This is a genomic window from Streptomyces sp. NPDC052682 (genome assembly GCF_040678435.1).
In the GTDB taxonomy this organism is placed as follows: Bacteria; Actinomycetota; Actinomycetes; order Streptomycetales; family Streptomycetaceae; genus Streptomyces.
Genome location: NZ_JBFATS010000012.1, coordinates 1 through 55,174, shown reverse-complemented (window position 1 = coordinate 55,174; position 55,174 = coordinate 1). Strand labels below are relative to the sequence as shown.

At 72.6% G+C, this 55,174-nt stretch carries 55 protein-coding genes (1 of these 55 cut by a window edge); 31 read left to right on the top strand and 24 right to left on the bottom strand.

Annotated features, from left to right (window positions below):
• Positions 1 to 118, top strand: partial view of a TetR/AcrR family transcriptional regulator gene (locus AB0K80_RS20290; RefSeq protein WP_365671501.1) — the 3' end only. Its footprint begins 548 nt before the window's first position; only the last 118 of its 666 coding nucleotides appear in the window; its start codon lies beyond the left edge, outside the window; its stop codon occupies positions 116 to 118.
• Positions 119 to 146: 28 nt separating this feature from the next.
• On the opposite strand, the gene AB0K80_RS20285 is transcribed toward AB0K80_RS20290, so the two are convergent.
• Positions 147 to 509 (bottom strand): nuclear transport factor 2 family protein, encoded by a 363-nt coding sequence (locus AB0K80_RS20285; RefSeq protein WP_365671499.1) that lies wholly within the window; start codon positions 507 to 509, stop codon positions 147 to 149.
• Positions 510 to 674: 165 nt separating this feature from the next.
• The gene (locus AB0K80_RS20280; RefSeq protein WP_365671497.1) at positions 675 to 2,429 is read right to left on the bottom strand and encodes an ABC transporter ATP-binding protein; all 1,755 of its coding nucleotides are present in this window, start codon (positions 2,427 to 2,429) and stop codon (positions 675 to 677) included.
• Positions 2,430 to 2,587: 158 nt separating this feature from the next.
• On the opposite strand from AB0K80_RS20280, the gene AB0K80_RS20275 reads away from it, so the two are divergent.
• From AB0K80_RS20275 to AB0K80_RS20260, 4 genes are all read left to right on the top strand, one after another.
• Positions 2,588 to 3,673 carry an S-(hydroxymethyl)mycothiol dehydrogenase gene (locus tag AB0K80_RS20275; protein ID WP_365671495.1) on the top strand — a complete coding sequence of 362 codons (1,086 nt, stop codon included), beginning with the start codon at positions 2,588 to 2,590 and terminating at the stop codon, positions 3,671 to 3,673.
• Positions 3,673 to 4,302 carry an MBL fold metallo-hydrolase gene (locus tag AB0K80_RS20270; RefSeq protein WP_365671493.1) on the top strand — a complete coding sequence of 210 codons (630 nt, stop codon included), beginning with the start codon at positions 3,673 to 3,675 and terminating at the stop codon, positions 4,300 to 4,302. The genes AB0K80_RS20275 and AB0K80_RS20270 overlap by 1 nt, the downstream gene beginning before the upstream one ends.
• Before the next feature lie 91 nt (positions 4,303 to 4,393).
• Positions 4,394 to 5,311 carry an SDR family oxidoreductase gene (locus AB0K80_RS20265; protein WP_365671492.1) on the top strand — a complete coding sequence of 306 codons (918 nt, stop codon included), beginning with the start codon at positions 4,394 to 4,396 and terminating at the stop codon, positions 5,309 to 5,311.
• Between the two features lie 111 nt (positions 5,312 to 5,422).
• Complete coding sequence (locus AB0K80_RS20260) at positions 5,423 to 6,118, top strand: L,D-transpeptidase (RefSeq protein ID WP_365671490.1); 696 nt, start codon at positions 5,423 to 5,425, stop codon at positions 6,116 to 6,118.
• 41 nt (positions 6,119 to 6,159) lie between these two features.
• On the opposite strand, the gene AB0K80_RS20255 is transcribed toward AB0K80_RS20260, so the two are convergent.
• The 4 genes from AB0K80_RS20255 to AB0K80_RS20240 are packed head-to-tail and all read right to left on the bottom strand — an operon-like array spanning position 6,160 to position 10,648.
• Entirely contained in the window at positions 6,160 to 7,362 is a 1,203-nt protein-coding gene (locus AB0K80_RS20255) for a Gfo/Idh/MocA family oxidoreductase (protein ID WP_365671489.1), read from the bottom strand.
• A 29-nt stretch (positions 7,363 to 7,391) separates the two neighbouring features.
• Positions 7,392 to 8,735 (bottom strand): sugar ABC transporter substrate-binding protein, encoded by a 1,344-nt coding sequence (locus tag AB0K80_RS20250; protein WP_365671487.1) that lies wholly within the window; start codon positions 8,733 to 8,735, stop codon positions 7,392 to 7,394.
• Positions 8,736 to 8,745: 10 nt separating this feature from the next.
• On the bottom strand, positions 8,746 to 9,663 hold the full coding sequence (locus AB0K80_RS20245; RefSeq protein WP_365671485.1) for a carbohydrate ABC transporter permease: 918 nt from the start codon (positions 9,661 to 9,663) through the stop codon (positions 8,746 to 8,748).
• Positions 9,664 to 9,682: 19 nt separating this feature from the next.
• On the bottom strand, positions 9,683 to 10,648 hold the full coding sequence (locus tag AB0K80_RS20240) for a sugar ABC transporter permease (protein ID WP_365671483.1): 966 nt from the start codon (positions 10,646 to 10,648) through the stop codon (positions 9,683 to 9,685).
• A 166-nt stretch (positions 10,649 to 10,814) separates the two neighbouring features.
• On the opposite strand from AB0K80_RS20240, the gene AB0K80_RS20235 reads away from it, so the two are divergent.
• Complete coding sequence (locus AB0K80_RS20235; protein WP_365671481.1) at positions 10,815 to 11,975, top strand: ROK family transcriptional regulator; 1,161 nt, start codon at positions 10,815 to 10,817, stop codon at positions 11,973 to 11,975.
• Between the two features lie 126 nt (positions 11,976 to 12,101).
• Positions 12,102 to 12,275, top strand: coding sequence for a hypothetical protein (locus AB0K80_RS20230; protein ID WP_365671479.1), 174 nt, complete (start codon positions 12,102 to 12,104; stop codon positions 12,273 to 12,275).
• Positions 12,276 to 12,462: 187 nt separating this feature from the next.
• On the opposite strand, the gene AB0K80_RS20225 is transcribed toward AB0K80_RS20230, so the two are convergent.
• Entirely contained in the window at positions 12,463 to 13,839 is a 1,377-nt protein-coding gene (locus tag AB0K80_RS20225) for a S1 family peptidase (RefSeq protein ID WP_365671477.1), read from the bottom strand.
• Positions 13,840 to 14,068: 229 nt separating this feature from the next.
• Between AB0K80_RS20225 and AB0K80_RS20220 the strand changes: the two genes are divergently transcribed.
• A complete protein-coding gene (locus AB0K80_RS20220; RefSeq protein WP_365671475.1) occupies positions 14,069 to 15,253 on the top strand; it encodes an aminotransferase class I/II-fold pyridoxal phosphate-dependent enzyme in 1,185 nt (394 codons plus the stop codon).
• 14 nt (positions 15,254 to 15,267) lie between these two features.
• Entirely contained in the window at positions 15,268 to 15,666 is a 399-nt protein-coding gene (locus AB0K80_RS20215; protein ID WP_365671473.1) for a PPOX class F420-dependent oxidoreductase, read from the top strand.
• Positions 15,667 to 15,742: 76 nt separating this feature from the next.
• On the opposite strand, the gene AB0K80_RS20210 is transcribed toward AB0K80_RS20215, so the two are convergent.
• Complete coding sequence (locus AB0K80_RS20210; RefSeq protein ID WP_365671851.1) at positions 15,743 to 16,156, bottom strand: zinc ribbon domain-containing protein; 414 nt, start codon at positions 16,154 to 16,156, stop codon at positions 15,743 to 15,745.
• Positions 16,157 to 16,314: 158 nt separating this feature from the next.
• Complete coding sequence (locus AB0K80_RS20205) at positions 16,315 to 17,049, bottom strand: TetR family transcriptional regulator (RefSeq protein WP_365671472.1); 735 nt, start codon at positions 17,047 to 17,049, stop codon at positions 16,315 to 16,317.
• A gap of 214 nt (positions 17,050 to 17,263) precedes the next feature.
• Here AB0K80_RS20205 and AB0K80_RS20200 point away from each other — a divergent pair, with 214 nt between their 5' ends.
• The gene (locus AB0K80_RS20200; RefSeq protein ID WP_365671470.1) at positions 17,264 to 18,010 is read left to right on the top strand and encodes a peptidoglycan-binding domain-containing protein; all 747 of its coding nucleotides are present in this window, start codon (positions 17,264 to 17,266) and stop codon (positions 18,008 to 18,010) included.
• Positions 18,011 to 18,095: 85 nt separating this feature from the next.
• On the top strand, positions 18,096 to 18,587 hold the full coding sequence (locus AB0K80_RS20195; protein ID WP_365671468.1) for a flavin reductase family protein: 492 nt from the start codon (positions 18,096 to 18,098) through the stop codon (positions 18,585 to 18,587).
• A gap of 173 nt (positions 18,588 to 18,760) precedes the next feature.
• Here AB0K80_RS20195 and AB0K80_RS20190 read toward each other — a convergent pair whose 3' ends face one another.
• From AB0K80_RS20190 to AB0K80_RS20175, 4 genes are all read right to left on the bottom strand, one after another.
• Positions 18,761 to 21,214, bottom strand: coding sequence for a SpoIIE family protein phosphatase (locus tag AB0K80_RS20190; protein WP_365671466.1), 2,454 nt, complete (start codon positions 21,212 to 21,214; stop codon positions 18,761 to 18,763).
• Between the two features lie 106 nt (positions 21,215 to 21,320).
• Positions 21,321 to 21,887, bottom strand: coding sequence for an antibiotic biosynthesis monooxygenase (locus tag AB0K80_RS20185; RefSeq protein ID WP_365671464.1), 567 nt, complete (start codon positions 21,885 to 21,887; stop codon positions 21,321 to 21,323).
• Positions 21,888 to 21,937: 50 nt separating this feature from the next.
• Positions 21,938 to 22,318 carry a hypothetical protein gene (locus AB0K80_RS20180; RefSeq protein WP_365671849.1) on the bottom strand — a complete coding sequence of 127 codons (381 nt, stop codon included), beginning with the start codon at positions 22,316 to 22,318 and terminating at the stop codon, positions 21,938 to 21,940.
• 265 nt (positions 22,319 to 22,583) lie between these two features.
• A complete protein-coding gene (locus AB0K80_RS20175) occupies positions 22,584 to 23,501 on the bottom strand; it encodes a MurR/RpiR family transcriptional regulator (RefSeq protein ID WP_365671462.1) in 918 nt (305 codons plus the stop codon).
• A 200-nt stretch (positions 23,502 to 23,701) separates the two neighbouring features.
• On the opposite strand from AB0K80_RS20175, the gene AB0K80_RS20170 reads away from it, so the two are divergent.
• Positions 23,702 to 23,875 carry a hypothetical protein gene (locus AB0K80_RS20170; RefSeq protein WP_365671460.1) on the top strand — a complete coding sequence of 58 codons (174 nt, stop codon included), beginning with the start codon at positions 23,702 to 23,704 and terminating at the stop codon, positions 23,873 to 23,875.
• 59 nt (positions 23,876 to 23,934) lie between these two features.
• Positions 23,935 to 24,345, top strand: a complete 411-nt coding sequence (locus AB0K80_RS20165) for a DUF3662 domain-containing protein (protein ID WP_365671457.1) — start codon at positions 23,935 to 23,937, stop codon at positions 24,343 to 24,345.
• A 155-nt stretch (positions 24,346 to 24,500) separates the two neighbouring features.
• Here AB0K80_RS20165 and AB0K80_RS20160 read toward each other — a convergent pair whose 3' ends face one another.
• Positions 24,501 to 26,429, bottom strand: a complete 1,929-nt coding sequence (locus tag AB0K80_RS20160) for a phosphatase PAP2 family protein (RefSeq protein WP_365671454.1) — start codon at positions 26,427 to 26,429, stop codon at positions 24,501 to 24,503.
• 530 nt (positions 26,430 to 26,959) lie between these two features.
• A complete protein-coding gene (locus tag AB0K80_RS20155) occupies positions 26,960 to 27,859 on the bottom strand; it encodes a BadF/BadG/BcrA/BcrD ATPase family protein (protein WP_365671452.1) in 900 nt (299 codons plus the stop codon).
• A gap of 242 nt (positions 27,860 to 28,101) precedes the next feature.
• On the opposite strand from AB0K80_RS20155, the gene AB0K80_RS20150 reads away from it, so the two are divergent.
• The 5 genes from AB0K80_RS20150 (at position 28,102) to AB0K80_RS20130 (ending at position 34,481) form a co-directional block, all read left to right on the top strand.
• Positions 28,102 to 29,223 (top strand): ROK family protein, encoded by a 1,122-nt coding sequence (locus tag AB0K80_RS20150; protein WP_365671450.1) that lies wholly within the window; start codon positions 28,102 to 28,104, stop codon positions 29,221 to 29,223.
• 274 nt (positions 29,224 to 29,497) lie between these two features.
• Positions 29,498 to 30,829: an extracellular solute-binding protein gene (locus AB0K80_RS20145; RefSeq protein ID WP_365671448.1), complete on the top strand. Its 1,332-nt coding sequence runs from the start codon at positions 29,498 to 29,500 to the stop codon at positions 30,827 to 30,829.
• Between the two features lie 117 nt (positions 30,830 to 30,946).
• Positions 30,947 to 31,858: a sugar ABC transporter permease gene (locus AB0K80_RS20140; protein WP_365671447.1), complete on the top strand. Its 912-nt coding sequence runs from the start codon at positions 30,947 to 30,949 to the stop codon at positions 31,856 to 31,858.
• On the top strand, positions 31,855 to 32,757 hold the full coding sequence (locus tag AB0K80_RS20135; RefSeq protein WP_365671445.1) for a carbohydrate ABC transporter permease: 903 nt from the start codon (positions 31,855 to 31,857) through the stop codon (positions 32,755 to 32,757). Before AB0K80_RS20140 ends, AB0K80_RS20135 begins: the two co-directional genes overlap by 4 nt.
• Before the next feature lie 2 nt (positions 32,758 to 32,759).
• Positions 32,760 to 34,481: a hypothetical protein gene (locus AB0K80_RS20130; RefSeq protein WP_365671443.1), complete on the top strand. Its 1,722-nt coding sequence runs from the start codon at positions 32,760 to 32,762 to the stop codon at positions 34,479 to 34,481.
• A 41-nt stretch (positions 34,482 to 34,522) separates the two neighbouring features.
• On the opposite strand, the gene AB0K80_RS20125 is transcribed toward AB0K80_RS20130, so the two are convergent.
• Complete coding sequence (locus AB0K80_RS20125; protein ID WP_365671441.1) at positions 34,523 to 35,188, bottom strand: nucleoside/nucleotide kinase family protein; 666 nt, start codon at positions 35,186 to 35,188, stop codon at positions 34,523 to 34,525.
• A gap of 89 nt (positions 35,189 to 35,277) precedes the next feature.
• On the opposite strand from AB0K80_RS20125, the gene AB0K80_RS20120 reads away from it, so the two are divergent.
• From AB0K80_RS20120 to AB0K80_RS20090, 7 genes are all read left to right on the top strand, one after another.
• Entirely contained in the window at positions 35,278 to 36,015 is a 738-nt protein-coding gene (locus tag AB0K80_RS20120) for a beta-phosphoglucomutase family hydrolase (RefSeq protein WP_365671438.1), read from the top strand.
• Positions 36,012 to 38,366 (top strand): glycoside hydrolase family 65 protein, encoded by a 2,355-nt coding sequence (locus AB0K80_RS20115; RefSeq protein ID WP_365671436.1) that lies wholly within the window; start codon positions 36,012 to 36,014, stop codon positions 38,364 to 38,366. Before AB0K80_RS20120 ends, AB0K80_RS20115 begins: the two co-directional genes overlap by 4 nt.
• Before the next feature lie 402 nt (positions 38,367 to 38,768).
• A complete protein-coding gene (locus tag AB0K80_RS20110) occupies positions 38,769 to 40,265 on the top strand; it encodes a hypothetical protein (protein ID WP_365671434.1) in 1,497 nt (498 codons plus the stop codon).
• A gap of 75 nt (positions 40,266 to 40,340) precedes the next feature.
• On the top strand, positions 40,341 to 41,189 hold the full coding sequence (gene prcB, locus AB0K80_RS20105) for a proteasome subunit beta (RefSeq protein WP_365671432.1): 849 nt from the start codon (positions 40,341 to 40,343) through the stop codon (positions 41,187 to 41,189).
• A gap of 143 nt (positions 41,190 to 41,332) precedes the next feature.
• Positions 41,333 to 42,514, top strand: a complete 1,182-nt coding sequence (locus AB0K80_RS20100) for a HoxN/HupN/NixA family nickel/cobalt transporter (RefSeq protein ID WP_365671429.1) — start codon at positions 41,333 to 41,335, stop codon at positions 42,512 to 42,514.
• Between the two features lie 120 nt (positions 42,515 to 42,634).
• Positions 42,635 to 43,123, top strand: a complete 489-nt coding sequence (locus AB0K80_RS20095) for a DUF5709 domain-containing protein (RefSeq protein ID WP_365671848.1) — start codon at positions 42,635 to 42,637, stop codon at positions 43,121 to 43,123.
• Between the two features lie 202 nt (positions 43,124 to 43,325).
• Entirely contained in the window at positions 43,326 to 43,538 is a 213-nt protein-coding gene (locus AB0K80_RS20090; RefSeq protein ID WP_365671427.1) for a hypothetical protein, read from the top strand.
• Between the two features lie 51 nt (positions 43,539 to 43,589).
• Here the strand turns inward: AB0K80_RS20090 and AB0K80_RS20085 are convergent, their stop codons facing one another.
• The 3 genes from AB0K80_RS20085 to AB0K80_RS20075 all read right to left on the bottom strand — a co-directional run bounded on the left by AB0K80_RS20085 (position 43,590) and on the right by AB0K80_RS20075 (position 46,741).
• Positions 43,590 to 44,792, bottom strand: coding sequence for a glycoside hydrolase family 64 protein (locus AB0K80_RS20085; RefSeq protein WP_365671425.1), 1,203 nt, complete (start codon positions 44,790 to 44,792; stop codon positions 43,590 to 43,592).
• A gap of 315 nt (positions 44,793 to 45,107) precedes the next feature.
• Positions 45,108 to 45,995, bottom strand: a complete 888-nt coding sequence (locus AB0K80_RS20080; RefSeq protein WP_365671423.1) for a Gfo/Idh/MocA family oxidoreductase — start codon at positions 45,993 to 45,995, stop codon at positions 45,108 to 45,110.
• Between the two features lie 113 nt (positions 45,996 to 46,108).
• Positions 46,109 to 46,741, bottom strand: coding sequence for an HIT family protein (locus AB0K80_RS20075; RefSeq protein WP_365671420.1), 633 nt, complete (start codon positions 46,739 to 46,741; stop codon positions 46,109 to 46,111).
• On the opposite strand from AB0K80_RS20075, the gene AB0K80_RS20070 reads away from it, so the two are divergent.
• Positions 46,729 to 47,475, top strand: a complete 747-nt coding sequence (locus tag AB0K80_RS20070) for a methyltransferase domain-containing protein (RefSeq protein WP_365671418.1) — start codon at positions 46,729 to 46,731, stop codon at positions 47,473 to 47,475. The genes AB0K80_RS20075 and AB0K80_RS20070 overlap by 13 nt on opposite strands.
• An 88-nt stretch (positions 47,476 to 47,563) precedes the next feature.
• Here AB0K80_RS20070 and AB0K80_RS20065 read toward each other — a convergent pair whose 3' ends face one another.
• A complete protein-coding gene (locus tag AB0K80_RS20065) occupies positions 47,564 to 48,121 on the bottom strand; it encodes a GNAT family N-acetyltransferase (protein ID WP_365671846.1) in 558 nt (185 codons plus the stop codon).
• Between the two features lie 396 nt (positions 48,122 to 48,517).
• On the opposite strand from AB0K80_RS20065, the gene AB0K80_RS20060 reads away from it, so the two are divergent.
• On the top strand, positions 48,518 to 48,835 hold the full coding sequence (locus AB0K80_RS20060) for a DUF3040 domain-containing protein (protein WP_365671416.1): 318 nt from the start codon (positions 48,518 to 48,520) through the stop codon (positions 48,833 to 48,835).
• Between the two features lie 490 nt (positions 48,836 to 49,325).
• Positions 49,326 to 50,552 (top strand): cation:proton antiporter, encoded by a 1,227-nt coding sequence (locus AB0K80_RS20055; protein WP_365671414.1) that lies wholly within the window; start codon positions 49,326 to 49,328, stop codon positions 50,550 to 50,552.
• 99 nt (positions 50,553 to 50,651) lie between these two features.
• Here AB0K80_RS20055 and AB0K80_RS20050 read toward each other — a convergent pair whose 3' ends face one another.
• On the bottom strand, positions 50,652 to 51,122 hold the full coding sequence (locus AB0K80_RS20050) for a TrkA C-terminal domain-containing protein (protein WP_365671844.1): 471 nt from the start codon (positions 51,120 to 51,122) through the stop codon (positions 50,652 to 50,654).
• A gap of 237 nt (positions 51,123 to 51,359) precedes the next feature.
• On the opposite strand from AB0K80_RS20050, the gene AB0K80_RS20045 reads away from it, so the two are divergent.
• The 3 genes from AB0K80_RS20045 to AB0K80_RS20035 all read left to right on the top strand — a co-directional run bounded on the left by AB0K80_RS20045 (position 51,360) and on the right by AB0K80_RS20035 (position 53,107).
• Complete coding sequence (locus AB0K80_RS20045) at positions 51,360 to 52,217, top strand: aldo/keto reductase (RefSeq protein WP_365671412.1); 858 nt, start codon at positions 51,360 to 51,362, stop codon at positions 52,215 to 52,217.
• Positions 52,218 to 52,378: 161 nt separating this feature from the next.
• On the top strand, positions 52,379 to 52,630 hold the full coding sequence (locus AB0K80_RS20040) for a DUF5133 domain-containing protein (protein WP_365671410.1): 252 nt from the start codon (positions 52,379 to 52,381) through the stop codon (positions 52,628 to 52,630).
• Positions 52,631 to 52,879: 249 nt separating this feature from the next.
• Complete coding sequence (locus AB0K80_RS20035) at positions 52,880 to 53,107, top strand: hypothetical protein (protein WP_365671408.1); 228 nt, start codon at positions 52,880 to 52,882, stop codon at positions 53,105 to 53,107.
• 25 nt (positions 53,108 to 53,132) lie between these two features.
• Here the strand turns inward: AB0K80_RS20035 and tgmB are convergent, their stop codons facing one another.
• From tgmB to AB0K80_RS20020, 3 genes are all read right to left on the bottom strand, one after another.
• The gene (gene tgmB, locus AB0K80_RS20030) at positions 53,133 to 54,119 is read right to left on the bottom strand and encodes an ATP-grasp ribosomal peptide maturase (RefSeq protein ID WP_365671406.1); all 987 of its coding nucleotides are present in this window, start codon (positions 54,117 to 54,119) and stop codon (positions 53,133 to 53,135) included.
• Between the two features lie 16 nt (positions 54,120 to 54,135).
• Entirely contained in the window at positions 54,136 to 54,327 is a 192-nt protein-coding gene (gene tgmA, locus AB0K80_RS20025; RefSeq protein ID WP_365671404.1) for a putative ATP-grasp-modified RiPP, read from the bottom strand.
• Positions 54,328 to 54,507: 180 nt separating this feature from the next.
• Positions 54,508 to 54,819, bottom strand: coding sequence for a YkvA family protein (locus AB0K80_RS20020; protein WP_365671402.1), 312 nt, complete (start codon positions 54,817 to 54,819; stop codon positions 54,508 to 54,510).
• Between the last annotated feature and the right edge of the window lie 355 nt (positions 54,820 to 55,174).

Genomic DNA, 55,174 nt, shown 5'->3' with positions numbered 1-55,174 from the left:
GCACGACTGGAGCGCGGGCTGGGTGGACGCGACGCTGGACGAGGTCGTCGACGAACTGGTCCGCCAACTGCTGGGCATCCTGCGGCCACCGGGGTGGACACCGCCCACGGCCCCGTAACCGGGTCCGGGCCGTTGCCGGCCGCCTCCTACTCGTCCCAGGCCTGGATCAGCGTCTGCTCGGTGATCTTGCCGTCGCGCAGCGAGAGCATCGACTCGGACAGGACACGGACCCCGTCCGGGTACCGGCAGGACTCGGTGTAGGCGGCGTGGTCGCCCTGGACGACGCACTGTTCCAGCTTGTGCGTCATCTCCCGGCTGTAGACGTCGTCGAGCAGCCGGGCGATCTCGTCGCGGCCGTGCAGGACCTTGGGGTGGCTGGGCTGGGTCTGGTGGTCCACGATGCGGAACTCCGCGTCGTCGGCGTAGAGGGAGAGCAGGAGCTCCGGCTCTCCCTCCAGGCCCCGGCGCAGGGTCTCGGCGTCGAAGGCGCGGTCTGCAGCGGTCGTCATGGTGACCTCCTTCGGGGGCGGCCCGGCGAGCAGCGGGCCGTGCAGGGCCTCTCCTACCGAGGCTGCTCCCGCCCGGCGGGCCCGGCAAGCGCAGCCGGGCCGGCGGGCGAGGGGCGTCGTACGGCCGTGTCCGGCGCGGCCCGCCGGCGTCGCAGGACGCAGCACTCAGTGGTCCGCGCCCAGGAACTGGGTCGCCGCCAGCTCCGCGTACAGCGGGTCGGCGGTCACCAGCGCGCGGTGACTGCCCACGGCCCGGACCCGGCCCGCCTCCATCACCACGATCCGGTCGGCCATCGTCACCGTCGACAGCCGGTGCGCCACCACCAGCACCGTGGTGGTACGGGCCACGTCGGCGACGGTGTCGCGCAGGGCCGCCTCGTTCACCGCGTCCAGCTGCGAGGTCGCCTCGTCGAGGAGCAGCAGCCGGGGGCGGCGCAGCAGGGCGCGGGCGATGGCCACGCGCTGCCGCTCACCGCCCGACAGCTTGGTGCCGCGGTGCCCGACCAGCGTGTCGAGCCCGTCCGGCAGCCGGTCGACCAGGCCGTCCAGGCGGGTCGTCTTCAGCACCCGCGTCAGGGCGTCCTCGCCCGCCTCCGGACGGCCCAGCAGCAGGTTCTCCCGCAGCGAGCCGGACAGTACCGGCGCGTCCTGCTCCACATAGCCGATGGCGGCCCGCAACTGCGGCAGCTCCCAGTCGGCGAGGTCCCGCCCGTCCAGGGTGATCACGCCGGAGTCGGGCTCGTAGAACCGCTCGATGAGGGAGAACACGGTCGTCTTGCCCGCACCGGACGGGCCGACGAAGGCCGTCATGCCCCGGGCGGGCACGCTGAACGTCACGCCGTGATGGACGTACGGCAGGTCCTCGGCGTACCGGAACCGCACGTCCTGGAAGGCGAGGGCGGCGGGTTCCGCGCCCGCAGCGGGCAACGCGGCGGGCGGCGCGGCCGGTTCCGCGGGCAGGCGCAGCGCCTCCTGGATGCGGGCCAGAGCGGCCGAACCCGTCTGGTACTGGGTGATGGCGCCGACGACCTGCTGGATCGGGGACATCAGATAGAACACGAACAGCAGGAACGCGACCAGCGTGCCGACGTCGATGGCTCCCGTGGCCACCCGTGCCCCGCCCACCGCGAGCACCGTGATGAAGGCGACCTGCATCGCCAGCCCCGCCGTGTTGCCCGCCGCCGCCGACCACTTGGCGGCCCGCACGCTCTGCCGCCAGGACTCCTGCGCCGCCTCGTGCAGGATCCGCTCCTCCCGGTGCTCGGCGCCGGACGCCTTCACGGTGCGCAGCGCGCCGAGCACCCGCTCCAGCGAGGCCCCCATCACCCCGACCGCGTCCTGCGCCTGCCGGCTCGCCCGGTTGATGCGCGGCACGATCACGCCGAGCACCGTCCCCGCGCCCAGCACCACCGCCAGCGTCACCCCGAGCAGCACCGGGTCCACCCAGCCCATCATCACCAGCGTCGCCACGAGCGTGAGACCGCCGGTGCCGAGCCCGACCAGCGAGTCGGTGGTGACCTCCCGCAGCAGGGTCGTGTCGGAGGTGATCCGGGCCATCAGGTCGCCGGGCTCGGTGCGGTCCACGGCGGTGATCCGCAGCCGCAGCAGATACGACGACAGGGCGCGCCGCGCGCCGAGCACCACCGACTCGGCGGTGCGCCGCAGGACGTACGACCCCAGGGCGCCCAGCGCCGCGTTGGCCACCACCAGGCCCGTCATCGCCAGCAGCGCGCCGGTGATGGCGCGGTCGTGCGCCAGGTCGTCGATCAGGTCCCGGGCCACCAGCGGCAGCATCAGCCCGGTCGCGCCCGTGACCAGCGAGAGCACGGCCCCGGCCAGCAGGGAGCTGCGGTGCGGCCGTACGTAGGACAGCAGCAGCCGCCAGGCGGGCCGGTCGGTGTCCGTCGCTGCGATGCTCACATCTCTCCTTCTGGGGGCCGGGCGGAGCCCTCAGGCTACGTCGGCGGCGGTGGGCGGGACCCGCGCTTTCCGGCTCTCACCACGGTTCAAGGGCCCTTACCGATCAGTCACGCGTAGGGTCGGGGCGAGGGACACCGGCCGACGAAGGAGTCAGCACCATGGCGCAGGAAGTACGGGGTGTGATCGCACCGGGCAAGGACCAGCCGGTACGGATCGAGACGATCGTGGTGCCCGACCCGGGACCGGGTGAGGCGGTGGTGCGGGTGCAGGCCTGCGGGGTGTGCCACACCGACCTGCACTACAAGCAGGGCGGCATCAGCGACGACTTCCCCTTCCTGCTGGGGCACGAGGCCGCGGGTGTCGTGGAGTCGGTCGGCGACGGGGTCACCGACGTGGCGCCGGGCGACTTCGTGATCCTCAACTGGCGTGCGGTGTGCGGAAAGTGCCGGGCGTGCCTGCGCGGCCGGCCCTGGTACTGCTTCGACACCCACAACGCCGGACAGAAGATGACCCTCACCGACGGCACCGAACTGTCCCCGGCCCTGGGCATCGGCGCGTTCGCGGACAAGACGCTGGTGGCGGCCGGGCAGTGCACCAAGGTCGACCCGGCGGTCTCCCCGCAGGCGGCCGGGCTGCTGGGCTGCGGGGTCATGGCCGGCATCGGCGCGGCGATCAACACCGGCAACGTGGGCCGGGGCGACTCGGTGGCGGTGATCGGCTGCGGCGGCGTCGGTGACGCGGCGATCGCCGGGTCGTACCTGGCCGGCGCGGCGAAGATCATCGCCGTGGACATCGACGACCGGAAACTGGCCACCGCCCGCAAGATGGGGGCCACGCACACGGTCAACGCGCGCGAGAGCGACCCGGTCGAGGCGATCTGTGAGCTGACCGGCGGGTTCGGCGCCGACGTCGTCATCGAGGCGGTCGGCCGCCCGGAGACCTACCGGCAGGCCTTCTACGCCCGCGACCTGGCCGGCACCGTCGTCCTGGTCGGCGTGCCGACCCCGGAGATGAGGCTAGAGCTGCCGCTGCTGGACGTCTTCGGCCGCGGCGGGGCACTGAAGTCGTCCTGGTACGGCGACTGCCTGCCCTCCCGCGACTTCCCCCTGCTCGTCGACCTGCACCTGCAGGGCCGCCTGGATCTGGAGGCGTTCGTCACCGAGACCATCGCACTGGACGAGGTGGAGAAGGCGTTCGAGCGGATGCACGCGGGCGACGTCCTGCGCTCGGTGGTGGTGCTGTGATGACCGCGCGCATCGAACGCCTCGTCACCTCCGGCCAGTTCACCCTGGACGGCGGCACCTGGGACGTGGAGAACAACGTGTGGCTCGTCGGCGACGACCACGAGGTGATCGTCATCGACGCCGCCCACGACGCCGCCGCCGTCGCCGCCGCCGTCGGCAACCGGCGGCTGACGGCCATCGTGTGCACCCACGCCCACAACGACCACATCAACGCCGCACCCGCCCTCGCGGAGCGCACCGGCGCCGCCATCTGGCTGCACCGCGACGACCTGCCGCTGTGGAAGCAGACCCATCCCGGCCGCGAGCCCGACGCCTGGCTGGCCGACGGCCAGGTGATCGAGGCCGCCGGCGCGCACCTGCGCATCCTGCACACCCCCGGGCACGCGCCGGGCGCGGTCTGCCTGTACGACCCGGGCCTGGCCACCGTCTTCACCGGGGACACCCTCTTCCAGGGCGGCCCCGGCGCCACCGGCCGCTCCTACTCCCACTTCCCGACCCTCATCGACTCCCTGCGCGACCGGCTGCTCACCCTGCCGCCCGAGACGAAGGTCCTCACCGGCCACGGCGACGCCACGACCATCGGCGCCGAGGCGCCCCACCTTCAGGAGTGGATCGACCGGGGACACTGACCGCCGGGCGAAAGCCCCTTCAAAAGGCGACAGAAGATGTCCGGCTTTCCCGCCATCCTCGAAGCGACACACAGCGAAGGGAAGGCAGGACATGCCGGAACAGTCACTGAAGGACAAGGTCGCCCTGGTCGCCGGGGCGACCCGGGGAGCCGGGCGGGGGATCGCGGTGGAGCTCGGCGCGGCCGGCGCCACGGTCTACGTCACCGGCCGCACCACCCGCGCCCGGCGCTCCGAGTACGACCGCCCCGAGACCATCGAGGACACCGCCGACCTGGTCACCGAAGCCGGCGGCCAGGGCATCGCGGTCCCCACCGACCACCTCGACCCGGCGCAGGTGCGCGCCCTGGTGGACCGGATCGACCGTGAGCAGGGCCGTCTCGACGTCCTGGTCAACGACATCTGGGGCGGCGAGAAGCTGTTCGCCTTCGACACCCCGGTCTGGGAACACGACCTCGACCAGGGGCTCCGGCTGCTGCGGCTCGGCGTCGAGACCCACGCCGTCACCAGCCACCTGGCCCTGCCCCTGCTCCTGCGCCGCCCCGGCGGCCTGGTGGTCGAGGTCACCGACGGCACCGCCGACTACAACCGCGACCACTACCGGGTCTCCTTCTTCTACGACCTCGCCAAGGCCTGTGTCCTGCGCATGGCCTTCGCCCTCGGCCACGAGCTGGGACCGCGCGGCGCCACGGCCGTCGCCCTGACCCCAGGCTGGCTCCGCTCGGAGATGATGCTCGACCACTTCGGGGTCCGCGAGGACAACTGGCGTGACGCCCTCGAAGACGTCCCGCACTTCGCCATCTCGGAGACCCCGCGCTACGTGGGCCGGGCGGTGACCGCCCTGGCCGCCGACCCGGACGTGGCCCGCTGGAACGGGCAGTCCCTCTCCAGCGGCGGACTGGCCCGGGTGTACGGCTTCACCGACCTCGACGGCAGCCGCCCCGACGCCTGGCGCTACCTCCCCGAGATCCAGGACGCGGGCAAGCCGGCCGACGTGACCGGCTACCGGTAAGGGCACGAATGTCACCGTTGTGTCGCAGCCCGGCCCTTCCTACAACCGAACGCGCCGCCGGCCTGTCTAGCAGGCAGAGACCCACACGGAACACACAGGGAGAGGCCGGCCATGGGGGACGTACGCAGAAGGGGTGCCATCGCACTCGGCATCACCGCACTGGTGGCACCGCTCACACTCGCGCTCGGCGCCGCACCGGCGCAGGCGGCGAGCTGCACCACACAGACCGGCCCGTACCAGAAGCAGGTGGAGAAGTTCCTCGGCCGCCCGGTCGACGGCAAGCAGTCCGCCGCCGACTGCAAGGCCATCAAGGCCTTCCAGACCAAGCACGGCATCACGCCGAACATCGGCTACGCGGGGTCGGTCACCTGGGGCGTGATGGACCTGATGAACAAGCAGAAGGCCGTGGGGAAGAACCCCAACAAGGACGGCAAGTGCCCGGTGAACAAGGGCCGGATCGCCTGTGTGAACCTCACCCTGCAGCTGAGCTGGATCCAGGACGGCGAGAAGCTGGTCTACGGTCCGGTCCCGGTGCGCACCGGCCGGGACGGGTACGAGACCCGCACCGGCCTGAAGAAGATCTACTGGCGGGACATCGACCACGTCTCGAACATCTACCACGTGCCGATGCCCTACAGCCAGTTCTTCGACGGCGGCCAGGCCTTCCACTCGGTCGGCGTCAGCATGTGGAACCCGCCGGGCTCGCACGGCTGCGTCAACATGACCAAGACCGACGCCAAGAAGTACTGGTCGCTGCTGAAGAAGGGCGACGACGTCTTCGTGTACGGCCGCAAGCCGGGCACCTGAGGGGGGAGGGGGGTGCCCGGCCGCGGCCGGCACCGGAGGGGTCAGGCCTCCGGCGCGTCTCCGAAGTCCGGGATCTCCAGCCGGACACCACCCTGCCGCGCGGACTCGTGGGCGATGATGCCCGGCAGGGTGTAGCGGGCCGCCACCCAGGCGTTGACCGACGGCAGGGTGCGGGTGTTGACCGCGGTCACGAAGTCGTCCACCAGGAAGTGGTGGCTGCCCTCGTGCCCGTTGTGCAGATGGTCGAACTCGCGGGGCAGCCGCGAGCGGTCGTGCACCGGCGCCGATCCGGAGGTGAACGCGGCCCGCAGCTCCTCGGCGATGTGCTGAAGCGAGGGATCGTCGGGGGACAGGGTGGGCTTGGGCTCCAGCAGCTCGCTGATGTCCTCGACCCCGTTCTTGTCCTGCCACAGGGCGACCGTGGCGAGCTGCTCCATGCTCGCCTCGGTCCCGAAGAACCGGAAACGCGACTCCCGGATCTGCGACGGGTAGCCGACCCGCCGGAACTCGTTGGTACGGAACGACCCGCCGCCCGCCACCTCGAACAGTGCGGTGGCGTTGGAGAAGTCGTTGTCGAACTGGCTGACCGCCCTGTCGAAGACCCCGTCGCCGCGGTCGTCGACCACGCCGATCGCGGACACGCTCACCGCGTGCGTCTGCCAGGCGCCCAGCACACCGCCGACCGAGTGCGTCGGGTACAGCAGCGGGGGATAGCTGGCGGTGGCCTTCCAGTTCTCCCCGCCGCTGTACTGGTAGGCCTCGTAGAAGCCGAGGTCCATGTCGTGGACGTAGTCGCCCTCGGCGTAGAACAGCCGCCCGAAGGCGCCCTTGGCGATCTGGTCGCGGGCGTACACCGTCGCCGGGTTGTACTGGCTGGTCTCGCCCATCATGTACGTCAGCCCGGTCGCCTTGACCGCGTCGATGATCGCCGCGATCTCCTCGGTGGTGATCGCCATGGGGACGGCGGAGTACACGTGCTTGCCCGCGTGCAGGCCCTGGAGGACCAGCGGCCCGTGCGTCCAGCGCTGGGTGAAGATCGCGACCGCGTCGATCTCCGGGGACTCCAGCATCGCCTCGTAGGAGGGGAACGTGCCCGCCAGCCCCTGCGACGCGGCCAGGCGTTCGGCCCGTTCGGGCAGCAGGTCGGTGACGTAGACGGCGCGGACGCCGGGGTGGGCCTGGAACAGCGTGGCGAACTGGCCGGAGAACTGGCCGGCGCCGACGATGCCGAGCGAGAACGTCATGGAACGCGTGCCCTTCACTGGTGGGGAGATCACTGGGACAGGATCAGGTTGATCTGGTCGTTGGTCTGGTCGAGGCTGCTCACGGGCTTGCCGTTGCCGTAGATGTCCTGCATGGCCGGCGTCATCAGCGCGGTCACGTCGGCCGCGTAGTCCGTGATCGGGTATGTGAAGGTCCGGAAGTCCTTCTTGTCGGCGACCGGCCGGGTGAAGGCCGTGACGTCGATGCCCTTCTTGCGGTAGGCGGCGATCGCGGCCCGGGTGCCTTCCGGGGTGGCCGGGAAGACGATGCCGTACCGGCCCACCGTCTTCTGGCACTGGTCGGACGACAGGTACTTCACCCACTTGACCGCGCCCGGCTTGTTGCGGGCGTTCTTGGTGATCGAGTCGGCGAGGCCGTTCATCATCGTCCCCCGCTTGCCGCTGGGGCCGGCCGGCGTGAACGCGGTGCCGATCTTGACGTCCTTGAAGCCGTAGTACGTGGAGATCATCCAGGCGCCGTCGAAGGCCATCGCGGCCCTGCCGGAGGCCACCTGCGCGTTCGCCTGGTTGGCGCCGCCGCTGTAGGCCGTCAGCGGGGCGAGGTAGCCCTTCTTCGCCAGGCCGAAGTACCACTTGATCGTGGACTGGAAGGTCGTGCTGTCGTACTGGTACTTCGTGCCCCACCGTGCCTTGTCGGTGTAGTTCCAGCCGGTGGAGCCGGTGAACGGGCTCCACTGGGTCTGCCCGTCGCCGTAGCCGGCCCCGTTGGTGGCCAGGCCGTACACCTTGACGTGGTTCTTGTCGAAGCCGGGCTCGTCACCGCGGCGGCCCTTGGCGTCGATGGTGAGGTGGGCGATCGCCTTCTCGAAGCTGCCGCCGTCCTTCGGGTTCCAGTCCAGGCTGTTGAGCTCGTCGGGGGTGAGCCCGGCCTGGTCGGTCATCTTCTTGTTGTAGAAGAGGGCGACCGTGTCCCAGTCCTTCGGGGCGCCGTAGCGGTGGCCGTCCTGGGCGATCCAGTTGTCGGCCAGCCCCTTCTGGTAGTCGGCGGGGTCGATCCCGAGGCCGTCCAGCGGCTCGAGCACCTTCAGGTCGGCGAACTGGCCGAACTTCTGGATGTGGTCGGTGAACACATCCGGTTCGGTGCCCGCGATGAAGCTCGCGGTCAGCTTGGTCCAGTAGTCGTCCCAGCCCAGCTGGGTGATGCGGACCTTCAGGCCCGGGTTCTCCTTCTCGAAGCCCTTGGCGCAGGCCTGGTAGGCGGGCAGCTGGTTGGCGTCCCACAGCCAGTACGTCACCGTGTCCGACCCGCTGCCCGGGGCGCCGTTGCCGTTGGCGCACCCGGTCAGGGACAGCGCCAGCGCACCCGACAGCGCGACGATCGTACGCATTCGCATGTCCGTCCCCTCACTTGATCCCGGTGAAGCCGATGGAGCTGACGATCCGGCGGGCGAAGCAGGCGAAGAGCACCAGCATCGGCAGCGCGGCGATCAGCGTCGCCGCCATCAGGCCGGACCAGTCGTAGCCGCTCTGCGGTGTCTGCGCGCGGAAGATGGCCAGGGCCACGGTGAGCACCCGCGAGCTGTCGCTGTAGGAGACCATCAGCGGCCAGAAGTAGTCGTTCCAGGACGTGATGTACGTCAGCACGCCCAGCGTCAGGACCGGGGTGGACGCCATCGGCAGCATCACCGTGAAGAAGACCCGGATCTTCCCGGCGCCGTCCAGCAGCGCCGCTTCCTCCACCTCGCGGGGGATGTTCATGAAGAACTGCCGCAGGAAGAACACCGCGAACGGCGTCATGAACATCGTCGGCAGCGCGATGCCCAGCAGGCTGTCCACCAGGCCGAGTTCCTTGATGAGCACGAAGTTCGGCAGCAGCGTGAAGATGGACGGCACCATCAGGCCGGCCAGGAACAGCGCGAACACCTTGTCCCGGCCGCGCCAGCGCAGCCGTGCGAAGGCGTACGCGGCCATCGCGGAGAAGAACACCTGGCAGACGGTGATCAGGGTGGAGACGACCACCGAGTTGAGCAGGTAGCGCCAGAACTTCAGCCCGCCGCCCGCACCGCCCTGGGCGATCGCCTCGGCGGTGGACTGCAGGCCCAGGGCCCGCTCGAAGCCCCCGAGGGTGAGGTCCACGGGCAGCGGGTCGCCGGGGTGCGCGGCGAGCGCGGGGTTGGTGGACAGCGCGGTGCGCAGGATCCAGTAGAAGGGCAGCAGCGTCACGAGGACGATCGCGCCCATCACCGTCCAGGCGGCGATCCGGCCGGCGGACGGCCCGCGCCGTACGCGCGCGGGGGTCGTGGTGGTGGCCACGGCAGCCATGTCGGTCAACTCCCTTCCGTCAGCCGAGGTCGGTCCGGCCGGCCCGGGTGAGCCGGTACTGGAGGATCGTGATCGCGGTCAGGACGACCAGCAGGGCGACCGACATCGCCGAGGCGTAGCCGAACTGGAAGCGGCCGAAGGCGGCGCCGTAGATGTAGTACTGGAGCACGTTGGTGGCGTTGGCCGGACCGCCCTGGGTGGTCACGGCGACCGTGTCGAACACCTGGAACGAACCGATCACCGTCATGATCAGCACGACCGCCAGCACCGGACGCAGCAGCGGCAGCGTGATCCGCCAGAACATCCGCCACTCGCTCGCGCCGTCCACCTTCGCCGCCTCGTACATGTCGTTCGGGATGGCCTGCAGACCGGCGAAGAGCAGCAGCGCGGTGTAGCCGACGTGCCGCCACACGTTGATCAGGGCGATGGTCGGGACGGCCCAGTGCTCGTCGGCGAGGAACGGGATGTGGTCGAAGCCGAGCGCTCCGATGATCTCGTTGCCGATGCCGAGCTGGGTGTCGAGGATCCAGAGGAAGACGATGCCCGCGACGACGTTCGACAGCAGGTACGGGGCGAGGACGATCCCGCGCAGCACCGCCGACTGCGACAGCCGCTGGAGCAGGACCGCGATGGCGAGCGCCGCGACCGTCTGCACCCCGATGTTGATCACCACGTACTCGACGGTGACCCCCAGCGAGTTCCAGAAGATGGGGTCGTTGACCATGCGGACGTAGTTGTCCAGGCCCACCCACTCGGCGGGGGTCAGCAGGTTGTAGCGGGTGAAGGAGAGATAGATGCCCCGCAGCGTCGGCCAGAGCAGGAACACGAGGAAGCCCAGCATCGCCGGCGCCACGAACAGCGCGGCGAGACGGCCGTCCCCCCGCCCTTCACGGGCTTTGGCCCGGCGTGTCCTCGGTACCGTCAGGGCTCCCTCCGCGCCGCTGAGCGGCAGACTCGGCGGAGGGCTGCTGGAGGCGATGGTCATCGGAGACTCCCTCGTCTGCGGCGGCTCGACCTGGTGGGCACTTACTTTTGGCGCGAAACAATCCCCGCGTCAAGAGGTGGGTGAACTTCTTTTGTCTGACTGAAGCTGCGCCCTACAGTGGTCTTGTTAATTCCGAACCGGAAAAAACTGGGGGGTCTGACGCACCATGAGCGCACGAGTCGGCAGCTGGCTGCCGCTGAGCCCGGGCGAACGCGCGGTGGCGATCGAGGTACTTGTCCACGGTCCGCTGTCGCGCGCCGAGCTGGCCCGGCGCCTGGATCTCTCGGCGGGCAGCCTGACCCGCCTCACCAAGCCGCTGCTGGAGTCGGGACTGCTCGTGGAGGTGCCCGACAACGGAGCCACGGGCGGCGCCCGCCAGGGCCGCCCCTCGCAGCCCCTGGACGTCGTAGCCGACTCCCTCTCCTTCCTCGGCTTCAAGATCACCGAGGACATGGTCTACGGCGTCGTCACCACCCTGCGCAGCGAGATCGTGGCCCGCCACGACCGGCCCCTGACCACCCACGAGCCGGCCCGAGTCGCCGACCTGCTCGCGGAGATGACCGGCGAACTGGTCCGCGACCATCCGCGCCTGGCCGGGGTCGGCATCGGCGTGGGCGGCCTCGTCGAGGACCGTGCCGTGGTCGCCGAGTCACCCTTCCTGCGGTGGAAGGACGTCCCGCTCGCCCGCCTCGTCGAGGAACGCACCGCACTGCCGGTGGTCGTCGAGAACGACGTCGCCGCCCTCGTCGAGGCCGAGACCTGGTTCGGCGCCGGGCGCGGCCTGGAGCGCTTCGTCGTCCTGACCATCGGCGCCGGCATCGGCTACGGGCTGGTGCTCGGCGGCAAGCGGGTGCCCAGCGCCGAGGAGGACCGCGGCTTCGGCCGCCACTGGATCCTCGATCCCAACGGCCCGCTCACCCCCGACGGCCAGCGCGGCAGCGCCGTCTCGCTGCTCACCATCCCCAACATCCGCTACCAGATCCACGCCGCGACCGGCCGTGACCTGCCCTATGAGGAGATCCTCGCCCGCGCCGCCGCCGGCGACCCCATGCCCGCCCGGGTGATCGACGAGGCCGCCCGGGCCCTGGGCACCCTGGTCGCCCAGATCGCCAACTTCGCCATGCCGCAGAAGATCCTCCTGGCCGGGGAGGGCGTCGGTCTGATGGACGTGGCCGGCAAGACGGTCGAGGAGACCATCCGCGTCAACCGGCACCCCCTGGCCGCGCCGGTCGGGCTGGAGACCAAGGTGTCCGACTTTCACGACTGGGCGCGCGGCGCGGCCGTGCTGGCGATCCAGGTCCTGGTGCTCGGGACGGCCGAGGCGTGAGCGGGCAGGTGTGAACTGTCCCACGTTGACAGGCAGAGGGACGTGATCAGCGACACTGTCCGGAATGTCCGCTTAGCTCGTGATTACTCACGCCACCTTCACTCGGGGGGCCGTAAGATTCACACCATGTCCACCACTGTTGAGCCCTCTTCCGAGCGATCGGCTGACGAGGTCAACGAGGAGATCCGGGCCCTGTGGCTCCGGTCGGGCGGGACACTGAGCAGCGAGCAGCGCGAGGAGTACCAGCGACTCGTCCTGGAGTGGGCCGCCGCCCTTCCGCAGCCGGTGAAGGTCGCCTGAGCACCTCGTAGTCCGGCCGGCGCATCGCCGACCCGTCCTCGGGCACCCCGATCCGACGGGTGCCCTTCTCACACGCCACCCCCGTCGTCCCCGCGCACGCCGTGCACGGGGACGCGCCTGCTGACCGCGCACCGGCCATGGCCGGCCGTCGTCGGGCTCCTGTCCCCCCCCGGCCCGGCCCGCCCGGTCAGCCCCAGGTCGCCGAGTAGTACTGGCGGTACGCCTTGCGGTCCTGCTCCGCGCGGATCCACCGGGTGGCCACCAGCGCGACGAGACTGCCCGCGATGACCAGCAGGCCGGGGCCGATGTTGCGGGGGTCGGCCAGCCGGGACAGCAGGGTGGCCGAGTCCGTGCCGCCCACCGGCGCCGAGGAGCCGGGGCCCGCGGTGCCCGGCGCGGCGGCGCCCTGGTCAGCGGTGGCCGAGGGGGCGGGGGAGGACCCGCCGCTCGTCCCGGCCCGCGGCGCGGACACGATCAGCTTCATGCCCAGCTCGCGCAGCGCCTCCGTCACCGGCTGGAAGTACGTCGTACCGCCCGCCGTGCAGTCCCCGCTGCCGCCCGAGGTCACGCCGAGCGCGACACCCTCGGAGAACAACGGGCCGCCGCTGTCGCCGGGTTCGGCACACACGTTGGTCTCGATGAGCCCGCTGACGGTGCCCTCCGGGTAGTTCACCGTCGCGTTGAGCGCGGTCACCTGCCCGTCGCGCAGCCCGGTGGTGCTGCCGCTGCGGAACACCTGCCGGCCCACGGTCGCATCGGCCACGCCCGTGATCCGTACGCCCTTGCCGTCGCCGACCGCGACCACGTCGGCACCCGCGCCCGCCCGGCCGCTGTCGTACTTGACCAACGAGTAGTCATTGCCCGGGAAGCTGCGCCGGACCGTCGTACCCACCTGGTTGCGCGCCTGGTTGTCGGAGAACCAGACGGACCCCTCGGGTCCGCAGTGCCCGGCCGTGAGGATGAAGTCGCTTCGCCCGTCGGTCACGTTGAACCCCGCCGAGCAGCGCCCGGCGGTGGACAGGATGGGCTGGGCCCCGTTCACGTGGGGCCTGAACGTGCCCTCCGTGCGCTCCATGCGCACAAAGCCGCCGATCCCCTTCGCGACCTTCGTCAGCCGGGACCAGTCGGCCGCGGAGACGGTGCTGTCGCCCCGCACCACCACCTCGTTGGTCCGGTAGTCCATGGCCCAGGCCGTGCCCGCCACCCGGGGCGCCGAACGCAGCGTCGCCGCGGCCGACTTCAGATCCCGCATGCTGTGGCGCACCTTCTTCGCCCGGGCGCCCGCGGCGCGGACCTCCGCGGCGGCCTTGTCGTCGGTGACCGCCACCACCGGCCGGCCGTCGTCGTCGACCCAGCTGCCCGCCGTACGGGTGGTGCCGAGCCGTTCCACCAGCTCTGCGCCGGTGTCACCGGCCGCGCGGGCGGAGGTGTAGGGGACGGCGGACACGACGGGAGGAGGCTCGCTCGCCACCGCGCGGGTGACCATCGCTCCTCCGAGAAGGAGTCCGCCGACGGCCGCCAGCCGTGTCACTCGCCGGACGACCCGTCGTCGTGCGTGCCTCATGCATGACTCCTGAACTTCACCGGCACGGCGGCACCGCCGCGGGGCTCTGCCTGAGTTGAGCGCCGTCCTTCCATACGGGGCCGGAGGCGCGGGTGTTCACCGCAGGGCCGATCTCGTACGGCGGGTGACCGACGGCGGCGGAGAACACCTGCCGGCCGCGCCCGGCCGCCGCGTCACCCCCGGCCCGGTTCGTCCTCCGTCGGTGACCTGCCCGCCTATCGTGTGCCGTATGACCAGGATCCCGTACGACACGTCCGGCGAACCGAACCCCCTGCACGCGCTCACTCTCGACCAGCTCAGGCGCCGTACGAGCATGAAGTGGCGCACCTACCCCGAGGACGTGCTGCCGCTGTGGGTGGCCGAGATGGACGTACCGCAGGCCGAACCGGTCGTCCGCGCCGTCACCGACGCGCTGCACCTCGGCGACACCGGCTACCCGGCCGGCACCGCCTACGCCGAGGCGCTGGCCGCGTTCGCCGCCAAGCGGTGGGGCTGGGACGGGCTCGCCGTGGAGCGCACCGCGATCGTGCCCGACGTCATGCTCGGCGTCGTCGAGATGCTGAAGCTGGTCACCGGGCCCGGGGACGCGGTGGTGGTCAACCCGCCGGTGTATCCGCCGTTCTACCCGTTCGTCACGCACATGGACCGGCAGGTGGCCGAGGCCCCGCTCGGCGCGGACGCGCGCCTCGACCTCGGCGTGCTGGAGGACACCTTCCAGCGGGTCACCGCCGGCCGGCGACGGGCCGCGTACCTGCTGTGCAGCCCGCACAACCCGACCGGCACCGTGCACACCGCCGAGGAGCTGTCCGCGGTCGCCGCCCTCGCCGAGCGGTACGGCGTGCGTGTCGTCGCCGACGAGATCCACGCCCCGCTCGTCCTCGGCGACGCCCGGTTCGTGCCCTATCTCAGCGTGCCGGGCGCCGAGCGCGGCCTGTCGCTGATGTCGGCCTCCAAGGGCTGGAACCTGGCCGGGCTCAAGGCCGCCCTCGCCCTGGCCGGACCCGGCGCCGCCGCCGATCTGGCCCGGGTGCCCGAGGAGGTCGGGCACGGCCCGAGCCACGTCGGCGTCCTCGCCCACACCGCCGCCCTGCGCGATGCCACGGCTTGGCTGGACGCCCTGCTGGCCGGTCTCGCCGACAACCGGCGCCTGCTCACCGGCCTGCTCGCCGAGCACCTGCCCACCGTGCGCTACCGCCCCGGGGACGCCACCTACCTGGCCTGGCTCGACTGCCGCGCGCTCGGCCTGGGCGACGACCCGGCGGAGGTCTTCCTGAACCGGGGGCGGGTCGCCCTCAACTCCGGCCTGCCCTTCGGCACGGGCGGGGCCGGGCACGTCCGCCTCAACCTGGCCACCTCCCCCGACCTGATCAGGGAAGCGGTCCGGCGCATGACGGCGGCCCTGGAGCGGGACTGACCTAGACTCCCGCCATGGACCACACCCCGCTGGACCGGCTCGGCGCCGGAAAGTACCTGCTGCTCACCAGCTACCGCAGAAACGGTACGCCGGTCGCCACCCCGGTCTGGGTCGTACGCGACGGTGACGCCCTCGGTGTGTGGACCGTCGCCGACTCCGGGAAGGTGAAGCGGATCCGCAACCGGGCCGACGTTCTGGTCGGCCCCTGCGACGTGCGCGGCAACCCGACCGGCGACCAGGTTCCGGCCACCGCCGAGATCTGCGACGCGGCCACCACCGCCCGCTACCGCGCGCTGATCGCCCGCAAGTACGGCGTCCTCGGCCGGCTGAGCCTGCTGGGCAGCCGGCTGCGCCGGGGCACGCACGGCACGGTCGGCCTCCGCGTCACCCTCGGGGAGCCCGGGCAGCCGTAGCGCCGCAGCTTCGCGACGGGGCGGCCGGTGCTCATCGGTCACGTGGTGCCCGGGCCGGTGTGAGGGTGACGTGCCGTCAGGTCCAGGCCCGGTACGGCTCGTCGACCAGCTGGAAGACCGGCTCGCCGCGCACCGGGTCCTTGGCGGTGGACAGCCGCACCCGGTCCCCGCTGTGGATGCCGATGGGCGGGCCCATGACCCGGCCGCGCACCACGAAACCCTCGGCCATCTCGATGAGGGACACGTTGCGCGCGGCGGGCGTGTTGCGGTGCACCACCGTGGAGTGGCGGACCGTGCCGACGCCCGCGCTGCGCTCCGTGCGCAGGTCACTGCCCCGGCAGACCGGGCACAGCACCCGGTGGTACATGGCGGTGCCGCACCAGGTACAGCGCTGGAAGAGGATGGCCTCCGTGTCAGGTCCGTGGGGCTCGAGCACGCCCGTCGCGGAGCCGGCTGTCTGCTGAGCGACGCTTCCTGAGGGGTGGTACACGCTGGTCAACTCCCTGCACTCGGCCGGAATCCGCGTGCGCGGTCGCCCGTGCACGCGCGTGCGCGGTTCGCCGTGCCACCGTGCACACCGACAAGGTATGGCACTCAGTGCCACCTGTAAAGGCACTCCGTACCCCTGAATTCCGGGCGGGAACGGGCTCAGTCCCGGGCCAGCGTGGTCTCGATCTCCTGCACCACCCGCCACAGCGGGGCCCCGCGCCGGGAGACGACCACCACGACGTCCTCGGGCCGCTCGTCGGCGGGCGGCCCCGCCGTGCCGCCGAAGGCGGCCTGCACATAGCCCAGTGCCCGGTCCACCGCCGCGCTCGCGTCGCCCTGCCCGTCCGACCGCAGCCAGGAGCGCAGCGCGTTGTTGTGCGCCGCGACCACGGCGGCCGCGATCACGTCGGCCCGCAGGGTGCCGTCGCGGCGGCCGGTGAAACGGCCGCGCAGGTACTCGGCCAGGGCCCGCTCGTAGCGCCAGACCACCGACAGCTCGTACGCGCGCAGCCCGGGCACCTTCTTGGTGAGCCGGTACCGCTGAACGGAGAAGGAGGGGTTCTCGGCGTACATGCGCAGCACGAGCCGGGCCGCGTCACAGACCCGGCGCACCGGTTCGGCGTCCGCGTCGCTCGCGGCCAGGAAGGCGGTCATGTCGGCCAGACACCGTTCGTGGTCGGGGAAGACCACGTCCTCCTTGGAGGGGAAGTAGCGGAAGAACGACCGCCGGCCGACACCGGCCAGCGCCACGATGTCGTCTACGGTGGTCTGCTCGTAACCCCGCTCCAGGAACAGCTGGAAGGCCGCCGCGACGAGCGCCTCCCGCATGGGCGGCCGGGCCGTGGCCGCCTCCCCCTTGTCGCCGCGGCCGGGCGCCGCACTGCTGGAGCTCATGGACGTCGAACGTAGCACCCGACCGGCTGGAATGGCACTCAGTACCCCCTGTGGGGAGCACTGAGTGCTGCCGGCCGTCCGGCGGTGGCCACCGGGGTGATGGCGGTCAGGGCGCCGGCGGCCGCGTAGCCGCTGAACCGCCGGTCCACCGGGTCCGTATCCCTCCTCGCACGCGGGCCCGTCCGCACGGACGGAAGGACCGAAGGAGAACAGCGTGTCGACACCGTCCGAACCCCGGCAGCCGCACGACGACGAGGCCCTCGAACCCATCCGGGTCCTGCGACCGCGCCGCACGGACGCCCTCGCGGAACTGTTCCGGGAGTTCACGCAGGACACCCAGGGCCGCACCCCCGGCGCGGGGCCGGTACGTCACGAGTCCTTCGCGGTGCCGGCGCCGCGCCCGGGCTCCGAGGACACGACGAAGGAACTCCCGCCCGTGCGGGGGCGCACCCGGCCGCGCGCGCAGGGGACGACCACACGCCGGGCCGCCGTCGCGATCGCGGTGTGTGCCGCCGCGGTGCTCGGCTTCGGCAGCGCGCTGCTGCTGCTCGGCAGGAGCGACACCGGCGGCGACCGCGCCGCACCGGCTCCGCAGCCGCCGGCGGTGTCCCCGACTCCCACGGTTCCTGCTGCTTCTGCCCCTGTGGCTCCCTCTGCTCCAGCGTCGTCTGCTCCCGCTCCTTCGACACCGCCGCCCGCTTCGGCCCCGGCCGCCGCCCCCGACGCAGCGGGAACCCTCCGCGAGGGGGACACCGGCCCGGAGGTGACCGAACTCCAGCAACGCCTCCTGCGGGTCCCGAACGTCTACCAGGACGGCTCCGCCGACGGCCGCTACGACGCCACCCTGACCGCGGCGGTGGCCCGCTTCCAGCTCTGGTACGGCGTGCGAGGCGACGAGACGGGCGTGTACGGCGACGACACCCGCCTCGCGCTGGAGTCCCGTACCGCGCCGATCGGCTGACTCCGCGCGCCGGACGCATGGACACCCCCGCAGCGGGTCAGGTGATGCAAGGACACCGACATCACTGGGACGGGAGGGCGTGGGCATGGCGGATCTGGAGACGTTCACCGGGCGGCTGGACCCCGACATGTACGTGGTCACCGCCACCGCGGGCGGCGAACGGGCCGGTTGCCTGGTGGGGTTCGCCTCGCAGTGCTCCATCCGGCCCGTGCGGTTCGCGGTATGGCTCTCGGAGGCCAACCACACCTACCGGGTGGCGCGCTCCGCTGAGGTCCTCGCGGTGCATCTGCTCACCCGCGAACAGCACGCGCTCGCCGAGCTGTTCGGCGGGCGGACCGGCGACCGGGAGGACAAGCTCCGGCACGTGCGCTGCCGGGAGGGACACGGCGGGGCCGTCGTCCTGGAGGACGCGGCGGCCTGGTTCGTCGGCCGGGTCGTCACCCGCGTGGAGTGCGGCGGCGACCATGTCGGCTTCGTCCTCGACCCGGTCGAGTGGGGCGAGCGGCCGGCGCACGACGGTCCACTGCTGCGGCTGCACGACGCACTCGGCATCTCCGCCGGTCACCCGGTGGACTGACCCGGCGGCCCGGCACTCGGGCGCCGGGCAGGGGGCCGGGAACGGGCCGGTGCGCGGTGGGCCGCCGGGCGGCGCCCCGGGCGCCGGGGGGCGCGAGGGTGGGCGGCGGAGAAGTGGGGCGGCGTGCGGTCCCGCCGCGTCCGCCGCGCACGAAGGCCACGCTGGTGAACGGCTCACGCGCCCCGGTCGTGCCCGTCCGACGGGCCGCCCTGCCGCTCCGGGTCCGCGCCGTCCTCCGGAACCCGGATGTCCAGGACGCACACGTCGTCCCGCCGCTCCTGCTCGAGCATCGCCTCCAGCAGCGGGTCCAGGGAGCCGCGCCCGCCGGTGTGGTGGGCCGCCACGGCCTCGGCCAGCCGCTGCAGGCCCTGGTCGATGCTCTCCGGGGGCCGCTCGACCAGGCCGTCCGTGTACATGATGAGCCGGTCGCCGGGCTCCAGACGGCACTCGGCCTCCTCGAAGGAGGGCGTGGCACTCGCGCCGAGCAGCAGACCGCGGGGACGGTCGAGGTAGCGCACCCGGCCGTCGCGCAGCAGCAGCGGCGGCGGATGCCCCGCCTGCGCCCAGACCAGGCGCCGCTCGCCCGGGTGGTAGCGGGCCAGCACCATCGTGGCGGTGCCGTGGGAGTCGCGGGAGTGCAGCAGCAGCGTGTTGAGCCGGGCGAGCGCGCCGGTCAGCGACGAGCCCGTGATGACCATGCCCTTGGCGGTGAAGCGCAGCTGTGCCATGGTCGCGACGGCGTCGACCCCGTGCCCGGCGACGTCCCCGACGACGAACAGGGCGTCCCCGTCGGGCAGTTCGATGGCGCTGAACCAGTCGCCGCCGACGTGCACGCCCGACTGCGCGGGCAGGTAGGCGACCTCGACCCGCACCCCGGCCAGGTTCACCACCCGCTTGGGCAGGGGCAGCAGCGCGTGCTGGAGCCGCGCGGCCAGGGTCCGCTCGGCCTGGAGCACGTCGTGCTGGGTGACGATCGCCCGCTCGCTCTCCACGAGGGCCAGCTCCGTCCGCCGCCGCGCGGTCACGTCCTCCACGAAGCCGTGCACCTCGACGGGCACGCCTTGGCGGTCCGCGACGGCCTCGGCGACGAGCCGCAGATGCCGGACCCCGCGCACCGTCCGGATCCGGAACGGCACGTCGAACGTTCGCCCCTCCCGTACCAGGTCGTCGATCGCGCGGGACAGCGCCGGGGCGTCCTCGGGCAGGGCGAGGGCCGGAAGATCGGTGAGGGGGACCGGGCCGTGCCCGGGGTTCCGGTCGAACAGGGAGAAGACCTGGGTGGACCAGGAGGCCTCGTCGGTCGTCAGGTGCCAGTTGGCCCAGCCGAGGTTGCCCAGCCGCTGCAGATCCGCCAGCCGCTGTTCCTGCCGGTCGGAGGAGCCGTGCCGCACCCAGGTGACGACCAGTCCCTCGCCCAGCGGAGCCACCCGCACCGTGTACGTGCGCAGCTCCGCGACACCGTCGGCGACCTCCTGGTGGGCGAACGGCTCGCTCTCGTAGGGCTCGCCCGTCGCGAGCACGCGCAGGCAGCCCCGCCACAGGGGGTCGTCGGCCGGGAGCGGACCCCACTCCAGCAGCCGCCGCCCGGCCAGGTCTCCGTCACCGCCGCCGAGCAGACCGCCCGCCTGCGCGGTGGCCGCGTCGATCCGGAAGTCCTCGATCTCGCCCGATCCGGCGCGCAGCGGGGTCAGCAGCATCGCCGCGAGCGGCAGCACGTCGAACACCGCCTGGACGGTGTTCCCGGACAGGCCGGCGGGCAGCGGGGGCCGGGCGTGGAACGCGCGCAGCCAGCCGGCGCACAGCCGGACGACACCCCGCAGGTGGACACGGTCACGGGGCGTGAACGCCCCGGCACGGCCGCGCAGCACGCCCACGCAGACCTCGAGGCCGCCGGTGCGCACCGGCAGCCAGGCGCGGGAGCGCCACCGCTCGGGCGGATCCCCGATGAGCAGGTACCGCCCGCGGTCCTCGGCGAAGTCCTCCAGCCAGCGCGCCTCACCGGTGCGCAGGGCGTCCAGCGCCGCCACCCCGCTCACCGGCGGCACCTGTCGCCAGGCGGTGGCCAGGGTGTCCTCGACACCGGCGTACCCGGCCAGCTCCAGCCCGCCGGTGGGCCGGCGGGCGTACAGCAACACCGCGTCCGCGCCCAGGTCCGGCGCGAGGTGTTCCAGCAGGCACCGCGCCAGGGCCTGCGGGGTGCGGACCCGGACCAGCAGCCGGCCGAAGCGGGCCAGGGCGGCGGAGACGTCGTCCGGCGCGGCCGCCTCGGAGAACTCGTCCGGGCCCACGACGGCGGGCATGCCGTGTGCCGCCCCTGCCGCGGTGGGGTCCCCCGCGGGCCCGGTGAAGGCCGGCAGCGGGGACGTCAGGGCGCCGAGCGTGATCCAGCACTCCTCCAGCAGCGTGCGGCGCGCCGCCTTGGCCCGCTGGAGGAGCTGCTCGCCGGCGGCGTCCGCGGAACACCCCGTCAGTGCCATGACCGCGCCCTTGGCCCGCTCCACGACCGCCGACGTCGCCGCCTGGTCGCGCAGCCGGTCCATCTCGGCGCGTTGCCGGGCGACGACCCTGGCCAGTTCGGCCAGGTCCGGCGCGGCGCCGGTCTGCGCCGGGGTAGCGGGCTCGCTCATCACGCGTCGAGCATCGCACACGGAACCGGGTTCGTTGACCCGCTTGTGCGCGGATACCGAGCTCACCCGCGGTCCCACCGGCCCCCGGCGGTGCCGCCCGGAGGGCTCAGCCGTCGTCGGGACGGTACAGCCACTGCCGCAGCAGCCGGCTCAGGCGGGGCATGACCAGGTACGTCAGCACGGGCAGCAGGACGAGCGGGAAGACCGCGGCCCGCAGGGGCAGCGGCCAGCCGGTGGTCCGCGGCGTGACCAGCCACTGGACGAGCAGCGTGAAGGGGTAGGCGCCGAGGAAGGTGGTGAGCACCATCTTCCACCGGGGCGGCGACTGCACCGTGGTGCCCGGCAGGCTGAACCAGGTCTCCATGCCGGTCGTCGACTGCCGCTCGCTGCTGACCTCGGTGGCCACGTCCCGGATCCGCCCGTGCCACTCGGCGCGCTCCTCGGAGTCCAGCCAGGCGGCCAGCCGGCGCGGGTCCGACCAGCGCAGCACCGCGTGGTAGCGGTGGCCGTCCTCGGGGTGCAGCCAGGAGACGCCCTCGTTGCCCGGGAACCGGCGCGCGCAGCGGGTGATGCCCCGCGTCCACTCCTCGAACCGCTGCTCGTGACCGGGGCGTACCTGCCAGGTGAGGACCGTCGTCACCGGTTCGCCCCGTCGTACCTGTGGGGTGCTCATCCCTCCACGGGTGCCACACCGGGGGCGGATCATGCCCGGACCGTAGGGCGTCAGCGCCCCGCGGTGCGGCCGACCAGGGCCTCGGTGACGGCCCGGACACTGCGCGCGATGTGCTGCAGCTGCATGATCTCCGCCGCGTACAGCTTGATCGTGTGCTCGATGACCGACTCGGGCAGACCGAGCTGTGGCAGGTCGGCCCGCGCGGTCTGCAGGGCGGTGCGGGCCACCCTGATCTCCTGCTGCACCTGGATCTGGGCGTGCCGGGCGAGCAGCACCGGGTGCCGCAGGAACGCGGGGTAGCTCGCGTAGCGGGCCGGCACCAGCTCGCGCAGCCACTTGGCCGCCGAGCGCTCCCAGTCGTAGCTGCCGGGGGTCTTCACCTGGCAGGGCCAGTCCGGGCTGATGCGCGTGGACGTCAGGGGCATGGTGATCGCTTCCGGGATGTAACGGCGTCGCGGGGGTGGACGACGGGGGTGGGGCGGCCCCGGCCTAGGGGATGACCGGGACCGCCACGGGCGGTCGCGCAGGCGATGCCCGGGCGGGCAGCCGGGACGCCGGAGCGGGTAGGAGCCGGCGGCGTCGGATGCCCGTGATGCCTGAGCAGTATTTATATATGCGATCCGGTTTGCAAGACGTATGAAAACATTCATACGTGCTTCGATCAGGGCGGTGTCCCTGGTGAGGCGCCTGCGCGGGTCAGTCCCTGAGGAAGAACTGGAGCTGGTCGGCGACCTGTTCGTACGCGTCGAGCCGGGCCTGCGTCCGCTCGGGGTCCGCGTCCGTCATGGCCTGGAGGAGGGCGGCGCACATCACGCCCGGCGCGGCGTAGGAGTCGAAGACCAGACGTGAGCCGGTCCCGGTGGCGAAGACGACGTCGGCCTCGTCGGCGAGCGGCCCGAGCGCCAGGTCCGTGATCAGCGCGACCTTCAGCCCGGCGCGCCGCGCGACCCGGACCGCGGTCAGCGTCTCCTCGGCGTGCCGCGGCATCGAGAAGGCCAGCACCCAGGTGCCGCCGGCCTCCCGCGACTGCAGCAGCGCGTCGTAGGCGACGCTGCCGCCCCGCGTCACCAGCCGTACGTCGGGGTGGATGCGGCGGGCCGCGTAGGCGAAGTACTCGGCCAGCGACACCGAGATGCGCAGCCCGAGCACCGTCAGCGGGGCCGACGCGGACAGCTCGCGGCCGACGTCGATCACCAGGTCGGGGTCCGCGAAGTCCCGCCGCAGGTTCTCCAGGTTCTCGATCTCTGCGTCGACCGCGGCCTGGAGTTCGTTGCCCCGGTTCTCCTCGGCCGCGCCTCCGGCGAGGGTGCCCAGGGCGATCGACTGGAGTTTCTCGCGCAGCGCCGGATAGCCGCTGAAGCCGACCGCCGAGGCGAACCGGGTCACCGACGGCTGGCTCACGCCCACCCGCTCCGCGAGATCCGTGATCGACAAGAACGCCGCCTCGGTGATGTTCTCGATCAGGTACTGGGCGATGCGGCGCTGGCCGGGGGAGAGCCGGGGCCGGTCGAAGAGCGCCCTGAGCTGGGAGGTGGGGGAGGCCTCCGCTTCCGCGTCCGTCTTCCCCGAACTGATCGCGGATGCCTGTGCGCGTGCCTGCTGCGGCGATGGCACCGGTGCGCCTCCTTCGTCTCCCACGGAGGGACAACATAGCCCACCCCACCCTGGTGACCAGGGCTTGTGCCCGGCGCCACATTCGGCGCCCGCGTGCGGGGATAGCCCCGCCCGGGACGGGAACCCGCCGCCTCGGAAGATCCTTACCGGACGCGGCAGGAGCGCCGTACCGGCACGCACGACGCAGGAGGCAGCCCGTCATGACCGTCCCCGAGGAGAACCGCCGCAAGACCGGCACGACCGACGACGTCCTGGAGGACACCGCCGGGAACCGGCAGCAGGACGAGTCCCGGACTCCGGGCGCCACCGGCCGCACGCTGCGCGAGGCGCTGGAGGAGGCCGAGGTCCGGCCCGACGACTACGACGAGCGGTAGAGCCGGCGCGGCCACCGCATCCGACCGACGCACCCTATCTTTCGGCAGGTGAGAGCGGTATGAGCGCACTGAGTGCGCTGGAAGAGGCCCTGGAGAACCGCTGGGAGGCCCTGTGGGCGCGGGTCCTCGGCAAGGAACCGGTGGAACTCCTCGACGCCCTGCAACGTGAATGCGACAGCAACGCCGTGGTGTGCCCCGAGGGCCGCGTCCTGGTGCCCAACGCCTACGACGTCGAGCTCGCCGACCCGGTGCACGAGGAACTGAGGCGCTGGGGCACCCGGGTGGGCCAGGAGCTCACCGACCGGCTCGCCCGGCACGGGGAGCGGCACGGCTACGAGTGGGCGGGTCCGCTCGCGGTGCACGTCACCCGGTCGTCCGACGTGCCCAACGGCCGTTACCGGGTCACGAGCCGCGTGATGCCGCACGTCAGCGCGGAGGGGTTCCAGCACGCGGCGGCCGCCGGGCGCTAGACCGGCTCCGCGTGGCGGCCCGCTCAGGCAACGGGGCGGGCGACGTCTCCACCCCCTGCTTCCCCCGCCCCGGACGGACCCGCCCCGGCGTGCGGCGGCGGGAGGGAACGAGAGGAGCCGGCTAGCCCTGTCGCGTCCGCTCCCACCGCGCGAGGTCACCGCTGCACGAGTCGTACCGACAGACCGTCCGCCGTATAGAGGGGCACGGCTCGCAGCACGTCCGAGTGCAGCTCGATCCGGTCGAACTGGCCGCGCAGGCGCGGCGCGCGCAGCACGGGGACGACCGTACCGGGGGAGGGCGGGCACTGGGCATCGAGCCGCAGCGTCAGCGCGCTGCCCTGGCCCAGCACGGCCCGCCGTGCCACCGACAGCGCCGGGCCGTGGTCCCTGCGCAACAGCAGGTCGAGCGTGCTGCCACCGTCCTGGACGTACGTGCCGCGCAGCCGCAGCACCTCGTCCACGCGCAGCGTGCCGCCCGCCACGCGGACATCGCCCTCGCCCAGGGCGTGGGGCGACGCGGCCACCAGCGTGCCGTCCTCGACGACGGTGCCGCCCTGGTACCGGTTGTGCCCGGTCAGGGTGAGCGTGCCGGTGCCCCGCTTGGTCAGGCCGCCGGTGCCCGTGATGTCGTTGCGCCAGCTGTCGGCCGCGTGGAAGCCCCCGGCCGCCGCGTCCAGCGTGACGGTGACGTCGCGGGCGAAGGCGCCGTACCCGTCCGCCGCCGTGAACAGGTCGAGACGGCCCCACTGCTCGAAGCCGTCGAGCAGCACGTACCCGCCGGGCAGCGCCGTCGTGCGCAGCACCTCGCGCCGCTGCTGCGCGGTGAGGTACGGCAGTCGCGTCTCCAGCAGCACCTCGGCTCCCTTCGGCACGGTCAGGGGCTCGTCGCGGCCCTGCCGGGGCAGCACGTACGTCAACCGGTGCCGCACCGCGCGGGCGTTGGCCTCCCGGTCGGCGTAGGGGTCGGTGGCGGTGTCCGCCGCGTGGGCGTACGCGTACAGCGTGTCGGGCGTCGTGCCGGTCCGCTGCGTGAAGTAGGCCAGGGCCTGCGCGCGGGCAGCCGCCTTGAGTTCGGCGTTCGCCGGGTCCGCCAGGGTGGCGGCGGCCAGCGCGGTGGCCATGATCCGGCCGCCGATGACGTCGACGGTGGAGTGCATACCGGCCACGATCCGGGTGTGGCTGAGCTCGTGGGCCCGGGTCACGAGCTCCTGGAAGCGCTCGGGGACCGCGTACGCGTAGGCGAGGGACGCCAGGTGGAGGGCGTTGGTGTGGCCGCTCGGGAAACCGCCGTCCTCGGCCGGCTTCTCGGCGCGCTGGCGCAGCAGTTGCGGGGCGACGACGACCTTCGAGTCGTAGACCGGGTAGCCGAACTCGTCCGTCTTCCCGGTGTCGACGACCTCGCTGTCCTCGTTCATGCGCCACGGGCGCGGGTACTGGTAGGCGAACTTGGCCGGGTTGCCGGAGGCCCAGGTGCCGCGCACGGTGTCGACCAGCCGGGCGACCGTCCCGAGCTCGGAGTCGTACGAACCCGCGCCCAGCGCGGAACCGGCCGGGGCGTCGGCGGGCACGGCGTCGCTGACCTTGCCCGGCGGGGTGCCGTCCGGGGCGCTGGTGATGGAGGTGACCGCCTTGGCGCCCGCCTTGTACAGGCCGGCGAGCGGGCCGAGGCCGCCGATCACCGAGTAGCTCTGGTGCTGGCGGTCGATGATGAAGGCTTCCTTCGCCTGCGCCTCGGTGCGCTCGGCCGTGATCCGCGCGCAGTAGCGCATGTTGGCGCGCAGCACCTCCGGCCTGAGCACCGTGCCGGTGTTCCAGGCGTCGCCGGTCTTCCAGACCCGGGCGAAACCGCCGAGGACGCGGACGACCGCGTTGGTCTCGGGCGTCTGGTTCGCCAGGACGTTGGTCCTGTAGTCGTCGACGAACGCGGCCGGGGCGGTGGCGGCCTTGGCGTCCGCCGCGGTCAGCCAGGACGCGAAGGTCGGGGCGGCCACCAGGGCGGCGGACCCGCCGAGCGAGGCCTTCAGGAAACGCCTCCGGTTCACGGCGGGGCGCGTGGGGGAGTGGTGCCCGGCGGTTGACGGCATACGGCTGCCTCTCTTGAGTTCTTCGGCCGGGTGGCCGGGGGAGTGTGCGGAAGGGAGTGGCTCCGCTGGTGGGCGGGTGAGCAGGATCAGGTGGTGTGTCGGTGAAGATCTACGGCGGGGCCGTGTCCCGGTGGAGAGGTCCCGTCGACGCGCCGGTGGCCTGCGGGTGAACGGCCCGGCTGCTGGGCTGCGCGCCGCTCGGGGCGGTGCCCGCCCGGCGGTGAGCGGCGGCCGTTTCCCGCAGACGGCACCTGTTCGACAGGCAGCGGCACCCCCTCGCGCCGGGTCGTGCGCCCGCCGGGCGCGGCCGGGCGGTCGGTGCTTCGGGCGGGTGCCGTGGGGTCGGTGCTTCGGGTGGGTGGCGCGGGGTCGTGCACCCGGGGTGTGGCCGAGCGGCCAGTACTGCGCGGGGGCGTGAGGTCGTACGTACACCGGCCCGGGCGCGGGGCGCGGCCGAGCGGCCGGTGCCCCCTGGCGGCGTAAGCTCCTGCCGCCGCCCGAGCTCGACCCGACGCCCGGCCCCCCGCGACTCACAGCAGCGAACGGGCCAGCGCCACCGCCCCGTCGACCGGCGGCACCCGCAGCGCCCGTATCCGGGTCCCGGGAAGGGCGGAGTCGAGACAGGAGGCGAAGGCCTCGTACAGCGCGGGCTGCGCGAGCACCGTACTGCCCGCCACCACGACGTCCTCCACCACGACCCCCCGCTCGGCGAGCCGCACGACGAGTCCGGCCAGCGCCCGCCCACCCTCGGCGATCACGCCCCGGGCGAGCACCGACCCCGCCTCGGCGGCGGCGAACACCACCGGCGCGTGCCGGCCCCACTCGGCGGAGACATCGGCCGCGGCCTCCAGGGCCGCCCCCAGCGCGGGCACCTCGGGCACGCCGAAGGCGGCGAGCAGCCCGTCCGCCAGTGCGTCGGGCTCCTCCCCGCGATCGTGTGCGGCCCACACCGCCCGGGCGGCCTCGCGGACGAGCCCGGCCCCGCCGCCCTCGTCGCCGAGGACCGCGCCCCAGCCGCCGACCTGGACCGGCGTGCCGTCGGGCAGCCGGCCCACCGCGACCGAGCCGGTGCCGGCGACCAGCCCGACCCCCTTGTCCAACCCCGCGGCGGGGACGAGGAGTTCGGCGTCGCCCACGACCAGCGCGGGAACCTTGAGCCGATCCTGGAGCGCGGCGCGGATCCGGGCGCACTGGCGTGCGGTCTCACAGGCGTGGGCGCCCACGGCGACGGCCGACGGGCGAGCGCCCGCCGGCAGGGTGTCGTGGACGAGGGCGGCCAGCCAGTCGGCGGCGGCCACCGGGTCGTGCGGCCGCCAGCCGCTGCTCGGGCGGACGTGGTCGGCGACGGGCTCGCCGCCCGCGAGGGCACGCAGCTGCGTCTTGGTGCCGCCCACGTCGATTCCGACCGCGTAAGGCGTGGAGTCCTGCACGGATCCTCTTTCGTCGGTGCGCCGTCCTTGGGCGAACGGTGGGCGAACCGTGCGTCGCAGAACGGCAGTTGAAGAGGTTCGGGAAGCCCCGGGACAGGCTTCTTACGGCCACGGCAGGCGAGTACCGTGAAGTTCGTTAGGAAGTTAACTAACGAAGTAGGGTGCGTCAAGGGGCGCGGAATTCCCGACGACGCGCCATTCTTGCGGCCGTCACCGCCGCAGCAGCACGACCTGGGGAGAACATGCAGCTGAGTGAGAGTGCCCGCGTGGTGTTCGACGTCCTGGCCGGGGCGGGCACCGCCACGCGCCCCCAGCTGGCGGCCGGTGCGGGCCTGTCCAAGCCGACGGTCTCCTCCGCCGTGGCCGAGCTGGAGGCCGCCGGACTCGCCGCCCACTCGGGCACCGCCTCCGGGGCCACCGGCCGGTCCGCCGCCGTCTACCGGCTCGGCCCGGCCGCGGGCGCCGTACTCGCCGTCGACCTGGGCCCCAGCCTGACCCGGGTGCGGGGCTGCGCCCTGGACGGGACCCTGCTCGCCGAGAAGACCGGCACGCGCCCCGAAGCCGCCGGCACCGTCCGCGAGGTTCTGCAAGAGCTGCCCGCCGGAGCCCCGCTGCGGGCCGTCGTCGTCGCGGTCGGCGACGTCACCACCCGGGACCGGGAGGGCGCCGGGGAGCGCCCGGCGACCGCCAAGGCCGGACCCGTCTTCGACGCCATGACCGTGGCCCTGCCCGAGGGCGTACCGATCCACGTCGAGAACAACGTCAACTGCGCCGCGCTCGCCGAGCTGCACGAGGGCGCCGCCCGGGGCCGCGACACCTTCGGCTACCTGCGCATCGGCGTGGGCATCGGCCTCGGCATCGTCGTCGGCGGCCGGGTGCTGCGCGGCGCGAACGGCGCCGCCGGTGAGGTGGCCCGGCTGCCCTACCCCTGGGACGACGGCCGTGAGCCCCGGCACGAGGGCCTGGAGCGGCACATGGGCGCACGCTCCCTGGTGCGCCGGGCCTCCCGGGCCTGGCGGGACGGGGACGGCCCGTGCCCGCGCAGCGCCGACCGGCTCTTCGCCCTCGCCCGGCAGGGCCACGCCACCGCCCGGGCGGTGGTGGCCGCTCACGCCACCGACATCGGCCGGCTCGCCGCCGCCGTGACCGCCGTGCTGGACCCCGGACTGATCGTGCTGGGCGGCGCGACCGGGTCGGATCCGCAGCTGCTGGCCGGGGTGCGGGCCGAGCTGGCCCGGCTGAGCTGGCCCACCGAGGTGGTCAGCAGCGTGGTCGGCGACACCGGCACCGTGGCGGGTGCGAGCAGGCTGGCGGTCGCCCACGGAATCCAAACCGTGACCGGAGCTATGACGGCGAAGCATTGACTCGTTCCGGGTCGGTCTGCCAATGTCCGGACAAGCGCTTTCTGAGCCGGCCGGGACGCCGGCTTCGGGTGAGCGTCCCGACCGTACGCGATGTACGGCAGCCGCACGAGGGCGTGCTTGTGCGACAACGGCCCTCATGGCCGGGGATCCCACCGTGATGGCGACGTGGCCGGGCGAGGCCGCGCCCCCCGGAAAGTGACATCTCCTGCAAAATGCACCCGTGCCGCCTCGGTCGGCGCCGTGCTCCGTCTGCTATGACGAAAAGGGATCGAAGATGACCAGTGTGGGTGTGCGGCGCTCCCGCCGACTCGGCCGTGGCGGCATACGCCGCGTGGTTCCCCTGGCTGCCGTGGCCACGGCAGGGGCCCTTCTGCTCTCCGCCTGCGGCTCGGGGTCCGGGTCCTCGGGCGGGACCTCCAAGTCGCTGACGTTCTGGATCTCCACGGTTCCGGGGCAGGACGCCGGCTGGAAGAAGCTGGTGGCGCAGTACAAGAAGGAAGCCGGCGTCTCCGTCAAGCTCGTCAACATCCCCTACGACGGCTACACGACGAAGCTGCACAACGCCGCGCAGGCGAACTCCCTGCCCGACGTGGCGGCCGTGCCGGCGCTGGACCCGATCTGGTCGAACAAGCTGATCGACCTCAAGTCCATCGCCGACAACAAGAGCTACAACATCAACACCAACTTCGTCGCCAAGGACTCCTCCGGGAAGGTGCTGTCCATTCCCTCGGACATCACCGCCTCCGGCCTGTTCATCAACAAGACGCTGTTCGAGAAGGCCGGCGTCTCCTTCCCGACCTCGCCCCAGAAGACCTGGACCTGGACCGACTTCATCAAGGCGGCGAACAAGGTCCGCGAGAAGACCGGCGCCAAGTACTCCCTGACCTTCGACCAGTCGCCGTCCCGGCTGCGCGCCATGGTGTACGAGATGGGCGGGAAGTACGTCCACGCGGACTCCTCCGGCAAGTTCTCCGTGGACGCGGCCACCAAGAAGGCCGTGAACACCTTCGTCGGATGGAACGACAACAAGACCATGCCGAAGTCGGTGTGGACCAGCGGCGCCGACCCGTCCGCCATGTTCCAGAGCGGTGACGTGGTCGCCTACTGGTCGGGCGTCTGGCAGGTCGCCGCCTTCGCCGAGAGCATCAAGAAGTTCGAGTGGGCGAGCGTGCCGACGCCCGCCGAGCCGGTGCAGGCCAGCGACGTCAACAGCGGCGGCATGATGGTCGGCTTCAACAACAACGGTGACGCGGCCAAGGCCGCGCAGAAGTTCCTGTCCTGGGTCTACGAGCCGGACCACTACCGCGAGCTGTGCGAGGCCTCCGGGTTCCTGCCGGTCGAGAACGGCCTGAACCCGAAGTACCCCTTCACCTCGAAGGCGGCGCAGGCGGCGTTCAAGCTGTACAACGAGGAGATCCCGCTCTACGCCCCGATCTCCGGCTACTTCAACAACGCGCAGACGCAGTGGGTGCTGAAGGGCAAGAGCCTGACCGAGGACCCGACCAAGACGGAGCTCGGCAAGGCGATCAACGGCCAGCAGTCGGCCGACAAGGCCCTGGAGAACATCGTGGCCGGCTACAACCAGCAGGTCGGCGGCGGATCGTAGGCCGCAGGGCCGGGCGGCGGGGCGAGAGGCCGCCGCCCGGCCCCGGACGCGCCCCGTGATGCCGGGCTCCTGGCGTGAGCCCCCTGCAATCCCTTCCACCAGCACGGAGTCAGTAAGATGACAAAACGCGCCCCGGACGTGTCCGCGAGCCCGCCCAGGAGACGCAGTAAGTACACCCTTGCGCCGCTCGTCCTCATCGCGGCCAATGTCGTGCTCTTCGCGCTGTTCTTCGTCTGGCCTGCGGTGATCGGGCTCGTCTACTCCTTCACGAACTACACGGGTGTGGGGGTGTTCCAGTTCGTCGGACTGGACAACTACCGCAACCTGTTCGGGGACTCCACGTTCTACGACGCGCTGACCCGGACGCTGCTGTACACCGTCCTGTTCGTCCCGCTGAACTTCGCGCTCTCGCTGCTCGCCGCCAACCTGGTGGTGAGCAAGCACGCCAAGGGCTCCTCCGTCGCCCGCGTCATCTTCTTCATCCCGTGGCTGCTGTCGCCCATCGTCGTGGGCGTGCTGTGGCGGTGGATGTTCGGTGAGAACTTCGGACTGGTCAACTACGTCATCGAGAAGTTCGGCGCAGGCGCCGTCCCGTGGCAGTCGGACGCGGACCTGTCGCTGCTGGTGGTGGTCATGGCGGCATCCTGGATGTGGACGGGTTTCACGATGCTGCTGTTCATCGCGGCGATCAAGAACGTACCGGTGTCGTACTACGAGGCGGCCTCGCTCGACGGCGCCGGTCCGTGGCGCCAGTTCATCAGCATCACGCTGCCGAGCATCGCGCCCACCTCGTTCATCGTCATCCTGCTCAACACGATCAACGCGATGAAGGAATACCCGGTGTTCGTCGCCCTCAACAACGGCGGACCGGGCTCGTCGAACAACCTGCTCGTCCAGTACATCTACGAGACCGGCTTCAAACGGGGCCAGATCGGCTACGCGAGCGCCGCGTCATTCGTGCTCATGCTCATCCTGATGGCCGTCGCGATCATCCAGCTGATCGTCAACCGGCGGGTGGAGAACCGATGACTACCACAGACATGCCACGCCCGCTCGACGCCGATGCCGAACAGCCCGTTTCCCGGCAGCGCCCCCGCACAGCGGTCGGCGGTGGGATCCGGCGGGCGGTGCCCGCGACGACACTTCTGTGGATCCTGGCGTTCCTCTACGGGTTTCCGGTGCTGTGGTTCGTTCTCAGCTCCCTCAAGCCGGCCAGCGACCTGTTCTCCTATCCGCTGACGCTGGTTCCGCGCCACCCCACCCTGTCGGGCTTCAAGGCGGCGTGGGACAGCGCCAACTTCTCCCAGTACTTCATCAACACGGCCATCGTGTGCGTGATCACGACGATCCTCACGGTGGGCGTCAGCTGCTGCACCGGGTACGCGCTGGCCAAGTACGACAACAAGTGGCTGAAGGTCTTCTTCCTCTGCATCCTGGCCACCACGATGCTGCCGTCCGAGGTCATGCTCGCCCCGGAGTTCCTGGTGGTCCGCAACCTCGGCCTCTACAACTCGTTCGCCGGCATCATCCTCCCGGCCGTGCTCACCGCGACCGGATGCTTCATGTTCCGCCAGTTCTTCCTGACGGTGCCCGACGAACTCGTGGAAGCCGCACGCATCGACGGCGCCCGCGAACTGGCGATCTTCGCGCGGATCATGGTGCCGCTCTCCCGGCCCATCATGCTGACCCTCGCCATCCTGTCCTTCCAGTGGCGCTGGAACGACTACATCTGGCCGCTGCTGATGCTCAACGACCCCAACAAGTTCACCGTGCAGATCGGCATCCAGAGCATCGTCGGCGCGCAGAACATCAACTGGTCGGTACTGCTCGGCGCATCGGTCATCTCCATGATCCCGCTGATCGTCGTCTTCCTGGTCTTCCAGCGCTACGTCATGAGCGCCGACATCAACGCCGGACTGAAGGACTGACCGTGCAGATCACCCTCGACCGCGAGTTCGTCCGCGCGGTGGCCAGCGCCGCCGACCGGCTGGCCGTCCCGCTGGCGGCCCGCCCGGACGAAGAACCGGCCGGTGTGCCCCATCGCGGTCTGGCGCACCGGGTGAAGACACTGCTAGCGGCGTACCGTTCACCGGACTCGGCGCTGCACGGCAGCAGGCCGGCCGTCGACGCCGCGATGACCCACCTCGCCGCTCTCAGGGCCCTGCAGACCCCTTCCGGCCTCTTCGCCGGCGGCGACAACGTGCAGTCACCCCCGGATTCCGCGTTCACCATCAACGACGTGTGCGACGCGCACGTCATCGCCGTGAGTGCGGGACCGGACCTGCGGGATGTGGCCGCCGCGCTCGCCGAGATCGCCGGCGCTGCTTCGGAGAGCCTCCTGACGGGCGGGGTGCACACGCCGAACCACCGATGGGAACTGTGCGCGGCGCTCGCCCGGCTGCACCGGTCGTTCCCGGACGGCCGGCTGCTCGACCGCATCGAGGCATGGCTCGCCGAGGGCGTCGACATCGACGCGGAGGGCCTGTACTCGGAGCGCAGCGCCAACTACGCGGCCCACGTGTCCAACCCGTCGCTGGTGCTGCTGGCCGACGTCCTCGGGCGCACCGACCTGCTGGACGCCGTCGAACGCAACCTCAGCACGACCCTGGACCTCGTCCTGCCGGACGGCACCGTGGAGACCGTCCACTCGCGGCGACAGGACCAGAACCACCGGTTCTCGCTGGCGCCCTACCTGCCGCTGTACCGGCTGATGGCGATCCGCACCGGCCGGGGCGACTTCAGCCGGGCCGCCCGGCTGGCCGCGGCCTGCGGCGGCACCGACGATCCCGGCCTGCTCGCCGGGACCCTGCTCACCCCGGACCTGTGCCGCGCGCTGCCGGCACCGGCTCCGGACACGCTTCCCCGCGACCGGTACCTCTCCACGGCGCGCCTGGCCTCCCACGCCTCCGCCGCCGCGCACACCGTGGTCTACGGCGGCTCCGACGTGCCCGAGTGCCGGCGCATCCGCTCGGGCCTCGCCAACAATCCGACCTTCCTGCGGATGTACGCGGGCGACGCCGTCCTCGACGCGGTCCGGCTCTCCCGGGGGTTCTTCGACATGGGCCCGTTCCGTGCCACGGACATGCGGCCGCTCGCCGAGGGCCGCTACCGGCTCACCGAGACGCTGTCGGCCGCCTACTACCAGCCGCTCCCGCCCGACAAGCGGCGGTCCGACGGCGCCTACCAGATGGCGGACGAGGGCCGTTTCTCCGCCGCGATGGCCTTCCCGAACCGGCTGCGGGAGGAGGTCACGCAGACGACCGGCATCGACGTGGACCTGCGGGACGACGGTGCCGACCTGCGGATCGACATCAGCGGACCACGAGTGCCGTGGGCCCTCGAACTGACCTTCCGGCCGGGCGGCGTCCTGCACGGCGCCGCACCGCTCGGCGAGGGACGCTGGTGTCTGACGACCGGGCCGATGACCTACCGGGCAGGCGACGACGAGATCCGCGTCGCGGTCGACGTCCAGGCCGGGGAGCCGCTCGCCGGGCCGGACCGGAACGAGGTCCTGCGGTACGACCCGGGGCAGGACTACACCTTCCTGGGCGGAACCGACGCGACGACCGGCGAACGGGTCTACGTCGGCGGCTACGGCCCGCACACCATGACCCTCGCCCTGCGCGCCGGCCGGCCCGGACACGCCGGCTGACCTTTCGGAAGCCGCCGACGACCAGTGTGCGGGGTGGAGGCTCACCGCACGCGGGCCTCACCCGGCGGCAGCACCGGCCCCCGTACGACGAGGTCGGCCCGGTCCCGGGTCGCGGCGACCAGTTCTGCGTTGCGCTGGTCCGTACCCAGCACCCACGCCACCGCCTCCTGGTGCCCCTTGCCGAACTCCTCGTGCCGGGCGACCAGCCGCCGGATCCGTTCCGCCTCCTCCAGCTCGCAGAACCACACCTCGTCCAGCTGGGGCCGCACCCGCGCCCAGGCACCGGTGTCCAGCAGCAGGTAGTTGCCCTCCGTCACCACCAGCCGGGCCGTCGGCGGTACCGGGATCGCCCCCGCGAGCGGCTGCTCCAGCACCCGCTCGAAGCCGGGCGCGTACACCACGTCGCCGTACGCCTCCTCCCGCAGGCGCCGCAGCAGCGCCGCGTACCCGGCCGCGTCGAAGGTGTCCGGCGCGCCCTTGCGGTCCCGCAGGCCCAGCCGGTCCAGTTCGGCGTCGGCGAGGTGGAAGCCGTCCATGGGCACGTGGGCGACCCACGGCTGTCCGGATCCGTTCAGTTCCCGCACCAGGCACTCGGCGAGCGTCGTCTTGCCCGCACCGGGGCCGCCGGCGATGCCGAGGATCGCCCGCCGCCCCCCGCGGGGGAGGGCCCGGGCACGGTCGAGGAGATCGTCGAAGGTCAGCGCCACACAGCAGAGTGTGTCCGAACACCCCCCTCCCGCCCCAGTGTGGCGTGCGCCACAAAGTGGACGGTGCCGTCGCGGGGAACCGGTCCTGTATGACGCAGCTCGGTCTTCCCGACGACATCCAGGCCTGCCTCTTCGACCTCGACGGGGTCGTCACCAAGACGGCTGTGGTGCACGCGGCCGCCTGGAAGGAGATGTTCGACGCCTTCCTGCGCGCACGCGAGGGGGACGACGTCCGGCCGTTCGGCAGCGACGACTACGACCAGTACGTCGACGGCCGCCCGCGCGCCGACGGGGTGCGCACCTTCCTCGACTCGCGCGGCATCCACCTGCCCGAAGGCACCCCCGACGATCCACCCGACGCGCAGACCGTGCACGGCCTGGGCAACCGCAAGAACGAGCTGCTCCTGGAGAAGATCCGCACCGACGGCGTCGAGGCGTACGAGGGCACCCTGCGCTATCTGGAGGCGGTCCGCGCCCAGGGGCTGCGGACCGCGATCGTCTCCTCCAGCGCCAACTGCCGGGACGTGCTGCGCTCGATCGGCGCCGAGCACTTCTTCGACGTACGCATCGACGGCGTGGTCGCCGCCGAGCGGCAGCTGCCCGGCAAACCGCACCCGGACACCTTCCTGGCCGCCGCCCACGACCTCGGCGTCGAGCCGTCCCAAGCCGCCGTCTTCGAGGACGCCCTGGCCGGCATGGACGCGGGCCGCGCGGGCGGCTTCGGGTACGTCGTCGGCGTCGACCGCGTCGGGCAGACCGACGCGCTGTACGCCCACGGCGCCGACGTCGTGGTGAAGGACCTCGCCGAGCTGGGAGGCAAGGAGTGATCGCACAGCGCGCGTACGCCGTCGAGCCGTGGACCGTACGGGAGACGGAACTCAACCTCGACGTCCTGGCCCAGAGCGAGTCCGTGTTCGCGCTGTCCAACGGGCACGTCGGCTGGCGCGGCAACCTCGACGAGGGGGAGCCGCACGGCCTGCCCGGCTCCTACCTCAACGGCGTCTACGAACTGCACCCGCTGCCGTACGCGGAGGCGGGCTACGGCTACCCCGAGTCCGGCCAGACCGCCATCAACGTCACCAACGGCAAGGTGCTGCGGCTGCTGGTCGACGACGAGCCCTTCGACCTGCGTTACGGGCGCCTCGTACGGCACGAGCGGACCCTCGACCTGCGCCGGGGCGTGCTGGAGCGGACCTGCGAGTGGACCTCACCCGCCGGGTCCACCGTACGGGTGCGCTCCACCCGGCTGGTCTCCCTCACCCAGCGCGCGATCGCCGCCGTGGCGTACGAGGTGGAGCCCGTCGACGGCCGCACCCGCGTGGTCGTGCAGTCGGAACTAGTCGCCAATGAGAGCCTGCCCCAGCCGGACGGCGACCCCCGTGCGGCCAAGGCACTGAAGTCGCCCCTGGAGCCCGAGGAGGACCTGGCCGCCGGGAACCGGCTGCGCCTGGTGCACCGCACCCGCCGCAGCGGCCTGCGCGTCGCCGTCGCCGCCGACCACGTCGTCACCGGGCCCGAGCGCACCACCACCGCCAGCGAGAGCAACGTGGACGTGGCCCGGCTGACCGTCACGTCCGTGCTGGAGCCGGGGCAGACCCTGCGCGTGGAGAAACTCGTGGCGCACGGCTGGTCCGGCGCCCGTTCCCGTCCCGCGATGAGCGACCAGGTCGAGGCGGCCCTGGCGGCGGCCGCACACAGCGGCTGGCAGGGCCTGCTGAGGGAGCAGCAGGCCTACCTGGAGGACTTCTGGGCGCGCGCCGACGTCGAGGTCGACGGCGACGAGGAGATCCAGCAGGCCGTCCGCTTCGCCCTCTTCCACGTCCTGCAGGCCGGCGCCCGCGCCGAACAGCGCGCCATCCCCGCCAAGGGCCTGACCGGATCGGGCTACGACGGGCACGCCTTCTGGGACACCGAGGCGTTCGTGCTGCCCCTGCTGACCTACACCGAACCGAAGGCCGCCGCCGAGGCGCTGCGCTGGCGCCGCAACACCCTGGACGCCGCCCGGGAACGCGCCGCCCAGCTCGGCCTGCGGGGCGCCGCGTTCCCCTGGCGCACCATCGAGGGCTCCGAGGGCTCCGCGTACTGGCCGGCCGGCACGGCCGCCTTCCACGTCAACGCCGACATCGCCGACGCCGTCGTGCGGTACGTGGCGGCCACCGGCGACGAGCACTTCGAGCGGGAGGTGGGCGTCGAGCTGCTGGTGGAGACCGCCCGCCTGTGGCGCTCCCTCGGGCACCATGACGACCGGGGCGTCTTCCACATCGACGGCGTCACCGGGCCCGACGAGTACACCGCCATCGCCGACGACAACACGTACACCAACCTCATGGCCCGGGCGAACCTGCTGGCCGCCGCCGACGCCTGCAAACGCCACCCCGACCAGGCCGAACGGCTCGGTGTCGACGACGAGGAGAGCGCCTCCTGGCGGGCCGCCGCCGAGGCGATGAACGTCCCCTACAACGACGACCTCGGCGTGCACGAACAGCACTCCGGCTTCACCCGCTACCAGCGCTGGGACTTCGCCGGCACCGGCCCGGACCAGTACCCGCTGATGCTGCACTTCCCCTACTTCGACCTGTACCGCAAGCAGGTCGTCAAGCAGGCGGACCTGGTGCTGGCGATGTACACCTGCGGCAGCTACTTCCAGCAGTTCCACGACGAGGAGCAGATCGCCCGCAACTTCGCCTACTACGAGCCGCTGACCGTGCGGGACTCCTCGCTGTCGGCGTGCGTGCAGGCCGTGATGGCCGCCCGGACGGGCCACCTGGACCTGGCGTACGCCTACACGGGCGAGGCCGCGCTGATGGACCTGCACAACCTCCAGCACAACACCCGCGACGGGCTGCACATCGCGTCCCTGGCCGGCACGTGGCTGGCCCTGGTCGCCGGGTTCGGCGGGATGCGCTGCGAGGACGGCAACCTGCGCTTCGCCCCGCGCCTGCCCCAGGCGTTCAGCCGGCTCGCCTTCACGGTGCAGTTCCTCGGCCGGTGCCTGCGCGTGGAGATCACCCCGGACCAGGCCACGTACACCCTGCGCTCCGGCCCGCCCCTGACACTCGCGCACCACGGCGACGAACTGACCGTACGCGAGGACGCCCCGGTCACCCGCCCCGTACCCCCGGCCAAGCCCCGCCCGACCCCCGAACAGCCCCCGCACCGCAAACCTAACCCCCGCTGAACACGCACGAGCTCGGTCGCCCGGCCGCCCCGGGCATGCGCGCCGTTCGACCGCCTGACCGGCGCCCGCGTCGGCCCCACCGCCCGGCGTGCCGTGCGCCCGGCCGCCGGGCCGGTCGGCGGTGCTCGCCCGCCGCCTCGCCGGACCGGCCGCCCGGCACCGCCGCCCGCGCCGGACGGCGGCCGGGGGTGCGCGCCGTTGGCGACCGCCTCACCAGCGCCCGCGTAGCGGCCCGACCGGCTGTTTCCCCGCCAACCGTCAGGCAGTTGGCCGATACCGCCTGCACATCCGTTCCATCGGGGTTACTTTGTGCGTGATCTTCCCTGGGTCAGCCTCCGCTATCCGAGGCTGCGAGGGGCTCGGCGGCCCTACGGCACGTAGGGGGTGAGGGAGAGGCGGACGATGACCAGCGGCGGCGGCGCCATCCTCGAAAGTATGCGACGGGGCGAGAGAACGACCGGGCCCGGCACGTCCCGCCGGGCCGGCGGACGCGGTCCGCTCGCGGCGGTGGCCGGCGCGTTCACGCTGGCGCAGCTCCTCCTCGTACGCCCGGTGCTGGGCCTGGGCTGGGACGAGGTCGTGTACGTCAGCCAGGTCACCGACCACGCGCCGGCGGCCTTCTTCAGCGCCCCGCGCGCCCGGGGCGTCTCCCTGCTGGTCGCGCCCATCGCGTCCTGGTCGTCCTCGACCCCGCTGCTGCGCGTCTACCTCGCCCTGCTCTCCGGTCTCGGCCTCTACCTGGCCCTGCGGGCCTGGCGGGGCCTGTTCCCGACCCGGGTGCTCGCCGCCGGCGGCGCCCTGTTCGCCTCCCTGTGGGTGACCCTGTTCTACGGTCCGCAGGCCATGCCCAACTACTGGGTCGCGGTCGGCGCCCTGATCAGCGTCGGCTGCTTCCTGCGGTACCGCTCCGACCCCACCGCACGGATGGCGCTGTGGGGCGTCGGCGCCGGAGCGATGCTCATGGCGTGGATGCGGCCCACCGACGCCGTGTGGGTGACGGTGCCGCTGCTGGCCGTCGCCCTGCTGCGACGCCACTGGCGGCTGCTGCTCACGCTCCTGGTGGGACTCGCGGCGGGCGCGGTGGAGTGGGTGATCGAGGCGTACGTCGGCTACGGCGGTCTCGCGCAGCGGCTGCACGACGCCTCCGCGATCCAGGGCGGCCTCGGCTGGCAGATCGCCGTGGAGGACCAGCTGCGCAGCCTCGGCGGCCGGGCCCTGTGCCGACCGTGCACCGGGGCGATGCCCCACCCCCTGCTCGTCCTGTGGTGGTTCGCCCTGCCGCTGCTGGCCGCCCTCGGCCTGGCCGTCGCGGTCCGGGCCCGCCGTACGACCCGCACGCTGCTGCCGCTGGCCTGCGCCACCACGGCCGCGCTCCCGTACCTGTTCATGATCGGTTACGCGGCCCCGCGCTTCCTGCTGCCCGCCTACGCGCTGGCGGTGATCCCCGTCGCCGACGCCCTGTGGCACCTGGTCAAGGCACCCGGCGGACGGTGGCGGCCGGTCGTGGCGACGCTGGTCGCGCTCGGGCTGGCCGGCCACCTGGCGGTGCAGTTCGCCGTCCTCACCCGCGTCGTGGACCGCAACGCCGACAGCCGCCGGGACTGGGCCCGCACCGCCACCGAACTGCACCGCCTCGGCGTACGGCCACCCTGCCTGGTCACCGGCTACGAGGCCATCCCTCTCGGCTACTACGCGCGGTGTTCCTCCGGGGCGACCACCGGCCACAACGAGAACACCACCAGCGCCGAGATCCGGGACACCGCACGCCGGATCCCCGTCGCCCACATCGCCGAGGCAGGCGGCACACCGCCGCGCTACGCCCGGTCCTGGCCCGCGCACCGGATCGGCGACCTCGAGGTCCGCATCGCCCCGGCGTCACTGCGGCAGGGCCGCGGCTGAGCCCGGACGGGTGTTTCCGCTCCAGCCGGTTCAGGTAGGAGTGGGGGTGTCGGGCGACGGACGAGGGGGAGTGTCATGACGGTGCACGAGCACGACGGCCGGCTGGGGGAGGAGTTCTTCACTCCGGGGACGTCGTCCTTCACCGAGTTCCTCGCGGCGCACCGCCCCGAGCTGCTCGGCACCCGCCGCCTGCTGCCGGACGGCGTGCGCGCCGAGGGCGTTCCGCACGGCACGACCGTGCTCGCGCTGACCTACCGCGAGGGGGTGCTGATCGCCGGAGACCGCCGGGCCACCATGGGCCACCTGATCGCCCAGCGCGACCTGGAGAAGGTGCACCCCGCCGACGACCACACCGCCGTGGCCTTCGCGGGCTCCGTCGGCCTCGCCCTGGACCTGGTGAAGCTGTACCAGGTCGAGCTGACGCACTTCGAGAAGGTCGAGGGCACCCCGATGAGCCTCGCCGCGAAGGCGAACCGGCTGGCCGGCATGATCCGCCAGAACCTCGGCCAGGCCATGCAGGGCCTGGCCGTCGTCCCGCTCCTGGCCGGATACGACCTCACGGCACCGGACGGCGCACGGGGCCGCATCTTCGGTTACGACGTGGCCGGCGGGACCTACGAGAAGTACGGCTTCCACGCCGAGGGCTCGGGCTCCCCGTACGCGCGCGGCGCGCTGAAGAAGCTGTACCGGCCGGACCTGTCCCGGCGTGAAGCGGCCCTGGCCGCCCTCCAGGCGCTGTACGACGCGGCCGACGACGACTCCGCCACCGGCGGCCCGGACCTGACCCGCCGTATCTACCCGGTCGTGTCGGTCATCACCGAGGACGGCTTCGAGCGGCTGGACGAGGCCGAGACGGAGCAGCTCAGCCGCGAGACGGTCGAGCAGCGCGGGAACCGGCCGGACGGGCCGCACGCGGCCGTGTGAGGGACCGGCGGGGAGTTTCCCCTTCCATGGAGAAGACCTGCCACGGCCTTTACTGCACATAAGTTGCAGCTACTGGAGGATGACAGGAGGCTGTTGCCCGCAGCCGTCCGCACCGAAAGTCCCGCCGGAAGGTCCCTCCCCCGATGACGGCCGCCCCTGACTCCACTCCGACCCTCCCCGCCCGGGCCGCCGCCCCTCCCACGGCCCGGGTCCGCGTCCGCACCTCCCTGACGCGGCAGGAGTGGATCAGGGCAGGGGGGATGGCCGGCTTCATCGTGGCCCTGCACCTGATCGGCTGGGTGACGCTGGTCGCCGTCGTCGTCCCGGAGCACCACCGCATCGGCGCGGAGTCGTTCGGCATCGGCATCGGCATGACCGCGTACACGCTCGGCATGCGGCACGCCTTCGACGCCGACCACATCGCCGCGATCGACAACACCACCCGCAAGCTGATGGGGGAGGGGCAGCGGCCGCTGTCGGTCGGGTTCTGGTTCTCCCTCGGGCACTCCAGCGTCGTCTTCGCGCTGGCGCTGCTGCTCTCGCTGGGCGTGAAGGGCCTGGCCGGGCCGGTCCGCGACGACGGCTCCTCGCTGCACGAGATCACCGGCCTGATCGGCACGACCGTCTCCGGCACCTTCCTCTACGCCATCGCCGCCGTCAACCTGGTCGTCCTGGCCGGCATCTGGAAGGTGTTCCGCCGGATGCGCTCCGGCGCCTTCGACGAGGCCGCCCTGGAGGAACAGCTGAACAACCGCGGCCTGCTGAACCGCCTCCTGGGCCGCGTCATGCGGTGGGTGTCCAGGCCGTGGCAGATGTACCCGCTGGGGCTGCTGTTCGGCCTCGGCTTCGACACCGCCACCGAGATCGCCCTGCTCGTCCTGGCCGGCTCGGGCGCCGCCTCGGGCCTGCCCTGGTACGCGATCCTGTGCCTGCCCGTCCTGTTCGCCGCCGGGATGTGCCTGCTGGACACCGTGGACGGCTCGTTCATGAACTTCGCCTACGGCTGGGCCTTCTCCCAGCCGGTCCGCAAGGTCTACTACAACCTCACCGTCACGGGTCTGTCGGTCGCCGTCGCCCTGCTCATCGGCACCGTCGAACTGCTCGGCCTGCTCGCGGACAAGCTCGCCCTGCGCGGGGCGTTCTGGGACTGGGTCTCCGGCATCGACCTCAACACCCTCGGCTACGTCGTCGTCGCCCTGTTCTTCGCCGCCTGGGCGGTGGCGCTGCTGGTGTGGAGGCTCGGCCGGATCGAGCAGCGGTGGACGGCGGACCTCCGGCCGGCGGAGCCGGGGTGTGCGGGTGATCACCCGGGCGACCGAGGTTAGACGCCGCGTAACGGGAAACGCGGATCGGACACGTGAGACACCCGATGTGACACCGACGCACGACGTCAGACCGACGAGTCGACGCAGCGCGACAGGGAGGCAGTCATGGGCACGGAACCGATGGGCCCCGAGGCGATGGCGGACGACGCGTACCAGCCCACCGGAACCAACGAGGAACAGGAGGACGCCGCGCCCCTCGACCTGCAGGACGCCGTCGACGAACGCACCTACGACGACACCCTCGACGAGGGCTACTCCCCGCCGGAGAAGCCGCTCGGCGTGACCAAGCACGGCACCACGGCCGCCGAGCAGCACGACGGCGAGACCCTCGACCAGCGGCTGGCCCAGGAGGTCCCGGACGTGTCCGAGCCGCTCGGCGACGGCATCGGCGACACGCCCGACGGTGAGGGCGAGCCGGTGGACCCGGAGGCGGGCACCGGCCGGGCGGGCCGTCTGGTCGCCCCGGACGAGGGCGTCCGCACCGACACCACCAGCGAGTCCGTCGCCGCCGACGTGGGCATCGACGGGGGAGCGGCCGGTGCGGAGGAGGCGGCCGTGCACGTCGTGGAGGACGACGAGGCCCTGCCGGAGAGCGGACAGGGCCGCTGATCCGGCGCGCGGCCGCCGCCGGGCGGGTCGCAGGTTTCCGCCGGGCCCGGGGAAGGTACCGCTCCAGCCGAAGCAAGCGGCCCCTCGGGTGGTGCCCGCGCTCCTCCGGATGCACGGCGCGCTCCGGCGGTGAAGGGTGATATCGGACCCGATGACAGCACCGGGGCCGCGACAGCGATCCGGATCCGAGGGAGCAGAGAAGATGTCGACGTCACAGCCCGACGCGTCCGCGTCACGGCCGCCCGGGGAACGCACCACTCCGGACAGCGTGCTCCACGCCCGCACCGGCACCGATGTGTCGCCGGAGGACCTGGTGCTCGCCTCAGGCAAGGACCTCACTCCGCGCAACCTGGAATGGGCCCGGCGCAAGCTGGACGCCGAGGGACCCGCCGCACTGGACAAGATCCTGCCCTGATCCCATGAGGGGGGTGCGCCCACGAGCACCCCCCTCACACCGTGGCGGGTGCTATACGAAGGGCGTCAGCGTCAGCCGCAGCCCGGTCGGGGCGGTGTCCTGGATGTACGAGGCGAAGTCGGCCACGTCGTCGAAGGCGAAACCGTACGCCTTGCCGTCCTCGGTGGCCGCGTGCAGCGCCTTGGCGTAGTGGTTGGTCAGGGCGGTGCGGTAGAACGCCGAGGGGTCGGTGACCGGCTGGGCGGGGTGGCTCAGCAGCGTCGAACGGTTGAAGCCGGCGCCCAGTACGGCGGCGACCGGACCGGTCGTGCCGTCGTTCGGGGCGGCGAGCGCGCCGTCGCAGAAGAGCACGTCCCGCGTGGACGGCCTGCCGAAGGAGACCTGCGCGGGCCCGTCGAAGGTGAACCGGTCCCCGCGCACCCGGCCGGTGAACGTGCCGGCGTTGGTGGTGACGGTGAGGTCCCGGCCGGTGTACGTGCTCCACACCTCGTCGATGTACGGGGCGAGGTAGTCCTTCGGGAACAGCCCGGCGTCCAGGCCGTGGCCGGGCGCGATGATCCGGGTGTCGTCCACCACCAGCCGCGCGAACTCCTCGACCTCCCGGACGGCGGCGAACGCGGCCGCCCGGCCGCCCTTGCGCAGGGTGCCCGTGGTCTGGTCCTTGGCGCCGGTCAGCCGGATGCTCAGCGGCACGCTGAACATGTCGACCATGGTGGTGTTGCAGAACATGCCGGAGGCGTTGTACGTGAACTCGGCGCAGTCGTGCAGCACCCCGTAGCTGGGGTCGGAGGCCACCCAGCCGGCCGGGTACTGCAGGGCCGGGGCGCCGTTGCCGTCGGTCACCACCTTGAACTTCAGCTTCGCGCCGAGCGAGACGTAGATCCGGCCGGACATGTAGGGCAGGGACAGCCGGGTCCCGCCGCTGCCGGCCAGGCCGATCGCGTAGTCGGCGAAACCGTCGGGGCCGTTGTCCGACAGGGCGACCGGGGCCAGGGTGCCGTCGGGCGTGAGCCGCACCTGCCGGCCGTCCTGGTTGCCCACGATGTAGACGTGGACGTCGGCGTCGGTGAAGGAACCGCTGCCGTTGACGATCGTCAGCGGCAGGGAGCCGGCCGCCGCCGTGCCGCTCTTCCCGGTCGCGTCCGCCAGGGCGTGGGGAGCCAGGGCGGCGACGGCGGGTGCCGCGACGGCGGCTCCGCCGAGGGCGGCGAGGAACGTACGGCGGGCCGGACGGCGAGAGTGACGGGGAGTCATGTGTGGGGGGTCTCCTGTGGTGCTCGTGCGGGTGGGGCGCGGCGGCGAACGCGCGGGGGGAAGCCCGGAGACCGCACTGGGGGGTGTGAGAGCGCTCTCAGGCCGTTCGCCTACGCCGCCGCGGGGCCCTGATGCTATGCACGGGTCCTGCTGCTGCCAACCGAACCGCCGCTCCCCAACAGGCCTGAAAAGGGGCGTACTTGACCGGACCGGCCGTCCATCAGGCTCGCTTGACGCCGGCTTAAGGTTCCCTTGAGCCACACCGCCGCCCGGGAGCGCTTTCCGGCGCCCGCGATGGACTCCCATGCCGCGTGGCTAGGCGGAGCGGCCGTCGAGCTGCTCCTGCGCCGTCGCGAGGATCTCCGTCACCCGCAGGGCGAAGGCGGCGTCGCACGGGTGCGCACGGCCCGTGCGCACAGCGGTGAGCAGGGCGTCCGCCGCCCGCACGAACGCGGGAACCGCTCCCTCGGAACTGTCCGGAAGAAGCGTGACCCCGGCCTCGCCCCGGAGCTCCACGACGGCACCCGCCGCCGCGGGCGGGGCCGTCAGGCTCAGGGTGAGGGTGCTGGAGGCGCCGCCGGTGTGGTCGAGGACGAGATGGACGGTGTCGCCGGGACCCGGTGCCGCCGCCGTCACCCGCCGCACGTCGCCGAGCACCGGCAACAGCACGGACAGGGCATGGGGACCGACATCCCACAGGGCGCCCTTCTCCCGCCGCCACGGCGAGGCCGCGAACGGGCTGTCGGAGGTGAACACCGCACCGAGCCACTGCGCCCGGGCGGTGAACCAGCCGCCCGCCGACGCCTGTTCGGCGATCCACGCCTGCGGCTCCGGCTGGAAACGGGCCGTGAAGAACACCACGGAGGCCACCTGGGACTCCCGTACGGCCTCCACCACCGCCCGCCCCTGCGCCACCGTCAGGGCCAGCGGCTTGTCGAGCAGCAGATGACAGCCCGCGCGCGCCGCCCGCACGGCCAGGTCGGCCTGAACGCCCGGGGGCAGCGCCACCGCCACGGCGTCGACCTCGCGCAGCAGCGCCTCGACATCGTCGTAGGCACGTACGCCGTACCGGGCGGCCAGCTCCTTGGCGGCGTCCGGGCGGCGGCCCCACACACCGGCGAACTCCAGCCCCTCGTGCAGGCTCAGGGCCGGCGCGTGCGCCGCCCGCGCCCAGGGGCCGGTGCCGAGCAGTCCTGTGCGCATACCGCCGCCTTCCGTCCATCCGGAACCCGAGACCGGCCGCTGCCGGTCTCCCGCACCGCCGAGCGTGTCACACCCGGCCGGCCGCAGAGCAACCCCCGTGGTGCGTACGCCGCTCAGCCCTCGCCGGGGACGTGCGCGCCGAAGCCGAGCTCGCGCAGCGCGCCGCGCAGCCGGACCGCCGCCTCGTCGAGGGAGGCCTCGTCCCGCTCCGCGCCGGCCTTGGAGAAGTCCAGGTCGCCCATGCCCCAGGCGGGCGCGACGTGGATGTGCAGATGCGGCACCTCGAAGCCCGCGATGAGCAGCCCGGCCCGGGGCGCGTCCCAGGCGTGCTTCACCCCGCGGCCGATCGCCTGCGCCACGGTCATGCAGCGGGCCGGCAACGCGCCGTCCGCGTCGGTCCACTGGTCCAGCTCCTGCCGTGGCACCACCAGTGTGTGACCGGGCGTCAGCGGGGCGATGGTGAGGAAGGCGGCGACCTCGGGCTCCTGCCAGACGAACCGTCCGGGCAGTTCCCCTGCGAAGTGGGCGCCGTCGGCCGAAAACCCGTGGACGCGCGGTGTGCGCCGCGTTAGCTTCTGCCGGGGCCACCAGGCCCCTCCGTGCAGATCCCCGGGCCCGAGTGAGGTGCGTTCGATGATGGTGGGAGCGACGGCGGCCGGCCGCGGCCGGCGGCCAAGGAACGCAAGGGATCCGATGCACTCGACGACCCCGACGGACCCGAAGGATCTTTCCCGTGGATCTGCCACGCATCATCACGCTGCGCGAAAGCAGCCACCGTATCCACAACCCGTTCACCCCTGAGAAACTCGCCGCTTTGGGCCGGGCCCTGCACCTGACGCCCGGCACCCGCGTGCTCGATCTCGCATGCGGATCCGGCGAGATGCTGTGCACCTGGGCACGCGAGCACCGCATCAGCGGAACCGGGGTGGACATCAGCACGGTCTTCCTCGACCGGGCCCGGGCGCGCGCCGCCGAACTCGGCGTCGCCGGACAGGTCGCCTTCGTGCACGGCGACGCCCGCGGCCACGTCTCGCGCGAGCCGGTCGACGTCGCCGCCTGCGTCGGCGCCACCTGGATCGGCGACGGGGTGCCCGGCACGGTCGAGCTGCTCGGCCGCAGCCTGTGTACCGGCGGCCTGATGCTGATCGGCGAGCCCTACTGGCGCCGGGAACCGCCGGACCAGGAAACCGTCGAGGCGTGCCACGCCCGGGACAGGGCCGACTTCCTGCCGCTGCCCGAGCTCCTCGCCCAGTTCGGCACGCTCGGGTACGACGTCGTGGAGATGGTCCTGGCCGACCAGGACAGCTGGGACCGGTACCGGGCCGCGCAATGGTCGAACCTGCGGCGCTGGCTCGACCGGAACCAGGACGACGAACTGGCCGCGGACGTGCGGGCGGAACTCACCACCGATCCCGTCCGTTACGCGCGCTACGAGCGGGAGTACCTCGGCTGGGGCGTCTTCGCGCTGATGGCGCGCTGACGGTACGCCGTTCCACGAGCAGACGGCCGGTCAGCCCCGGGCCAGGGCGTGTTGTGCCCTGGCCCGGGGCTTTCGCCCGTTCGCCGGCTCACTCGCGTACGCACACGTGGACATGCCCCTCGAGCGGGAACGCGGGCGGTGACGCCGGGAGCACCGCGGCCAGCCCGTAGGCGCTCTTCTCCGCGACGCGGCACGACGCCGTGTTGTCCACCTGGTGCACAAGCTCCAGGCGCGTCAGCCCCTCGGCGGCGAACGTGGCGAACGCCCAGGCCGTCAGCGCCCGCAGCGCCCGCGGAGCCACGCCCCGGCCGCGGGCGGCGGAGGCGGTCCAGTAGCCGACCTCGGCGGAGGGGGCGCCGGGGGAGACGCCCTTGAGGACGACGTTCCCCACCAGCCGCTCACCCGCGCCGCCCTCCCGGGGCTCCACGACGGCGAACCCGTAGCGGCGCCCCTCGCGCCACCCGGACTGCTGGTCCCGGATCCACCGCGCCGCGCTCGCCTCGTCGTCCAGGGCCGTACTCGTCCAGCGGCGCAGGGCCGCGTCCCGGTGGATCTCGACCAGTGGCGCCGCGTCGCCGGGGCTCCAAGGACGCAGGGCGAGAGCGGGAGCCGACGGCGTGGCGGCCGCCCGGAGCGGTGCGGTGATCGGTTTCACGGGCCGAGCGTAGGCGGTTACGAGCCGGTCCGAAGCCGTTCTCGGCCGGGCAGTCGAGCACGCGGGAGCGTCCAGCACAGGCCAGCCGGACCCGGTCGCCGCCGCGTACGAGGCCGTGGCGGCGGCGTTTGTGGATTCCCGGGGCCAGGAACAATGGAAAGGGGCTCGCAGACGGGAGCCGCCGGAGGCCGGGGGCCGCGTACGAGGGCGCGGTGGGATGGTGTACGCCCGGGTCTCTCTCCGCAGGCCGCCGCGATCCGGGCCGGGCTGATCGCTCCGGCCCGTCAGCTCCGCCACAGCCGCAACTGCCCCCGTGACCGATGGGTTGGGACCGTACCCGGCCGCTGCCCCGCACACGGATCACCGGCCCGGCCGGGAAGGAGGAGCATGCCCCAGTCCGACGACGACCGTCTGGTCGCCCTGGAGGCGCGACTGGAGCGGGACGATCCCCGGTTCGCCCGCGCCCTGCGGGCCGGGCGCCCGGCCCGGCCCCGCGAGTACCGGCACACCCGCGCCTGGTGGGCGCTGGGGGCCGCGCTGGCCGTACTGGGCACGGGAATCGCCGTGGCCGACGGGCTGCTCATCGCCACCGGACTGGTCCTCACCGGCATCTCGGTGGAGTTGTTCGACCCCCACCGGGTTCGTCCGGGGCGGCGGCCCAGGCCGCTGCGCCGGCACGCGCGGGACGGCCACACCCCCGAATGAGGGCACGCTAAGTCCGTTCCGCGGTGATCGACATGTGTGCTGCGCTAGAATTCTTTATCGAGCGCATACGCTCCACTGAGCGTTTTTTCGCTCATCCGTTCAAATGCTGGTCGTGAGACACACCGGGCCGACGTGATGGGGGCGTGACATGAGTGGAGTCGTCCACGTGCGCGTCGACAACCCCGCCCGCGACGGAGTCCCCGATACCGGCACGGCGGCCTGAGCCGCCCGCGCGCCGAGGCGCGCCCGCACCCGCGATCCGAGCGGCCCACGGCAGCGGAGCGGTACGCCGCCCCCGCCCGGCCGCGCCCCACCTCACCACCCCGGTCCCGTCGAGTCGTGACACCCGGCTCGGCCCGCTCCCGACCGGTCCCGACGGGACACCCGCACCTGTGGTGACCCCCACGAACAGCCCGTAGCCGGGCCGGTCACGGGCACCCGCAGAGGCACAGACGCCGCCACCGCACCGATCCACGGAGGTCAGACGCCCGTGCACGACACCACCGCCATGCTCATCGAACTCGGGGCGATCATCCTCGGCCTGGGGCTGCTGGGACGGCTCGCCGCCCGGGTGGGCTTTTCCCCCATACCCCTGTACCTCCTGGCCGGACTCGCCTTCGGCCATGGCGGCATCCTGCCGTTGCAGGCCAGCGAGGAGTTCATCGCCACCGGGGCGGAGATCGGCGTGGTGCTTCTGCTGCTCCTGCTCGGACTGGAGTACAGCGCGTCCGAACTCGTCACCACCCTCAGGACCCAGTACCCCTCCGGCGCGGTCGACTTCGTCCTCAACGCCGCACCCGGCGCCGCCCTGGCGCTGCTGCTGGGCTGGGGACCGGTGGCGGCCGTCGCCATGGCCGGCGTCACCTGGATCTCCTCCTCGGGGGTGATCGCCAAGGTCCTCGGCGACCTGCGCCGGCTCGGCAACCGCGAGACCCCCGTCGTCCTCGGCGTCCTGGTCCTGGAGGACCTGGCCATGGCCGTGTACCTGCCGATCCTCACCGCCCTGCTGGCCGGCGTCAGCCTGGCGGGCGGCGCCGTCACCCTGCTGATCTCCCTCGGCACCGTCGGCGCGGTCCTGTACGTGGCGCTGCGGCACGGCCGGCTGGTCAGCCGCGCGGTCTCCTCCGACAACGCCGAGATGCTGCTGCTGGTCGTGCTCGGCGTCACCCTGCTCGTCGCCGGCATCGCCCAGCAGCTTCAGGTCTCCGCCGCGGTCGGCGCGTTCCTGGTGGGCATCGCGCTGTCCGGCGAGGTCGCCGAGGGGGCCAGCAACCTGCTGACCCCGCTGCGGGACCTGTTCGCGGCGGTCTTCTTCGTCTTCTTCGGCCTCACCACCAACCCCGCGGACATCCCGCCGGTACTCCTGCCGGCCCTCGCCCTGGCCGCCGTCACCACCCTGACCAAGATCGCCACCGGCTACTGGGCCGCGCGGCGCGCCGGCATCTCGGCCAAGGGCCGCTGGCGGGCCGGCGGCACCCTGGTCGCCCGCGGCGAGTTCTCCATCGTCATCGCCGGGCTCGCGGTCGGTGTCGAACCGCGCATCGGCCCGCTGGCCACCGCGTACGTCCTGATCCTGGTCATCGTCGGCCCGCTGGCGGCCCGCTGGACCGAACCCGTCGCCCGCCGCCTGCCGCGCCGCCGCGCGAAGCGTCCGCTCGAGACGGCGTCGAAGGCCTCGACGGCGGAGGCGGTCGAGGCGGTACACGCGAACGGCTGATCCTCCGTGGAGGTCTGCTCGGCGCAGGCCTTGCAGGTGGGCGGCTGAATGCCCATGGCGATGGCGGGTGAGCGCATGGGGCCCGCCCGGGGCAGGTCCTCACTCCCGCCCGAGGATCGACGCGGCCGCGTCCACGCCCTCCCGGGTGCCGATCACGATCAGGACGTCCCCGCCCGCCAACCGGAACTCCGGTCCGGGCGAGGGAATCGCCTCGGCGCGGCGCAGCACCGCCACGATCGACACCCCGGTCTCCGTACGCATCCGCGTCTCGCCCAGGTGCCGCCCGTTCCAGTGCGAGGTCGACGACAGTTCGATCCGCTCGGCCACCAGCCCGAGCGCGGTCGTCGACAGCAGGCTCGGGCTGTGGTGGGCCGGCATCAGCGCGTCGATGAGGGCCGACGCCTCCCCCTCGGTCAGCCGTACGGACAGCGCGCAGGCGTCCGGGTCGTCCTCCTGGTAGGCGTTCAGCGTCCGCGACCCGTCCCGGTGAGCCACCACCGACAGCCGGCGCTGCTCCCGCGTGGCCAGGTCGTAACGGACCCCGATGCCGGGCAACGGCGTACTGCGCATGCGTGCGGCGCCCACTGCTGTCCCCCTGTCCCGTCGGGTGTCTTTCCGGCACAACGTTGATGACACCCTAGCGAGCCGCCGAAACCAGCCGGTCAGCGGCCGCGCGCGGTGTGCCCGGCCCCGATTCAGCCGGCCGAGTGCTGAATGCGTTCTCCTTCTTCTATTGGACCCCGGCCCACCCGGCGGTCACGCTGGAGTGCGCCAGCCGCCCCCACAGCCGGAAGAGGTCACGCGCACATGCACACCCGCCGCATCGGTGACGTCGAGGTCAGCGCGATCGGTCTGGGCGCGATGCCCATGTCCATCGAGGGACGACCGGACGAGGAGCGCTCCCTCGCCACCGTCCACGCCGCGCTGGACGCCGGCGTGACCCTGATCGACACCGCGGACGCCTACCACCGCGACGCCGACGAGGTCGGCCACAACGAGACCCTGGTCGCCAAGGCCCTGGCCTCCCACCCCCGGGGCGCCGACGTCCTGGTCGCCACCAAGGGCGGTCATCTGCGCCCGGGCGACGGCAGCTGGACGCTGGACGGCAGCCCCCGGCATCTGAAGGAGGCCTGTGAGGCGTCCCTGCGCCGGCTCGGGGCGGAGGCCATCGGCCTGTACCAGTTCCACCGCCCCGACCCCCGGGTGCCGTACGAGGAGTCCGTCGGCGCGATCCGTGACCTGCTGGACGAGGGGAAGATCCGCATGGCCGGGATCTCCAACGCGAACCCCGAGCAGATCAGGCAGGCCGCCGGCATCCTCGGCGGCCGGCTGGTCTCCGTGCAGAACCAGTTCTCCCCGGCCTTCCGCTCCAGCGAGCCCGAGCTGCGCCTGTGCGACGAACTCGGCATCGCCTTCCTGCCCTGGAGCCCCCTGGGCGGTATCTCCCGGGCCGGCGAACTGGGCTCCGCTCACGCCCCGTTCGCCCGCGTCGCCGAGGACCGGGGAGTGAGCCCGCAACGGGTGTGCCTGGCCTGGATGCTCGCCAAGTCGCCCGTCGTCATCCCGATCCCGGGCGCCAGCCGTCCGGAGACCATCCGGGACTCCGCCGCCGCCACCGACCTGGCCCTGACCGCCGGGGAACTCGCACAGCTCGACGCCGCCTGAGCCTGTCCGACCCGCGCCTGGAGCGGTGCCGGAGGGCAGCCATGTCTGACGGGTGATCAGCGGACAACAAAAACTCGTCGAATCCGGCCGGCTGAGAGAAAGGTGTGAATGTTTCCGTCTGGTTCGGGCATACGCAGCGAAAATCGAGAGAGGGGCGCTACGTGCTCGTACCGGACCCGAAGGTCGTCAGGGAGTTGCTGACGCGATACGCGTCGCTGCGGATCGCTCAGGCGGAGCGGCACACGCCGGCCGCCGCACGCGAGCTGGAGGACGTCAGCTACACGCTGTGCGTGATGATGGGGACCTCCCGCATACACGACGCCATCGCCAAGGCGGACGAGCTGTTGCTCACCAAGGGGCGGTCCGAGGCCGCGGACCCGGACGGGGAGAACGGCCTGTCGCTGGCCGTGTGACATCGCGTCCGCCTGGACGCGGATCGGACGCCGCCTGGGCGGCCCCCCGCACGGGGGGCCGCCCAGGCGGCCGTTCTTTCGCGGAACGCGGTGCAGGCGAGGTGACCACACCCGTCGCCCGGTTTCTGCCTCGCGCACCTGCCTGCCGTCAAGGGGGACGGGGGAACTCGCACCTCTGAGCGCCTGGGCGCCTACACTCGCACTCGTGTCTCCGTACGGAGGCCTACGAGCAGAAAGGCACGTTGACGGGTGTTCCAGGATTCCCCCATCTACGACCGACTCATCGCGGAGTGCGGCGACGTGCCCGCACAGGTACGCCGGGAGGCCGAACGCGTGAGCAGGGAACTGGAGCTGGTCATGCGGCCTCTGCAGTCCCCGGGCCTCACCCCCGGCCTGGCCCCGGGCCTCGACCGGCCGCAGCATCCGGGCACGGGCTGGCAACGCTCCGCCCTGCTGCCGGGACAGCGGCCGCACTGAGCACCGCGGGCAGGGCCGCCCGGTGTCACGACACCGCCGTGTTCTTCCCGTTGAGCGGCGCGGTCGTCTCGGGCCCTGCCGGGTGCGCCAGCCACTCGGCGATGGTGCGGGCGATGGGCTGGCCCGACTCCACCTCCACGAACCCGAACTGCCCCGACTGGTTGCACTCCAGGAACCACCAGGTGCCGTCGGCGTCCTCGACGAAGTCGAAAGCGCCGTACGCCAGTTGGGCCTCCCGCAGGTAAGCGCGCACCGCCTCCGCCGTACGGGGCGGGACCTCGACGGGCTGCCACGGCGCACCGGGGGCGGCGAACCGTACGTCGACCTCGTCCGGGTCGGCGTCCGGCGCGGTCGTCTTGCGCGCGGCCAAAAGCCGGTCGCCCACCGCGGTGAGCCGGATGTCGGCCCGCTTGGCGATCCGCCGTTGCAGCAGCGTCGGCCCGAACGCGACCGCCGAGAAGTCCGCGTCCGGCGCCACCCGGCTGGTCGGCACCGCCCGCGGCGGGTCCTGCGGATGCGCACCGGAGACCGGCTTGACCACCAGGTCCGGATAGCGCTCGGCGAACTCCCGGGCCGCCCGCGGGAACGTGGTGATCAGCGTGGCGGGCACCGGCAGACCGCACCGCTGGGCGAGGTGCAGCTGCCACGGCTTGTGCCGGGCCCGGCGGGCCGCGTCCGGGTGGTTCATCCAGCGCGCGTCCGAGCCGCGCAGCATCCCGTAGAGCGCCTGGGAGGCCTCCTCGGTCAGCCAGGCCGAGGGCTGGGCCGCCCGCCCCGCCGGGGGGCCCGGGCGGCGCACCCAGACCGACCGCAGCCCGCCGATGCTCACCAGCCGGCCGCCCGCGGACAGATGGCCGCGGAAACGGCCGTGGACGTACTCGCCGGACAGCGCCACCCCGCCGGTCAGGTCGGCGGGATCGAGACGGACCACCGGAACGCCGGTTGCGTGCAGGTGCACGACCACCATGTCCGCGGTCACGTCCTCCTCACAGGTGAGGATCAGCACGGTCATCGTCGACGGCCCGCGGTCAGTCGTCGAAGTGCGTCTTGGACCCCGCGGTGGACGTCGTCGTCCCCACTTCCCTCAGCAGGGCGTGGTCGCAGGCGGCCACCCGGCCGTCCCTGAGCACGTTCAACTGGAGCCCGGCGTCGTACGCATACGGAGTGGCCGCCTCCAACTGCGCTGCCGGGCGGGCGTAGTTGAGCGCGAACGGTTGCATCGTCTCTCCCTCGTCGGTACTGCGCCGATCGCGTGACGGTCCCGTGCGTCGCCGCCCGGTCCGTCGGCCTGCTTCGGCTTCCAGAGACTTATACGAATCGAACGGGTGGTTGGTTTCCTTACGGTCCGTAGTCGTTCCGGGGGCTGAGATTCCGCTGTCGTCGCGCTGTGTGGTGCCGCGTCAGCGCACGGGTGCGCCGTCCTGTCGCCGCTCCGCCGCCGAGTCCCGCTCGCCGAGGGAGCCGCGGACGCTGCGCAGCGCGAGGAGGAGGACGCCGATGTCGTCCAGGTACACCGGGTCGGGCAGCAGGTCGGTGGGCAGCACGAGATACAGCACCGCGCCCCAGAACACCCAGCGCGGCCCGGTCGGCAGCCCCGCGCGCCGCAGGTCCCGGCGGGTCCGTATCAGCCGCACCAGGACGCCGACGGCGAGGGCGAGCACGACGGCCGCGAGGACCACGGCCACGGTGATCACCGCGGTGGTCGTATCCACTGGGCTGACCTCCTCCCGGCGTGCGTGACACACGCGTCCTTACCTGAATGCCCGTTTACGGCGGCGGTATGGCGTCGGGGACCGGACATGTGGGCGCGGGGCCGGTGCCGGGCAAGCGCGGGCGGGCCACGGGGCGTTCGGCCGTCATCCGGTCGGCTCAGTCGGGCGGCCCGGTGCCACGGGTGTGCCTGGTGAGGGGTCAGACGGTGCGCGTTGCCGCGCCGTTCTCCGGCCCCGCACCCGAGGCGGGCGGGACGGCCGACTGAGCCGTCGCACCACGCGCGTGGAGCGGGGGGGGCCCGCCGGCGGGGCCCCCCCCCCGGCGGCTGCTTGTGGGGGTTTGGGGGTTGTGGGC

Excerpts from the sequence above, each read along its gene's own strand:
- AB0K80_RS20285 (WP_365671499.1), bottom strand. The coding sequence starts at position 509 with ATGACGACCGCTGCAGACCGCGCCTTCGACGCCGAGACCCTGCGCCGG.
- AB0K80_RS20275 (WP_365671495.1), top strand. The coding sequence starts at position 2,588 with ATGGCGCAGGAAGTACGGGGTGTGATCGCACCGGGCAAGGACCAGCCG.
- AB0K80_RS20270 (WP_365671493.1), top strand. The coding sequence starts at position 3,673 with ATGACCGCGCGCATCGAACGCCTCGTCACCTCCGGCCAGTTCACCCTG.
- AB0K80_RS20265 (WP_365671492.1), top strand. The coding sequence starts at position 4,394 with ATGCCGGAACAGTCACTGAAGGACAAGGTCGCCCTGGTCGCCGGGGCG.
- AB0K80_RS20260 (WP_365671490.1), top strand. The coding sequence starts at position 5,423 with ATGGGGGACGTACGCAGAAGGGGTGCCATCGCACTCGGCATCACCGCA.
- AB0K80_RS20255 (WP_365671489.1), bottom strand. The coding sequence starts at position 7,362 with ATGACGTTCTCGCTCGGCATCGTCGGCGCCGGCCAGTTCTCCGGCCAG.
- AB0K80_RS20250 (WP_365671487.1), bottom strand. The coding sequence starts at position 8,735 with ATGCGAATGCGTACGATCGTCGCGCTGTCGGGTGCGCTGGCGCTGTCC.
- AB0K80_RS20245 (WP_365671485.1), bottom strand. The coding sequence starts at position 9,663 with ATGGCTGCCGTGGCCACCACCACGACCCCCGCGCGCGTACGGCGCGGG.
- AB0K80_RS20240 (WP_365671483.1), bottom strand. The coding sequence starts at position 10,648 with ATGACCATCGCCTCCAGCAGCCCTCCGCCGAGTCTGCCGCTCAGCGGC.
- AB0K80_RS20235 (WP_365671481.1), top strand. The coding sequence starts at position 10,815 with ATGAGCGCACGAGTCGGCAGCTGGCTGCCGCTGAGCCCGGGCGAACGC.
- AB0K80_RS20230 (WP_365671479.1), top strand. The coding sequence starts at position 12,102 with ATGTCCACCACTGTTGAGCCCTCTTCCGAGCGATCGGCTGACGAGGTC.
- AB0K80_RS20225 (WP_365671477.1), bottom strand. The coding sequence starts at position 13,839 with ATGAGGCACGCACGACGACGGGTCGTCCGGCGAGTGACACGGCTGGCG.
- AB0K80_RS20220 (WP_365671475.1), top strand. The coding sequence starts at position 14,069 with ATGACCAGGATCCCGTACGACACGTCCGGCGAACCGAACCCCCTGCAC.
- AB0K80_RS20215 (WP_365671473.1), top strand. The coding sequence starts at position 15,268 with ATGGACCACACCCCGCTGGACCGGCTCGGCGCCGGAAAGTACCTGCTG.
- AB0K80_RS20205 (WP_365671472.1), bottom strand. The coding sequence starts at position 17,049 with ATGAGCTCCAGCAGTGCGGCGCCCGGCCGCGGCGACAAGGGGGAGGCG.
- AB0K80_RS20195 (WP_365671468.1), top strand. The coding sequence starts at position 18,096 with ATGGCGGATCTGGAGACGTTCACCGGGCGGCTGGACCCCGACATGTAC.
- AB0K80_RS20190 (WP_365671466.1), bottom strand. The coding sequence starts at position 21,214 with ATGAGCGAGCCCGCTACCCCGGCGCAGACCGGCGCCGCGCCGGACCTG.
- AB0K80_RS20185 (WP_365671464.1), bottom strand. The coding sequence starts at position 21,887 with ATGAGCACCCCACAGGTACGACGGGGCGAACCGGTGACGACGGTCCTC.
- AB0K80_RS20170 (WP_365671460.1), top strand. The coding sequence starts at position 23,702 with ATGACCGTCCCCGAGGAGAACCGCCGCAAGACCGGCACGACCGACGAC.
- AB0K80_RS20165 (WP_365671457.1), top strand. The coding sequence starts at position 23,935 with ATGAGCGCACTGAGTGCGCTGGAAGAGGCCCTGGAGAACCGCTGGGAG.
- AB0K80_RS20160 (WP_365671454.1), bottom strand. The coding sequence starts at position 26,429 with ATGCCGTCAACCGCCGGGCACCACTCCCCCACGCGCCCCGCCGTGAAC.
- AB0K80_RS20150 (WP_365671450.1), top strand. The coding sequence starts at position 28,102 with ATGCAGCTGAGTGAGAGTGCCCGCGTGGTGTTCGACGTCCTGGCCGGG.
- AB0K80_RS20145 (WP_365671448.1), top strand. The coding sequence starts at position 29,498 with ATGACCAGTGTGGGTGTGCGGCGCTCCCGCCGACTCGGCCGTGGCGGC.
- AB0K80_RS20140 (WP_365671447.1), top strand. The coding sequence starts at position 30,947 with ATGACAAAACGCGCCCCGGACGTGTCCGCGAGCCCGCCCAGGAGACGC.
- AB0K80_RS20135 (WP_365671445.1), top strand. The coding sequence starts at position 31,855 with ATGACTACCACAGACATGCCACGCCCGCTCGACGCCGATGCCGAACAG.
- AB0K80_RS20120 (WP_365671438.1), top strand. The coding sequence starts at position 35,278 with ATGACGCAGCTCGGTCTTCCCGACGACATCCAGGCCTGCCTCTTCGAC.
- AB0K80_RS20110 (WP_365671434.1), top strand. The coding sequence starts at position 38,769 with ATGACCAGCGGCGGCGGCGCCATCCTCGAAAGTATGCGACGGGGCGAG.
- prcB (WP_365671432.1), top strand. The coding sequence starts at position 40,341 with ATGACGGTGCACGAGCACGACGGCCGGCTGGGGGAGGAGTTCTTCACT.
- AB0K80_RS20100 (WP_365671429.1), top strand. The coding sequence starts at position 41,333 with ATGACGGCCGCCCCTGACTCCACTCCGACCCTCCCCGCCCGGGCCGCC.
- AB0K80_RS20095 (WP_365671848.1), top strand. The coding sequence starts at position 42,635 with ATGGGCCCCGAGGCGATGGCGGACGACGCGTACCAGCCCACCGGAACC.
- AB0K80_RS20090 (WP_365671427.1), top strand. The coding sequence starts at position 43,326 with ATGTCGACGTCACAGCCCGACGCGTCCGCGTCACGGCCGCCCGGGGAA.
- AB0K80_RS20085 (WP_365671425.1), bottom strand. The coding sequence starts at position 44,792 with ATGACTCCCCGTCACTCTCGCCGTCCGGCCCGCCGTACGTTCCTCGCC.
- AB0K80_RS20080 (WP_365671423.1), bottom strand. The coding sequence starts at position 45,995 with ATGCGCACAGGACTGCTCGGCACCGGCCCCTGGGCGCGGGCGGCGCAC.
- AB0K80_RS20060 (WP_365671416.1), top strand. The coding sequence starts at position 48,518 with ATGCCCCAGTCCGACGACGACCGTCTGGTCGCCCTGGAGGCGCGACTG.
- AB0K80_RS20050 (WP_365671844.1), bottom strand. The coding sequence starts at position 51,122 with ATGCGCAGTACGCCGTTGCCCGGCATCGGGGTCCGTTACGACCTGGCC.
- AB0K80_RS20045 (WP_365671412.1), top strand. The coding sequence starts at position 51,360 with ATGCACACCCGCCGCATCGGTGACGTCGAGGTCAGCGCGATCGGTCTG.
- tgmB (WP_365671406.1), bottom strand. The coding sequence starts at position 54,119 with ATGACCGTGCTGATCCTCACCTGTGAGGAGGACGTGACCGCGGACATG.
- tgmA (WP_365671404.1), bottom strand. The coding sequence starts at position 54,327 with ATGCAACCGTTCGCGCTCAACTACGCCCGCCCGGCAGCGCAGTTGGAG.